At 63.0% G+C, this 45,737-nt stretch carries 44 protein-coding genes, 1 tRNA gene and 2 pseudogenes (1 of these 47 cut by a window edge); 34 read left to right on the forward strand and 13 right to left on the reverse strand.

What is annotated here, in order from left to right:
- The 3 genes in view from INT40_RS09525 to INT40_RS09535 are tightly spaced (at most 40 nt apart) and all read left to right on the forward strand, a layout consistent with a single transcriptional unit that may run on beyond the window.
- Nucleotides 1–536, forward strand: partial view of an inorganic phosphate transporter gene (locus tag INT40_RS09525; protein WP_193095993.1) — the final stretch only. 817 nt of this gene lie to the left of the window's left edge; only the last 536 of its 1,353 coding nucleotides appear in the window; the start codon falls outside the window, past its left edge; the stop codon is at nt 534–536.
- Nucleotides 533–766, forward strand: a complete 234-nt coding sequence (locus INT40_RS09530; protein WP_101573807.1) for a hypothetical protein — start codon at nt 533–535, stop codon at nt 764–766. The genes INT40_RS09525 and INT40_RS09530 overlap by 4 nt, the downstream gene beginning before the upstream one ends.
- 40 nt (nt 767–806) lie before the next feature.
- A complete protein-coding gene (locus tag INT40_RS09535) occupies nt 807–1,460 on the forward strand; it encodes a hypothetical protein (RefSeq protein WP_193095994.1) in 654 nt (217 codons plus the stop codon).
- 109 nt (nt 1,461–1,569) lie between these two features.
- On the opposite strand, the gene INT40_RS09540 is transcribed toward INT40_RS09535, so the two are convergent.
- On the reverse strand, nt 1,570–3,402 hold the full coding sequence (locus INT40_RS09540; RefSeq protein WP_101573811.1) for a phosphoenolpyruvate carboxykinase (GTP): 1,833 nt from the start codon (nt 3,400–3,402) through the stop codon (nt 1,570–1,572).
- Between the two features lie 468 nt (nt 3,403–3,870).
- Between INT40_RS09540 and INT40_RS09545 the strand changes: the two genes are divergently transcribed.
- Nucleotides 3,871–3,943, forward strand: a tRNA-Arg gene (locus tag INT40_RS09545).
- Nucleotides 3,944–4,065: 122 nt separating this feature from the next.
- Entirely contained in the window at nt 4,066–4,869 is an 804-nt protein-coding gene (locus INT40_RS09550) for an alpha/beta fold hydrolase (RefSeq protein WP_193071168.1), read from the forward strand.
- An 11-nt stretch (nt 4,870–4,880) separates the two neighbouring features.
- On the opposite strand, the gene INT40_RS09555 is transcribed toward INT40_RS09550, so the two are convergent.
- The 3 genes from INT40_RS09555 to INT40_RS09565 form a co-directional block, all read right to left on the reverse strand.
- Entirely contained in the window at nt 4,881–5,687 is an 807-nt protein-coding gene (locus INT40_RS09555) for a DNA alkylation repair protein (RefSeq protein ID WP_193095995.1), read from the reverse strand.
- Nucleotides 5,688–5,847: 160 nt separating this feature from the next.
- Nucleotides 5,848–7,269 carry an argininosuccinate synthase gene (gene argG, locus INT40_RS09560; protein ID WP_101573969.1) on the reverse strand — a complete coding sequence of 474 codons (1,422 nt, stop codon included), beginning with the start codon at nt 7,267–7,269 and terminating at the stop codon, nt 5,848–5,850.
- Nucleotides 7,270–7,458: 189 nt separating this feature from the next.
- A complete protein-coding gene (locus INT40_RS09565) occupies nt 7,459–8,958 on the reverse strand; it encodes an APC family permease (RefSeq protein ID WP_101573813.1) in 1,500 nt (499 codons plus the stop codon).
- A gap of 243 nt (nt 8,959–9,201) precedes the next feature.
- Here INT40_RS09565 and INT40_RS09570 point away from each other — a divergent pair, with 243 nt between their 5' ends.
- From INT40_RS09570 to INT40_RS09620, 11 genes are all read left to right on the forward strand, one after another.
- Entirely contained in the window at nt 9,202–10,350 is a 1,149-nt protein-coding gene (locus INT40_RS09570; protein ID WP_193096016.1) for a CPBP family intramembrane glutamic endopeptidase, read from the forward strand.
- A 54-nt stretch (nt 10,351–10,404) separates the two neighbouring features.
- The gene (locus tag INT40_RS09575) at nt 10,405–10,881 is read left to right on the forward strand and encodes a DoxX family protein (protein ID WP_101573817.1); all 477 of its coding nucleotides are present in this window, start codon (nt 10,405–10,407) and stop codon (nt 10,879–10,881) included.
- Nucleotides 10,882–10,990: 109 nt separating this feature from the next.
- Nucleotides 10,991–11,758, forward strand: coding sequence for a siderophore-interacting protein (locus INT40_RS09580; protein WP_193095996.1), 768 nt, complete (start codon nt 10,991–10,993; stop codon nt 11,756–11,758).
- Nucleotides 11,759–11,775: 17 nt separating this feature from the next.
- On the forward strand, nt 11,776–12,342 hold the full coding sequence (locus tag INT40_RS09585; protein ID WP_101573823.1) for an isochorismatase family protein: 567 nt from the start codon (nt 11,776–11,778) through the stop codon (nt 12,340–12,342).
- A gap of 86 nt (nt 12,343–12,428) precedes the next feature.
- Entirely contained in the window at nt 12,429–14,813 is a 2,385-nt protein-coding gene (locus tag INT40_RS09590; protein WP_193095997.1) for an MMPL family transporter, read from the forward strand.
- 240 nt (nt 14,814–15,053) lie between these two features.
- On the forward strand, nt 15,054–16,361 hold the full coding sequence (locus tag INT40_RS09595; RefSeq protein ID WP_226831031.1) for a sensor histidine kinase: 1,308 nt from the start codon (nt 15,054–15,056) through the stop codon (nt 16,359–16,361).
- Nucleotides 16,358–16,978 carry a response regulator gene (locus INT40_RS09600; RefSeq protein WP_101573825.1) on the forward strand — a complete coding sequence of 207 codons (621 nt, stop codon included), beginning with the start codon at nt 16,358–16,360 and terminating at the stop codon, nt 16,976–16,978. Before INT40_RS09595 ends, INT40_RS09600 begins: the two co-directional genes overlap by 4 nt.
- Nucleotides 16,979–17,089: 111 nt before the next feature.
- Entirely contained in the window at nt 17,090–17,239 is a 150-nt protein-coding gene (locus tag INT40_RS09605; protein ID WP_193095998.1) for a hypothetical protein, read from the forward strand.
- A gap of 311 nt (nt 17,240–17,550) precedes the next feature.
- Nucleotides 17,551–19,134, forward strand: coding sequence for a serine hydrolase domain-containing protein (locus INT40_RS09610; RefSeq protein ID WP_193095999.1), 1,584 nt, complete (start codon nt 17,551–17,553; stop codon nt 19,132–19,134).
- A 141-nt stretch (nt 19,135–19,275) separates the two neighbouring features.
- Nucleotides 19,276–19,620, forward strand: a complete 345-nt coding sequence (locus INT40_RS09615; RefSeq protein ID WP_101573833.1) for a carboxymuconolactone decarboxylase family protein — start codon at nt 19,276–19,278, stop codon at nt 19,618–19,620.
- 86 nt (nt 19,621–19,706) lie between these two features.
- Nucleotides 19,707–20,744, forward strand: coding sequence for a GlxA family transcriptional regulator (locus INT40_RS09620; protein WP_101573836.1), 1,038 nt, complete (start codon nt 19,707–19,709; stop codon nt 20,742–20,744).
- Between the two features lie 83 nt (nt 20,745–20,827).
- Here INT40_RS09620 and INT40_RS09625 read toward each other — a convergent pair whose 3' ends face one another.
- Entirely contained in the window at nt 20,828–21,613 is a 786-nt protein-coding gene (locus tag INT40_RS09625; RefSeq protein WP_193096000.1) for an SDR family NAD(P)-dependent oxidoreductase, read from the reverse strand.
- 110 nt (nt 21,614–21,723) lie between these two features.
- Between INT40_RS09625 and INT40_RS09630 the strand changes: the two genes are divergently transcribed.
- Both INT40_RS09630 and gap read left to right on the forward strand, forming a co-directional pair.
- Entirely contained in the window at nt 21,724–22,233 is a 510-nt protein-coding gene (locus INT40_RS09630; protein WP_193096001.1) for a MarR family winged helix-turn-helix transcriptional regulator, read from the forward strand.
- Between the two features lie 167 nt (nt 22,234–22,400).
- Nucleotides 22,401–23,396 carry a type I glyceraldehyde-3-phosphate dehydrogenase gene (gap, locus tag INT40_RS09635; protein WP_193096002.1) on the forward strand — a complete coding sequence of 332 codons (996 nt, stop codon included), beginning with the start codon at nt 22,401–22,403 and terminating at the stop codon, nt 23,394–23,396.
- Between the two features lie 160 nt (nt 23,397–23,556).
- On the opposite strand, the gene INT40_RS09640 is transcribed toward gap, so the two are convergent.
- The 3 genes from INT40_RS09640 to INT40_RS09650 form a co-directional block, all read right to left on the reverse strand.
- Nucleotides 23,557–23,871: a transcriptional regulator gene (locus INT40_RS09640; protein WP_101573977.1), complete on the reverse strand. Its 315-nt coding sequence runs from the start codon at nt 23,869–23,871 to the stop codon at nt 23,557–23,559.
- Nucleotides 23,872–23,932: 61 nt separating this feature from the next.
- Nucleotides 23,933–25,831: a bifunctional sugar phosphate isomerase/epimerase/4-hydroxyphenylpyruvate dioxygenase family protein gene (locus INT40_RS09645; protein WP_193096003.1), complete on the reverse strand. Its 1,899-nt coding sequence runs from the start codon at nt 25,829–25,831 to the stop codon at nt 23,933–23,935.
- Between the two features lie 85 nt (nt 25,832–25,916).
- Complete coding sequence (locus tag INT40_RS09650; RefSeq protein ID WP_193096004.1) at nt 25,917–27,239, reverse strand: MFS transporter; 1,323 nt, start codon at nt 27,237–27,239, stop codon at nt 25,917–25,919.
- Between the two features lie 146 nt (nt 27,240–27,385).
- Here INT40_RS09650 and INT40_RS09655 point away from each other — a divergent pair, with 146 nt between their 5' ends.
- The 3 genes from INT40_RS09655 to INT40_RS09665 are packed head-to-tail and all read left to right on the forward strand — an operon-like array spanning nt 27,386 to nt 29,425.
- Complete coding sequence (locus tag INT40_RS09655; RefSeq protein ID WP_319021972.1) at nt 27,386–28,111, forward strand: IclR family transcriptional regulator; 726 nt, start codon at nt 27,386–27,388, stop codon at nt 28,109–28,111.
- Nucleotides 28,112–28,113: 2 nt separating this feature from the next.
- Complete coding sequence (aroQ, locus tag INT40_RS09660; RefSeq protein WP_193071182.1) at nt 28,114–28,551, forward strand: type II 3-dehydroquinate dehydratase; 438 nt, start codon at nt 28,114–28,116, stop codon at nt 28,549–28,551.
- A gap of 31 nt (nt 28,552–28,582) precedes the next feature.
- A complete protein-coding gene (locus INT40_RS09665) occupies nt 28,583–29,425 on the forward strand; it encodes a shikimate dehydrogenase (RefSeq protein ID WP_193096006.1) in 843 nt (280 codons plus the stop codon).
- Between the two features lie 47 nt (nt 29,426–29,472).
- Here INT40_RS09665 and INT40_RS09670 read toward each other — a convergent pair whose 3' ends face one another.
- Together INT40_RS09670 and mgrA are read right to left on the reverse strand one after the other, a co-directional pair.
- Nucleotides 29,473–30,312 carry a DedA family protein gene (locus INT40_RS09670; protein ID WP_193096007.1) on the reverse strand — a complete coding sequence of 280 codons (840 nt, stop codon included), beginning with the start codon at nt 30,310–30,312 and terminating at the stop codon, nt 29,473–29,475.
- A 138-nt stretch (nt 30,313–30,450) separates the two neighbouring features.
- A complete protein-coding gene (gene mgrA / locus INT40_RS09675; protein WP_193096008.1) occupies nt 30,451–31,491 on the reverse strand; it encodes an L-glyceraldehyde 3-phosphate reductase in 1,041 nt (346 codons plus the stop codon).
- Between the two features lie 307 nt (nt 31,492–31,798).
- Here mgrA and INT40_RS09680 point away from each other — a divergent pair, with 307 nt between their 5' ends.
- The 6 genes from INT40_RS09680 to INT40_RS09705 all read left to right on the forward strand — a co-directional run bounded on the left by INT40_RS09680 (nt 31,799) and on the right by INT40_RS09705 (nt 38,649).
- On the forward strand, nt 31,799–32,539 hold the full coding sequence (locus INT40_RS09680) for a GntR family transcriptional regulator (protein WP_101573854.1): 741 nt from the start codon (nt 31,799–31,801) through the stop codon (nt 32,537–32,539).
- Nucleotides 32,536–33,732: an anhydro-N-acetylmuramic acid kinase gene (locus INT40_RS09685; protein ID WP_193096009.1), complete on the forward strand. Its 1,197-nt coding sequence runs from the start codon at nt 32,536–32,538 to the stop codon at nt 33,730–33,732. Before INT40_RS09680 ends, INT40_RS09685 begins: the two co-directional genes overlap by 4 nt.
- A gap of 82 nt (nt 33,733–33,814) precedes the next feature.
- The gene (locus INT40_RS09690) at nt 33,815–35,320 is read left to right on the forward strand and encodes a sodium:solute symporter (RefSeq protein WP_193071189.1); all 1,506 of its coding nucleotides are present in this window, start codon (nt 33,815–33,817) and stop codon (nt 35,318–35,320) included.
- Complete coding sequence (gene murQ / locus INT40_RS09695) at nt 35,320–36,306, forward strand: N-acetylmuramic acid 6-phosphate etherase (protein ID WP_135448077.1); 987 nt, start codon at nt 35,320–35,322, stop codon at nt 36,304–36,306. The genes INT40_RS09690 and murQ overlap by 1 nt, the downstream gene beginning before the upstream one ends.
- Nucleotides 36,303–37,283, forward strand: coding sequence for an N-acetylglucosamine kinase (locus INT40_RS09700; RefSeq protein WP_135448079.1), 981 nt, complete (start codon nt 36,303–36,305; stop codon nt 37,281–37,283). Before murQ ends, INT40_RS09700 begins: the two co-directional genes overlap by 4 nt.
- Nucleotides 37,284–37,380: 97 nt before the next feature.
- Nucleotides 37,381–38,649 (forward strand): FAD-dependent oxidoreductase, encoded by a 1,269-nt coding sequence (locus INT40_RS09705; RefSeq protein WP_135448081.1) that lies wholly within the window; start codon nt 37,381–37,383, stop codon nt 38,647–38,649.
- Between the two features lie 52 nt (nt 38,650–38,701).
- Here INT40_RS09705 and INT40_RS09710 read toward each other — a convergent pair whose 3' ends face one another.
- The gene (locus tag INT40_RS09710; RefSeq protein WP_135448083.1) at nt 38,702–39,988 is read right to left on the reverse strand and encodes a PH domain-containing protein; all 1,287 of its coding nucleotides are present in this window, start codon (nt 39,986–39,988) and stop codon (nt 38,702–38,704) included.
- A 21-nt stretch (nt 39,989–40,009) separates the two neighbouring features.
- Nucleotides 40,010–40,174 carry a hypothetical protein gene (locus INT40_RS09715; RefSeq protein ID WP_167854128.1) on the reverse strand — a complete coding sequence of 55 codons (165 nt, stop codon included), beginning with the start codon at nt 40,172–40,174 and terminating at the stop codon, nt 40,010–40,012.
- Between the two features lie 272 nt (nt 40,175–40,446).
- Here INT40_RS09715 and INT40_RS09720 point away from each other — a divergent pair, with 272 nt between their 5' ends.
- A complete protein-coding gene (locus INT40_RS09720) occupies nt 40,447–40,698 on the forward strand; it encodes a PspC domain-containing protein (RefSeq protein ID WP_101573868.1) in 252 nt (83 codons plus the stop codon).
- Between the two features lie 296 nt (nt 40,699–40,994).
- Complete coding sequence (locus tag INT40_RS21340) at nt 40,995–41,138, forward strand: transposase (RefSeq protein ID WP_226831067.1); 144 nt, start codon at nt 40,995–40,997, stop codon at nt 41,136–41,138.
- 173 nt (nt 41,139–41,311) lie between these two features.
- On the opposite strand, the gene INT40_RS09730 is transcribed toward INT40_RS21340, so the two are convergent.
- Nucleotides 41,312–42,514: an IS4 family transposase gene (locus tag INT40_RS09730; protein ID WP_135448087.1), complete on the reverse strand. Its 1,203-nt coding sequence runs from the start codon at nt 42,512–42,514 to the stop codon at nt 41,312–41,314.
- Between the two features lie 63 nt (nt 42,515–42,577).
- Here INT40_RS09730 and INT40_RS09735 point away from each other — a divergent pair.
- From INT40_RS09735 to INT40_RS09755, 5 genes and pseudogenes are all read left to right on the forward strand, one after another.
- Nucleotides 42,578–43,216: pseudogene (locus INT40_RS09735) on the forward strand (transposase); the annotation flags it as partial.
- 279 nt (nt 43,217–43,495) lie between these two features.
- Entirely contained in the window at nt 43,496–44,464 is a 969-nt protein-coding gene (locus tag INT40_RS09740; RefSeq protein WP_193096010.1) for an iron-siderophore ABC transporter substrate-binding protein, read from the forward strand.
- 149 nt (nt 44,465–44,613) lie between these two features.
- Nucleotides 44,614–44,766: an isocitrate lyase/phosphoenolpyruvate mutase family protein gene (locus INT40_RS21345; protein ID WP_226831069.1), complete on the forward strand. Its 153-nt coding sequence runs from the start codon at nt 44,614–44,616 to the stop codon at nt 44,764–44,766.
- A gap of 160 nt (nt 44,767–44,926) precedes the next feature.
- Complete coding sequence (locus tag INT40_RS20605) at nt 44,927–45,238, forward strand: transposase (RefSeq protein WP_205683631.1); 312 nt, start codon at nt 44,927–44,929, stop codon at nt 45,236–45,238.
- Between the two features lie 84 nt (nt 45,239–45,322).
- Nucleotides 45,323–45,737: pseudogene (locus INT40_RS09755) on the forward strand (hypothetical protein); the annotation flags it as partial.

A 45,737-nucleotide genomic window follows, 5' to 3' on the forward strand; every position in this document is an offset into this window, starting at 1 on the left:
CCTCTTCCCACCTCGGCTTCGCATTGTCGACGACGCAGGTGGCATCCGGCTCAGTGGTCGGCTCCGGCCTGGGCCGTAAGGGGGCGGACGTGAAGTGGTCGACGGCCGGACGCATCGCTTCGGGCTGGCTGCTGACCATCCCGGCGGCTGCGATCGTCGGCGGCATCGCAGCTGGAATCGCGCACCTCGGCACCATCGGCGTCGTCATCGACACGGTCATCGCGGTCGTCGCAGTCCTCTGGATCTTCCTCAGCTCACGCAAGGTGGCGGATCCCGAACTCTCGAACTTCGACGCCGTCGGCGATGCGGTGGGCATCCGCGGTCGCAAGCGCAAGATTCGCAAGGACCGCAATCGCAAACGTGCGGCCATGAAGCGTGCCGCTCGCATCGAGGCTCGCGAACAGCGCATCGCTGACAGGGCGGACGCGAAGTCCGGTACCGCCCCCGCCGTCGAGGCTGACTCCAGGGCTATGAGCACCTCAGCCACGGAGACAGATGCCGACAAGGCGCCCAAGGGCAAGGGAGAGACAAAATGATCGAGTGGGGCTCATTCCTCATCGTTGCGGTCGCGACCTGGGTGTCAGCGATCGTCGTCATCCTACTTTTCTCCTCTGCCGTGCGGATGCGCGCAGTGCACATCGACCTGGCGGCCCAAGGCCAAAGCAAGCCCCTGCTCAGGGTCGGCTACTGGACGGTGTTCGGTATCTGCAGCATCGTTGTGCTCATCGGCGTCTACCTCATCGTCCCGGCACTCCACGGCGCCTGAGAGCGTCCGGGCTCGTGGAGAGCCGACATACACTCGAAGTGTGATGCAGCCGCAGAACAGTACCGGGCTCTCACCAGATCTCCTGAAAGACATCGCAAAGGCGAACCCTAAGCGCTTAGGACGGTGGACGGCCGAATTCGACCGGAACGATCAGGTGGTGCTGCGAACCAGTTGCCTCAAGACTCTCGGCCTTGCCGTAGCTGCATGGGCATTCGTCGCCGCCCTGGTCTTGATGTTCACCGTTATGCCGTTATCCATGTGGAACCCGTTCTCCGATGATTTCGCTGGGTGGCTGCAGCTCATTTTCGGCCTGCTGCTTTTCCTGGGCCTGATCCTGTTTGCCTTCGGCGGCGTGCTGTGGACGTTCGTCTATCCCCTGGTTCGACCGCGAACGATCGTCTCACGGTGGGGCGTCCAGATGGTCGTGTCGAAGCCAGGAGGACAGTTCACGCTGTTCAAAACAGCATGGTCCGACGTTGTCCGCGTGGGTGGAATCTACACCCCCATGCGTTGGCCGTTCCCACCCATGCTGACCGTGACTATCACTGCTGGAGGTCACAGCGTGGAGCAGAAAACGTTGATCCGCCCGCGCAGGAGGCCGGAAGCTGTCACAGGCAATATGAGCCGATTGCTGCCTGGGCGGCCCCGCGATGTGCTGGCCTTCCTCGTTCAGATTCACGCAACGATCGGTTAGGAGCGCGCCACTGGTCTCTGACTCAGGCACACGAAAATCCCCCAACCACCTCGGCGATGGTTAGGGGATTCTCTATTGCTCAGAGACTCAATAACGGAGTCTTGGTGTCTCAGGCGAGGCCCAGACGGTTGCGCAGGTTGTCGACCTCGGCGCGAAGCTCGGCCGGAACCGAATCGCCGAGCTGCTCGTACCATTCTTCGATGAGTCCGAGCTCGGTCTCCCACTCTTCAGGCTTGATCTCGAGTGCCTTGCGCAGCTGCTCGTCGCTGAAGTCGAGTCCCTCGGTGTCCAGACCGCCCTCGACGGGGGTCAGACCCAGTGGGCTCTCAGCGGCGTCGGCGGTGCCGGCAACACGCTCGAAGACCCACTTGAGAACGCGTGAGTTCTCGGAGAATCCTGGCCACAGGAACGAGTTGTCCTCGTCGCGGCGGAACCAGTTGACGTAGAAGATCTTCGGCAGCTGAGCACCCTCGGTGTTGCCGATGTCGAGCCAGTGCTGCAGGTAGTCACCGACGTTGTATCCGATGAACGGACGCATAGCCATGGGATCGCGGCGAACGACACCGACGGCTCCGGTGGCGGCAGCGGTGGTCTCCGATGAGAGCACCGAGCCCATGAACACTCCGTGATTCCAGTCTTTGGTCTCAGTCACGAGCGGCATCGTCGTCTTGCGGCGGCCACCGAAGAGGATTGCCGAGATCGGCACGCCATTCGGGTTCGTCCACTCAGGAGCCAGGGTCGGAACGTTTGCGATCGGGGTGCAGAAGCGCGAGTTCGGGTGAGCGGCTGGGGTCTCCGACTCGGGAGTCCAGTCGTTGCCGCGCCAATCGGTGAGGTGGGCCGGCTTCTCGTCGGTCTTGCCTTCCCACCACACGTCGCCGTCGTCGGTCAGTGCGACGTTGGTGAAGATGTTTCCGCCGGCTTCGATGGCGCGCATCGCGGTCGGGTTGGTGGTGTAGCCGGTGCCCGGTGCGACTCCGAAGAGACCGAACTCAGGGTTGACGGCGTAGAGCTGTCCGTCGTCGCCGAAGCGCATCCAGGCGATGTCGTCGCCCAGGGTCTCGGCCTTCCAGCCGGGAATGGTGGGCTCGATCATGGCGAGGTTCGTCTTGCCGCAGGCCGAAGGGAATGCGGCGGCGATGTACTTGACCTCGCCTTCCGGGCTTGTCAGCTTGAGGATGAGCATGTGCTCGGCCAGCCAGCCTTCATCGCGAGCGATTGAGGAGGCGATGCGCAGCGCGTAGCACTTCTTGCCCAGCAGGGCGTTGCCGCCGTAGCCGGAACCGAAGGACCAGATGGAGCGCTCTTCGGGGAAGTGGGTGATGTACTTGGTGGAGTTGCAGGGCCAGGCCACGTCTTCCTGCCCGGCTTCGAGGGGTGCGCCGACGGAGTGCACGCACTCGACGAAGGTGCCGCCGTTAGCCACGATCGCATCGAGCGCGTTCTTGCCCGAGCGGGCCATGACAAGCATGGAGAGCACGACGTAGGGGGAGTCGGTGAGCTCGATGCCGAACATTGGCTGATCGGCTTCAGCATGTCCCATGACGAAGGGGATGACGTACATGGTGCGTCCGCGCATCGAACCGTCGAAGAGAGGCTCGAGGGTCTCGCGCATCTCGGCTGGATCCATCCAGTTGTTGAGAGCGCCGGCATCCTTCTCATCCTTGGAGCAGATGTAGGTGCGGCCTTCCACGCGGGCGACGTCCTCGGGATCGGAAGCCGCGTAGTATGAGTCCTTGGTGCCGGTCAGGCGTACGATCGTGCCGGCTTCGACGAGCTTGTCGGCGATGGTGGCCCTCTGTTCATCCGAGCCATCGACGAAGACGATATCGTCGGGAGTGGTGAGGGTGGCGACCCTGCTGACGAACGAGAGCACCGACTCGTTATCGGTCGGTGCGTTCTTCAGCTGGTCAGCGACGACGTCATGGTCGAGGACAGTCATGAGTGGTCTCCTGGTCAATCGGGATTACGGGGTTCTGCCTGGCGGCGGGTACATCTCCACCGTAGGACTCGGGTGGGCCGGAAAATCCCGGTTTTGAGTCACTGGAAGATGTGCATTGGGTCACAACGGCATCTTGAAAGTCGTGAATGCAACAAATGGGTGACGTGTCTTTTCATGGCGGTGACTGTTCGTTGCAAAGCGTGATTACCCCCGGAGACAGTGGCTGCGGAACCGTCTTGTGTGACCTCAGTGCCCGCTTCGGGTGACCATGACTCACTCCCGAAGTGACTTCAGCACCCTCGCGGAGGTGGCTCTCCTATTCCGGCGGACGCCGAACGTCCAATCGCAGGCGCAGCCCCATCTCACCGAAGTCTCAAATGTGGGGAAGCGCACTCTGGCCGAATTTGAGCTTGGACGAATTCGGTGTGTATAGTTGATCGAGTTGCAGGGCGTGAAGCCAGGCACCATGCGCCACTAGCTCAACGGATAGAGCATCTGACTACGGATCAGAAGGTTGGGGGTTCGAATCCCTCGTGGCGCACAGTAACGAAGCCCCTCGCCAGCAGATATGTTGGTGAGGGGCTTTTTCGATCTGTAAGTGCTGCGGGCGTTTTCGCATTGGGAACACCGGTCTCTGGAAGCCTCGGGCGCTAGAATTGGGCCATGGCCGCAATCACTGCCGATGACGGTGTTCGACTCGAGTACACACAAGCTGGAGATCCCTCCGGTCGTCCCGTGGTGCTGTTGGCAGGGTTCAAGGCGCCGGCGGCCAGTTGGCGTTACCAGGTCGAGGCACTGACGCAAGCAGGATACAAAGTGTTCTCAGTGGACCTGCGCGGTCACGGAAATGCCGACCACCCCACATCAGGCGTGACCATGGAGCGTCGAGGCCAGGACGTTGCGCAAGTTCTCGAAGCCTTGGGCCTGACAGAAGTTCTACTCGTGGGCGGATCTATGGGCGGCAACACGATCTGGTCGTTCCTGTCCCAATTCAGCGCCGATCGCATCGCCGGAATCGTTGTCGTTGACCAGACACCGAAGATGCTCAATACCGCTGACTGGCCCCACGGATACTACGGCTACGACGAATCCAACAAAGACACCTACTTCGCCGAGGGCATTCCTCCCACCGGGCATGGCACCCCTGTCTGGAAACGTGGCAAACGCATGCTGCGCCTGCTCAAAGCCATGAAAGGCGTGGATCACAAGCTCAGCCGCGGTGAGCTGGCTCTTCTGAACGGCCATGCGAAGGCCGACTGGCGCCCCGTCATAGAGGGAAGCGACGTGCCCGTGCTATTCGTCGCAGGAGCCGAAAGCGAGCACTGGCCAGCGGCGCATGCGACCGCAGCCGCAGGTCTGGCCCCAATCGGATCATCGACGGTCATCCCCAACGATGGGCATGCCGCCAACATCGAACAACCCGATGCCTTCAATCAGATTCTGCTCGAATTCGCTGAGTCCCTATAGCTCCTGCCGCCTCACCTCCATCGAGTCAGCAACTCCTCACGCTGCCCCGGTGACAGATACTTGACCACTTCCCGCAGCGTCACGCCCGAGGCTCGCTTCGAGCGCGGCAGCATCCAGTCAAAGACCATATCGGGCCGCTTCCGAGCAGCGTCACGCAGTACCCAGCCGATGGCCTTGCGGATGAAGAACTCCTTCTCGTCCAGCATCGCATCGGCGAAGCGGGCGAACCGATCGAAGTCTCCACGGCCCTCGCGCAACGGTCGCAGGTGGGCCAGCAGCGCGGCGCGCCGAATCCAGAAATCTTCGTCTGTCGCCCAGCGGTCGAGGGCTTGGTCAAAACCCCCATCGTGTTCGCTCAGCGGGCCGACGACATCGCCGGCCAGTGGATCGACCAGCGCCCAGGTCCGGGACTCTCGAAGCAGCCGTTCAAGGAAGCTGCTGTCCCCGACGCCGAGGTGGTCCATCGATTGGACGAGCACCATCGTGGCCGCACTGCGACACTCGTAGGCAGGTGCCCGATGTGGGTGTGATTCCGGCGGTGAGGGCTTCTTGCCTGCTTCGAGGTTGCTCGTGTCGATGGTGGCCTCGGTGTCCCACAGCAGTTCGGCGAGTTCGATGATTGCGTCATGGTCGAGATCTGCAGAGCGCAGCGCGTCACGTACGACAGCCCTGGTAGCTGGTACGCCAACCCCGTAGTGGACGAGATCGCTCTTGAGGTACTCCCGCTCCTTCTGGGCGCGTACGGCGGTGCCACCCTCGCGGAGCTGGCGGTCGATCGCCTCGGCGAAGGAATGTGCAGTGGACGCTGCTGAAGTCATGGCACGATCTTCCCACTGTCCGCTGAGCCCGGTGCAGCGGTTGGCAATTTCTGGTCGATCCGAGATCGAAGAAGCCCACGCACACAGTGACATCACTGGTGTGCGTGGGCTGCGGGTACGACTCAGCCTTCGGCCGGTGATGGCCGAGAGGACTTCGGGGTCAGTCCGTGCCGGCGTCGAAGGCAGCGGAGAGGCCGGCGAGGTCGCTGGCTGCGTCGATATCGGCACCGGAGTTCGCGATTTCGTCGGCGCCGCCGGCCTCAAGTGAACCGACGAGTTCCGAGGTCGGGCCGGAGACGATGCCCATGGCCGCGTACTGCTCGAGGCGGGCACGTGAATCGGCGATGTCGAGGTTGCGCATGGTCATCTGACCGATCCGGTCCTCGGGGCCGAAGGCGGCGTCGCCCACGCGCTCCATCGACAGCTTCTCTGGGTGGTAGGACAGGTTGGGGCCCTGGGTGTTGACGATCGTGTAGTCGTCACCGCGGCGCAGGCGCAAGGTCACTTCGCCGGTGATCGCCGAGGCGACCCAGCGCTGCATGGATTCGCGCAGCATGAGTGACTGCGGATCCAGCCAGCGTCCCTCGTACATCCGGCGACCCAGGCGGCGACCCTCTTCGTGGTAGAGCGCGATGGTGTCTTCGTTGTGGATGGCATTGAGCAGGCGCTCGTAGGTGATGTGGAACAGTGCCATGCCCGGGGCCTCGTAGATGCCGCGCGACTTGGCCTCGATGATGCGGTTCTCGATCTGGTCGGAGACGCCGAGTCCGTGACGGCCGCCGACCTCGTTGGCCTTGAAGACCAGTGCCACCGGGTCGTCGAACTTCTCACCATTGATCGAGACGGGACGGCCGGCCTCGAAGCCGACGGTGACCTCTTCGGTGGCGACCTCGACGTCATCACGCCAGGCGGCGACACCCATGATCGGGTTGACGATGTCGAGTCCGGCATCGAGGAACTCAAGGCTCTTCGCCTCGTGGGTCGCACCCCAGATGTTGGCGTCTGTGGAGTACGCCTTCTCGGCGGAGTCGCGGTAGGGGTAGCCGTGCTCGACGAGCCATTCGCTCATCTCCTGGCGTCCGCCCAGTTCCTCGACGAAGTCCGAGTCGAGCCAGGGCTTGTAGATGCGCAGCTTCGGGTTGGCCATGAGGCCGTAGCGGTAGAAGCGCTCGATGTCGTTGCCCTTGTAGGTCGAGCCGTCGCCCCAGATGTCGACGCCGTCTTCCTTCATGGCGCGCACGAGCATCGTGCCTGTGACCGCACGGCCCAGAGGAGTCGTGTTGAAGTAGGTCTTGCCGCCGGAGCGGACGTTGAAGGCACCGCACTGCAAAGCGACGAAGCCCTCTTCGACCAGCAGGCGCTTGGCGTCGACGAAACGGGCGATCTCAGCACCGTATTCCTTCGCACGCTCCGTGACGGAGTCGAGGTCGGGCTCGTCATACTGGCCGATATCCGCCGTGTAGGTGCAGGGGATGGCGCCCTTGTGACGCATCCATGCGACTGCGCAGGAGGTATCCAGTCCGCCGGAGAAGGCGATTCCAACATGCTCACCGACTGGGAGCGAAGACAATACTTTCGACATGCTGACCAGCTTAGCGGCCAGGACAACCCGTGTCGAATTGTTATGCATAGATATGTATTTTTATGTGCTTAATGCTTCGGCTCGCTGAGCAGAATCGAGCGGACCACTTAGCGTCGAGGGCAGAGGCTATAGAGTGCCCGCTCGATGCTAAGTGGTCCGCTCGACGTTTCGTGGTTGCGACCTCGGGGCTCAGCGATTCGAGTGGTGGGAGCGGATCGCCTCGGCGACGGCGATCGCATCACCTTCGGGAGCATCGGACTGTCGATCGGGACGGGCGATGAAGAGGTAGATGAATCCGGCTGCCAGCACCACGACGAGGCCGATGAGCACGATCCAGTCGGCGAAGAAGGACCCCGAGTCGCCGGGCAGGGAGAGCAGGATCATGGCGAAGATGCCGTAGGCCAAGGCCGCGGTGTTGACGAGGAAGCCCCAGCCGCGCAGTGACCATGGGCCGGCGGGCTTCCATCCCTTGACGCGCTGACGCAGTGCGCCGAGGACGACCATCTGGAAGGCCAGGTAGATGCCGAGGATCGCGAATGAGGTGACGGCGACGAGAATTCCGTCGTTGAACCAGATGAGCACGCAAATGAGTGCCGGTGCGATGCAGGCCACGATGAGGGCGTTGCGTGGGACCTTCGTCCCGTCGGTGACCTTTGACAGCCAACGGTGGCCTGGCATCATGCCGTCGCGAGCGAAGCTGAAGATCAGGCGCGAGGCGGCGGCCTGGAGGCTGAGCACGCAGGAGATGAAGGCGGTGATGGCGACGAGGAGGAAGATCTTGGCCCCAACCGTGCCGAGGCTTCCCTCAAGGATCGTGGGAATGGGATCTTCGACCTGTCCGGCCACGATCTCGTCGAGGTTCGGGGCCGCCAGCACGTAGCCGGCGAATGAGAACAGGGCCGAAACCGCGCCGACGACGATCGTCATGAGCATGGCCTTCGGGATGCCGCGAGCGGGATTGGAGACCTCTTCGGCCACGTCGCCGCAGGCCTCGAAGCCGTAAAAGAGGAAGAGTCCGGCGACCGCTGCACCCATGAAAGTTGCGACGTAGCTGCCGTCACCGGCGGTGCCCATGGAGTCGAAGAACACGCCGAAACTGTGCTTGCGCTCGAAGATAAGCAGGAACAGTCCCAGTCCGATGACACCGATGAGTTCGGCGAACAGGCCGATCCTGGCGATCCGAGCCAACCATTTGGTGCCGCTGAAGTTGATGGCCAGGGCGAGGATCAGCAGCGCCAATGCCAGCAGGAGAGTGGTGTTGCGGCCCAGTGCGAAGCCGAAGAGGCTCGCCACGAACCCGGCCCCGAACTCCGACACCGAGGTGATGGTGACGATGAGTGCGCAGATGTAGACCCAAGCTGCCATCCACGCATATTTTTTGCCCCACAATCTGCGTGACCACGGGTAGATTCCACCGGCGATGGGGAATTGGGAGACGACTTCGCCGAAGACCAATGCCACCAGCATCTGCCCGCACGCGACGATGATGATCCACCAGATCGACGGTGGACCACCGGTGGACAGGGCGACGGCCATAAGGGAATAGACGCCGACGAGGGGCGAGAGGTAGGTGAAGCCGAGGGCGAAGTTCGCCCAGGGGCTCATCGACCGTTCGAAGGAGTCGTTGTAGCCGAGGACGGAGAGGTGGTCGGCGTCCGAGAGATGTGATTTCGGGGATGGTTCGGTCATCAGGAGTGCACCTTTGCACGAGTCGACGGTGATTCAACGAGACTCATCGTATCTCAGAATGCGGATGGGTCTGGGTGTCTGGAGTCGGTGCGCTCGAGGGAAGAACAGCGCGGCTCGGCCATGCGGGCGAGAACGATTTCATCCACGAGGCGGAGGTGGCCGGTTCTGCGGCAACGTAGGTTGGATCCTAAGGACAGCGCAGGAAATGCAGGCCGGCGCAGGATTTGAGGAGAAGCCGTGAGCATGGAAACGGAACGCAACGACAAGGTGATCGTAGGCGCAGAGCCGGCAGCTGCCTCGGCGAGGGAGGAAGTCGACCCCAAGGGGCGACCCCTGGCAATCGTTCCGGCCACGGTGCCGTGGCTCGAGTTCGCAGTCTTCGTTGCCGTCGCGGTGATCCTCGCCTGGCTCGTGTGCCTGCCGCTGTGGTTGAGCGGCGAGGGCCTCGGAAACGTGATGCTGGTGCAAGTTTCGGGGATGGCCATGATGTTCACCCCGCTGATCGCTGTGGTCGTGGCGATGTTCGTCCAGCGCCGTCGCACCGGTGGCCCGCGGGCCAGCATAGTCAGGTACCTCGGTATTTGGCCGCTGCGTCCCTTCGGTCGGGTTTTGGGGATGACCGCGCTCGCATTCTTCGGGATCTTCGTGCTGGTCGCCGTGGCCTACCTGGTGGGAGCGGCCTTCGGCTGGATGCAGGTTGACCTGCTCGGCCTCTCTGGGTTCAAAGCGCAGTTGGCGCAGCTGCCGGGACTCGAAGAGATCCCTGTGGCTGTGGCTGTGATCGGCTACCTGGTGATCATGGCCCTGGGGTCGCTGTTCAACCTCACGGTCGCCTTCGGTGAGGAGGTCGGCTGGCGGGGTTGGCTGCTGACAAGCCTGCGTCCTCTCGGCACCTGGCCCGCGCTCATCATCGTCGGAGTGATCTGGGGTCTGTGGCACGCACCGCTGATCCTGCTCGGATACAACTTCGCTCGCCCCGACATCACCGGCCTGGCGTTCATGGTCGGCGGATGCGTCATGCTGGGAATCCTGTTCGGCTGGCTGCGGCTGCGCACCGGATCGATCTGGCCGGCCGTCGCCGGGCATGCTGCGCTCAACGGTTCAGCGGGAATGCTGCTGGGACTCTTCATCGATGGCTCCGCCGAGGCGCCGGACATGGCCTTGGTCTCGTTCCTGGGTGTGAGCGGCTGGATCGTGTCAGCGATAGTCATCGCCGTTCTCTTCGCCACCGGCCAGTTTCGCAAGCAGCCCGAACTGGGTTTCAAGCGGCCGAAGGCTGTAGCGCCCGCGCCCGTTGCACCTGCAGCGAGTGCGACCGAGACGCCCACGTCGGGCACGACTGGGACTCCCGCGACGAGTCCGACAGCGGCGCCCAGCCGCGAAGTGCTTTGAGGCTGAGGTCGAGCATCCGTTAGGCTCAAAACCCCACACCTCAAGGAGAACTCCATGGCACTAGGTCCATCGTTGCTGCAGACAGCAGGACGCGTACTCACCGCACCAGTCTTCATCACCGGCGGTTATTCGGCGCTGACCAGCCCCGGCGGTCGTGTCGCGGCCGCCGCCCCGACACTCGATGCGATCCGCGAATACCTGCCGGTCCTGCCCGAAGACGATGAACTCCTGGTTCGCGCCAATGGGGGACTGCAGCTCCTTGCCGGAACCACCATGGCGCTGGGCATCAAGCCGCGCCTGTCCGCGCTCGCCCTCGCTGGATCCCTGGTGCCGACCACGCTGGCCGGTCATGCCTTCTGGGACATGGACGGTGCCGACGCTGCCGCTCACAAGGTCCACTTCTCTAAGAACGTTGCGGCATTGGGCGGACTCCTCCTGGTTGCAGGCGCTCAGACGACTAAGCGGGCAGCGAAGAAGGCGGCACAGAAGGCCGCGAAGAAGGCTCAGAAGAAGGCCCTGAAGCAGGGCTGAAACCGGTCCGCGGCTGCCCTCGTGTCGTCGCTTCTCAGTCCACCCCATTTTAGTTAGCTTAGGCTAAGCTCAGGAATGAAAATATTACTGGGCGAAGGGGTGGACGAGTATGGTCAATTGGCAGCGCGGGGTCATGCGCCTGATGCGCATCACCAACCATGAGGCCGCGGTGACGCAGGTCGAGGACTTCACCGACTACTACCGGCGAATCCACTTCACGGGACCCGAGCTCCTGTCCGAGCTCAGCGAGGTCTTTCCCACTGTCTGGACTCGTCTCTGGTTCCCCCATCCGGAGAAGGGCCGCGCCCAAGTCAGTCAGCGTGGGTACACCTTCGTCGATGTGGATCTGACCGCCGGAACCTTCAGCCTCGACTTCGTCCTTCACAGCGATGAGGCAAATCCCGCGGGAAGCGGACCCGCCAGCAAGTGGGCCGCGACCGCGAGGCCGGGCACGAGGATCGAAGCCGCGCTGACCCCCGCCCGCATCGATCTGCCTGACGACACCGATCATGTGGTCCTTGCCGGCGACCTGACAGCACTGCCCGCAGTGAACTCCTGGCTCGACGCTTTCCCCGCCGAGGTGGCTGTGACCGTTGTGCTCGAAGATGACCATGATCCAGAGACCGTTGCAGGCCTTCCTCGGACCGACCATCCGAACATGCGGTGGGACTGGGTCCCCCGCAACGGCCCGATGGGGCACGCCCTGGCCGAGCACATTCGATCGCTTGGTCTCGACCAGAGTGGTCTCTATGTCTGGGCAGCAGGCGAACGCGGCCTCATCAAGCAGGTGCGCGCCGTGGTCAAACAGGATCTGGAGCTGCCGAAGGATCACTACTTCTCACAGTTCTACTGGTTTGAAGACAAACCCACCGGCTGAAGGCCTATGCTCGAGATATGGCGAAGGCACTTCTCATCGTGGACATCCAGAACGACTTCACCGAGGGCGGGGCGCTCGGCGTCGATGGCGGCGACCGTGTCGCCGAAGAGGTGACACGCTTTGTGGACACCCACGCCGATGACTACGACGCGATCATCGCCTCCCGCGACTGGCACGACGCCGGCAGCGACAACGGCGGCCACTTCAGCCAGAACCCCGATTTCGTCGACACCTGGCCCGAGCACTGCGTCGCGGACACCGAGGGCGCTGCATACGATTCACTGCTGGCCGCCGAAGCCATCACCCACCACGTGCGCAAGGGGCAGGGCACACCCGACTACTCCGCCTTCCAAGGGACGACGGATACGGGGGAGCGCCTCGGCGATCTGCTCACAGACCTCACCATCACCGAGGTGGACGTCGTCGGCATCGCCACCGACCATTGCGTGCGCGCCACGGTCCTCGACGCTCTGAAGAACGGATTGTCCGTCCGCGTTCTGCAGGACCTCATCGCCGGTGTCGGCAAGGACTCCTCCACTTTGGCGCTGGCTGAGATGGACGCCGCGGGTGCCACGATCGCCTGATACTCGCGAGACTCCATCGAAAGTTGCAGATTTAGTCTGAACTCCTAGGCGATGTTTTGAGCTCAGAAAATTGATGAGCTTAAGACATGAACACAACACTCACGAAAAGCGCGCACACACTGGTGTCGAAGCGCGGTTCGTGGTTCGTCCTCGGCGGGGTCGTCATCCTCGTCACTCTCCTCTTCGGACTCCTGTCCGGGGCAGGCGAGGATCGGGCCAACGAATCCGCCCCGGCGAACTCCGAATCCACTCAGGCCGCACAGCTCCTGCAGAAGTTCCCCGACGCCGACAAGCAGTCGGTCATGGTCGTGGCCACCCACGACGACGGTTCGGTCCTCAGCGACACCGACCAGTCAGAACTGGGGAAGCTGAGCGGCTCGCTCAGCGACTACATCGACTCGGCTCAATCCGGTGATTCGAGCACAGACTCATCTGCCGGTGACGATGCATCCAAGGCGAGCGGGCCCATCATGAGCGATGACGGCAAGGCCGCGCTGCTCATGGTCCCGATCGAGGTCGGACTGACGAACTCCGACACGGCCGAGACCGTCGACGGACTCCGCGACTTCATCGCCAATGACTCCCAGGCCGGTCAGCTCACAGACTCCGGCATGTCCCTCCTGGTCACCGGCGGCCCCGCCATCGGTGCCGACATCGCCTCGGCGTTCGGCGGCGCGGACTTCACACTCCTCATCGTGACCATCGTCATCGTCGCGCTGCTGCTCATCATCACCTACCGGTCACCGATCCTGTGGCTGTTGCCACTGATCGTCATCGGCACCGCCGATGGGCTCGCCTCCACCGTGACTGCTGCCGTGGGTGACGCACTGGATCTGCAGTTCGACGCGGGCATCATCAGCGTCCTGGTATTCGGCGCCGGAGCCAACTACGCGCTCCTGTTCATCTCCCGCTACCGGGAGGAGCTCGGCCGCGAAAGCGATCACCGTCTGGCGCTGGGCTCCGCTTGGACGCACACAGCCTCGACGATCCTCGCCTCGAACCTGACCGTGGTCCTGTCCCTGCTCAGCCTTATCTTCGCCGTAATCCCAGGAACCCGCGGACTGGGCATCACCGCCGCGGTCGGACTCATCATCGCCGCAGCCGCCGTGCTCTTCGCACTGCCCCCGGTCCTCGCGATCTGCGGCAAGGGCGTGTTCTGGCCCTTCGTTCCCAAGGTTCAGGAAGCCGCCGATGAAATCGCGGTCGTCGAAACAGCTTCCGACGAAACCACCGGAGCGAAGCCCGTTGCGAAGGCCTCCATCTGGAGGACCATCGCGACTCGCGTGGTCAAGAAACCGGGCATCCACCTCGGCGCCGGAATCATCATTCTCGGTGTCATGGCTACGGGACTCATCGGCACCTCGGTGGGACTGGACCAATCCGAGAAGTTCCGCGTGCAGTCAGAATCGGCACAGGGCCTCGATACTCTGGCCGACCACTTCCCGCCCGGCGAATCACAGCCGATCTGGGTCGTCACCGACTCGGCACATGCGAAGGAGGTCGTGGACTCCGTGTCAGACCTCGACGGGGTCGTACGCGCCAACGTCACCGACAAGACGACGACCGGGGGAACCTCGATCTCGAGGGTCATGGTCACCGGCGAATACGAACCCGACAGCCCCGCAGGCCTGGATCTGGTCACCGACATCCGATCCGATGTCCACGCGATCGACGGTGCGGACGCAAAGGTCGGCGGCGCGGCTGCCACGGAACTCGATGCCCGCGACGGAAATGCTCAGGACTTCCTGGCCATTGCACCGCTGATCCTGGCCATCAGCTTCATCATCCTGCTCGGCATCCTGCGTGCACCTCTGGTGGCGGGCACCCTGCTGGTGGTCAACGTGGCCTCCTCCGCCGCATCGATCGGTCTCGGAGCGTTCCTCAGCCGGACGATCTTCGGCCAGGCGGCACTGGATGCGCAGGTTCCGATACTCGCGTTCCTGTTCCTCGTGGCACTGGGCATCGACTACTCGATCTTCCTGTCCCACAGGGCGAAGAAGGAATCTGTCATCCACGGTTCCCGTCAGGGCATGATCGAAGCCGTCAGCCACACCGGCGGCGTGATCACCAGCGCCGGCATCGTCCTGGCCGGAGTGTTCGCGGCACTGGGCATGCTGCCGCTGATGGTCCTCGGTCAGCTGGGGCTCATCGTCGGAGTCGGCGTGCTCGTCGACACCATCATCGTGCGCACGGTCATCGTCCCAGCCATCTTCGGATTGGCCGGCAACAAGATGTGGTGGCCCAACAAGGCGATCACCCGCTCGGAGCACAAATACGCCGGTGCTGATGCCGCGGCACCCGGTGCCGGTGTTACGGCAGCCGGTGCTGGTGAGGCAGGAACTCGGGAATCATCGGCTGCCGATGACACACCCGACGAGAGTGCTCAAGCAGGCAGCACTCACGCAGAGCGCACTCACCTGCTGAGCGAATCCGAGAGCGTCGGTGCCTCGACAGGACACAGCAAGCACTGACCGTCACCGCAGTGTCGAGGACAAACGGCACTGACAGCAGTGGACGGGGCCCGGCCATCGTAAGACATCGGTGGCGGGGCCCCGTCGTGTGAATCCTCGGCTGAAAGTGCGCACTGGGCTGAAAGCGAGCCCAGCTGAAGCCGCACGCATGCCTGACAGTGTGCACTCGATCGAAAGCGCAGCCCGTTGAAAAGCGCACGCGCTCGCCGCAGATGTGATTGAGTTGGCAGGACGAACGACATGCAGGAAGGTGAAACCGTGGACACACGCGGGTGGACAGAGCGCACCATGGAGATCGGCCAGCACGCGATGGCCCTGGCCCTCACCGTGATCTCGTGCATCCGCGCCATCGACGGGGGAGCGGCACCGCTGGCGGCGATCGCAGTGAGCATCGTCTTCCTCGCCTGGTACACCCTCGGTGCCGTCCGGGCTGCCCGCAGCGGTGCGATCGTCCTGGCCAAATGGTGGCTGCTGGTCCTCGCCGGTGCGTGGCTGTGCACCCTGCTGGTCTCCGCCGAATTCATCTGGATCGCCTTCGTCCTCTGGCTCCTCGCCGGACACCTGTTTTCGATCCGCATCGCCGTGGTCTTCACCGCCCTGACCTACATCGCCACGGTCGTGGCACCCCTGGCCCATTACGGTGAGGTCGGCACCGCGAGCATCATCGGTTCCCTCATCGGCGCGATCTTCGCCCTCGGCCTCTCCCGCGGCTATATCGAACTTCTGCGCGAAGGGCGCAGGCGCGAAGAGCTGCTCCAATCCTTGGAGCTGGCTCACCAGAATCTCCTTGACCTGCAGGACGAACTTGCCCTGACCCAGCGTCATGCCGGAGAGATCCAGGAACGCACCCGGGTCTCTCGCGACATCCACGACACAATCGCACAGGAGATCTCCTCGATCCGGCTCATCGCCCACGCCGAGGTGGACAAGACCACCGACGAGCATGCCCAGCAGGTCCTGCGCCAGGTCGAAGACCTCGCCGCTCAGAGTTCGCGCGACGTGCGCCGGATCATCGCCGCCCTCGCCCCCGCCGAACTCGAGGACGGGGCGCTGACCGCAGCGATCCGCCGTCTGCTCGCGCGTCTTGAGGACGACACTTCTATCAGCGCTCGCGTCGAGGTCGATGAGACGCTGCCTTCTCTGCCCGCCGAGGTGGAGGTGGCCCTGCTGCGGACTGCACAGTCCGCGCTCGCCAATGTCAGACAGCATTCCCACGCCTCACGCGTCATGGTCAGCCTCATGGATCTCGACGGGTCGATCCGCATGGACATCGTCGACGACGGCGTCGGAATGGCCGAGCCGGGCTCGCGCAAACGCGAATCCGAGTCCGGCTTCGGCCTCGACTTCATTGGGTCGCGCATGCGCGAGCTGGGCGGAGAGCTCGTTATCGAGTCGACGCCGGGCTCGGGATTCGCAATCTCAGCCACACTGCCCAAGAATCCGATTCTGACCTCCCGGCCGGGGGTCGCGGTCGACGGTGAACCCAGGAACCACCTCGGCGCGGCCGATGACGCCAATGGACAATCCACACAAGGAGACAGCGCATGACGATTCGAGTGATCCTCGTCGACGACCATCCCGTGGTGCGGGCCGGCCTGCGGTCCGTCATCGACGCACCCGAGCACATCACCGTCGTCGGTGAGGCAGGCAGCGGCGAAGAGGCACTGGCCGTGGTCGACGAGCTCGCGCCCGATGTGGTGATGTGCGACCTGCGCCTGGGGGAGGGCATCGACGGCATCGAGGTGACGAAGCGGCTCAACGCCCTGCCGAAGAAGCCTGCGGTCCTCATCCTCACGACCTTCGACAACGATTCCGAAATCGTCGCGGCACTCAACGCCGGCGCGGCCGGGTACCTGCTCAAGGACATCAACCCCGAGGACATCTCGACCGCGATCGAGAAGGCTTCACGCGGGGAGACCTATCTGCCGCCTGAGATCTCATCGAAGGTCATCGCCGCGATGCGCAATCCCGGCCCGAAGCTGACCCGACGGGAACGCGATGTGGTAAAGCTGCTGGCCACCGGTGCCTCGAACGCGCAGATCGCGCAGGAGCTCTTCGTCACCGAGGCGACCGTGAAGAGCCATCTGGTCAACGTGTTCACAAAGCTGGGCGTGGACTCTCGTTCCCGCGCCATCCGCGTCGCCGAGGACCAGGGGCTGGTGTAGCACTCGACATCGAGTCCGCGGGGATGAGGGCACAAGAGTTATCTTGAAGTTCATCGACCTTCTCTGCCGTAATGACGGTCTGCCTGGGCTGGCCCGGCCAGAATAGTGAGAATGAGCGAGGCGATGGCAACGTTGGTCGTCATCGCGCAGGTAAAATGGAATCTGCCTGCCTGGGCGGAAGCCATCGGCGCAGAGCTGATCGGGTTCCCGTTCCTCCGACCACCACCTTATAGCCACTCGCATTCTGCTGGGGTTCGCTGAAACACGCACGGAGCGCCGCCACACTTGTGCGTGCACATGGGGCTCGACACGACGGCCGAGTCTCGAGGTGTAGGAGCATGACAAGGACCCGGCGGCATGATTGGGGCGCGGCGATTAAAGAATACGCGGGGAAGACCAGATCGTAAGTTGAATGAATGATCAGTAACCGACTGTGATGACTGTGCTGGTGAGAAGCTCTCCGTCCGCCGATCTGCGGCCCAGATTGTGCTCTCCAAATCGACCTCAACTGTGCGGGTTCTTCTCCTGCAGGTAAGCTCTCCCTTGCAGATCGAGACCGGTGGAGGCGAAATATGGCGGATATGGACAAGACCCTGCCCGGCCCCACCGACGAATCAGCCGGACAACGTATCGGCGCGCTCTCGGGAAATACCAAAGGCATCAGAATGCAGTCAGAACAGACCGACGGCCAGGCAGTCCCGACCGATCCAGCAAAAGACCCAGCAGATGTACCGGCCGAGGATGCCGAAACTCCACCGGAGATCCGTCCGTTGCCGCGTGCCGGCGACCTCACCTCGGCGAGTGAAGATGCCATCGTCGACCCGTCCGAGGCGATTCTCGAACGCATCGACCTCGACTCCTGGAAATGGCCCGAGTACTTCGCATTCTCACTCACTCGGATGGAAGAGCTCTTCCCCGTCGGCGGCATTCCGCGCGGTATCGGTTCGGTCCGTGATCTGGTGACTCAAGAGCATGATTTCCGTCCCCTGCCCATCGACCGTCACAAATGGTCCGCCGCAGACGAAGCCTGGTCGACCGTCGGCGATGTCCTGGCCAATACCTTCACCGATGCCTGGCTCGTCACTCGTGAAGGCGTGGCACTGGCGGAAGAGTACGCCTGGCCGATGAAGCCGGCGCGCCAGCACATGCTGTTCTCGATCAGCAAGTCCATCGTCTCCACCGTCGTCGGCGCACTCAGCGACGCGGGCCTGCTCTCACCGGAAGACCTGGTCGCCTCCCGAGTGCCGGTACTGTCCGAGAGCGGATACGCCGGAGCAACCATCCGCGACCTCCTCGACATGCGATCCGGGATCAAATTCTCCGAGGAATACCTCGAAGAAGGTTCCGAGATCCGGGCACTGTTCGAAGCCGTCGATTTCGCGCCTCGGACAGCCACCTCGGCGAACGGGATCAAAAACTTCCTCATGGGGCTGACCAGCGAACGCGAACACGGCGGAGCCTTCGTCTATCGCAGCTGCGAGACCGACGTTCTGGCCTGGATCTGCGAAGCCGTCGTCGGGCAGCCCTTCTCCGTCATCGCCAGCGAATATCTGTGGTCGAAGATCGGTGCGGCCCACGCAGCGCAGGTCTGCCAAGACCGCTGGGGCGGGTCCATCGCCGACGGCGCCATCAGCACCACTCTGCGCGACCTGGCAAGGTTCGGCGAGATGATCGCCCGCGGCGGCACCACCGCCGAGGGCGAACGTGTTCTGTCAGGCAATTGGATCGACGACATCTTCACCGGAGCGGCCGACTCCGCCCAGGTCTTTGCGGACTCTCCATCGGGGCAGTCCTACCCGGGCGGCATGTATCGCAGCCAGTTCTGGGTGCCTTCGGCCAGTCGCGACGTGGTCATCGGCATCGGCATTCACGGCCAGATGCTTTACATCGACCGCGCCACCCAGACCGTGGGCGTCAAGCTCTCCAGTGACCCCCAGCCGGTGAGCCTTGCCCACCAGCACGGCACCCTGGCCATGTTCGAGGCCATCGCCGAGGCGGTTCCCCCGAAGGCTGATTCTCCAGCTGTTCCGCCGGTGGCCTCAGCAGTCGAGCCGGCAGTCGACCTCAGGAGTCCAGCTCCGACCGCGACTGCTCCCACCGAGGCTGCTCGAAGCATCGCTCCCCAATCGCTGGCAGCTCAGCCCGGCATCTTCTGACCGACTTCTTCTGGCCATCATCGTCTGGCCCGCGTTCGGGCGCGTTCCTCCGGTCACATATGACGAAAGCGAATACATCCCCTTGCCACTGGAGGTAGCGTGGCAATTTGGAACGATTTCGATCCCAGGAGGTAGCGCACCATGACTGATTTCTTCGATCGCGAAGGCGACGGAAAGTACGACAAGGCCTACAAGGAGACCACTCCGGACATCCTCAAGGCCTTCGGTGATTTCAATAATGCCGTCTTCGCTGAGGACGGGCGTGAGATTCCGCTGAAGTACCGTGAGCTCATCGCCTATGCCGTCGGACTGACGACCCAGTGCGCCTACTGCATCGATGCGCACGCGAATGCAGCGGTCAAGGCCGGCGCTTCGGAAACCGAGCTGGCAGAGACCGCATGGACCGCCTCGGCGATTCGGGCCGGCGGCGCATTCGCCCACGGACGCCTCGGCTTCAAGCTCACCGGAGCCCACGACCACAGCTGAATCGAACCGGGAGTCGTGCCCGATCCTCGATTGCTCAGAGTCGCTGATGAACGGGGCCCTTCGATTGCCTAGACTGAAGAGCAATCATGACTGAAGATTCCCGAACCCCGCTGCGCAGAACACCCCGCCCGAAGCCGCACCGGATTCTCGTGCTGGCTTTAGGTGGGGTGTCTGCCATTGACCTCGGCGTTCCCGTCCAAGTCTTCGGCCGCGGCTCCAACGCGGTCAGCCCCACCTCGTCTGTTCACCCCAGCGGTATCCTTCCCGGCGGAACCTGGCCGTACTCGGTTGAAGTCTGTGGGGCGGCCCCCGGGATGGTCATCGGAGCCGATGGTCTCTCCTACAGCGTCGACGTCGGACTCGACGCATTGGAAGCAGCAGACACGATCGTCATCCCGGGCGCCGCTTCGGTCGTCGAAAATGAGCCATCAGCGGCCGTCGTCGGGGCTCTGCTCTCCGCGTTCGAGCGCGGTGCCCGGGTCGCCGCAATCTCGACTGGCACCTTTGTCCTTGCACGCACCGGTCTGCTTGCAGGGCGGCGGGCGACGACTCATTGGTCAACGGCGAAGGAACTGGCCCGACGCTATCCCTCGATCGAGGTCGACGAAAACGTCCTGTTCATCGACGAAGGAGCGCTGCTGACCTCGGCCGGAGCAGCCTCAGCGATCGATCTCTGCCTCCACCTCATCCGCCGCGACCACGGTGTGGGACTGTCCAACCAGGTCGCTCGCCGGTTGGTCGCGGCCGCCTACCGCAGTGCAGGGCAGGCCCAATATGTGCCGCGCAGCGTCCCTGACCCCCTTGGTGAGGTCTTCGCCGACACGAGAGAATGGGCTTTGCAGCATCTCGGAGAATCACTGACACTGACCGACCTTGCGGCAAACGCGGGAGTCTCCGTACGCACGTTCTCACGACGCTTCGTCGACGACACCGGATACACGCCGATGCAGTGGGTGCTCCGGGCCCGTGTCGACCTGGCCAGAGAGCTCCTCGAGAACAGCGACTTGGGGATCGAGCAGATCGCTGACCAGGTGGGACTGGGTACCGGAGCGAATCTGCGCATGCATTTCCAGCGCATCCTCTCCACCTCTCCCAACGAATACCGCCATACTTTCTCCGGCTGAATCCGGGGAAGATCTGTCCGGCAGCCACGACTGTCCAGCAGCCACGACTGTGCGCCGCTGATGGCTTACACGCCGGAGACGGCTCACACGGTGATGGGGAGAACGCCGCCGTCAGCACGTAGTGCGGCGCCGTTGGTAGCCGATGACTTGGCGCTGGCCAGGTAGGTCACCAGATTCGCTATCTCCTCGGGTTCGATGAAGCGTTGGATGAGCGAGGACTCACGCACGAGTGTGGACTTCAAAGCCTCAGGAGTAAGCGACTGTGCGGAAGCGATCTGCTCGACCGTGTCTGCTACACCGGCGGAATAGGTCGGACCGCCCAGAACGGTATTGACCGTAACGCCGGTACCCCGGGTGAGTTTCGCGAGACCGCTGCTCAGCGCAAGCGCAGCCGCCTTGGTCGCCCCGTAGTGGATCATGTCACCGGGCACATCCACGGCGGACTCGGTGCCGACGAAGATGATCCGCCCCCACCCCTTCTTGAGCATCGGATCAAGAAGACGACGCGAGAGGCGGACCCCACTCATCACATTGATCTCGAAATACCGCAGCCACTCCTCGTCCGAGATCTCCTCAAACCGCGATACGTCGAAGAGTCCCACATTGTTGACCAGCACATCCACGGGATCGAGCGCGTCGAGGAGTGCACCGACGTGCCCTGGGTCAGCGAAGTCGGCGGCTATCCCCGAGACGTCGCAGCCGGGCACCAAGCTGCGAAGACTCTCAAGCGCATCGGACACGCGGTGCCCGTCGCGGCCGTTGATCACTACGGTGGCCCCCTCTGCGGCCAGGCTCGCGGCCACCGCGAATCCGATGCCCTGAGTGGAACCGCTGACGAAGGCCCTTGTGCCTGAGATCTCTGTATCCATGGTGTACATGTCCTCTCGCGCCGCTGTGCACGGCAGAATTTACTTTCCTGAGTAAGTGAATCTTAGGTGCATCAACTTTCCTGGGCAAGTGAAGTACTAGAATGGCGCTCATGATCAATGACGAATCCGCTGATGCGTTCAACTCCGATGAGCTTGAAGTATGGTCGGCAGTGGCGACGCTTCTGGAGTGGCTTCCTGCGGCACTCGACGCGCAGATGCAGGGTGATTCGGGGATCAGTCATTTCGAGTTCGGGATCCTCTTCGCCCTCTCCGAGGCTGAGGGAAAATCGCTTCGCATGAGTGAGCTTGCCGGCTACGCCAATAGCACCCTGTCCCGCTTGTCACGAGCAGTCGCACGACTTGAGCGGAAGCTGTGGGTGCGCCGCGCTGCGGATCCGAGCGACGGCCGAATCACGATCGCGACGTTGACCGACAGCGGGCAGGGGGCTGTGTCTGCGGCGGCGCCTGGGCACGTTGCTCTTGTGCGCAGGCTCGTCTTCGATTCGCTGACTCGCACACAGGCCCACCAGCTGTGTGACAGCAGTCGACGAATCACCGCCGCCATCCGTGCCGACGGCGATTGGCGCTCTGGCGAATCGACCAGTGAAGGTCGCGATTGATCGGCGCCTGAACAGGTTACATGGCTGATGGCCGGATACTTGCGGCATCTGGCAATACGTCTGGCGAGAAGCTTTCGCAGAATGTCTTGCTGGCCACTGTTGCTGTCTGTCTGAACGCGAGACTATGGAGTTGTACCCACAAGCAGAACCTCTGACAGGGAGTGACTTTGACTCGCATCGCCATCAACGGTTTCGGTCGTATTGGACGCAGCACACTGCGCGCTCTGAAGGAACGCGGCAGTGACCTGGAGGTCGTCGCCATCAATGACCTCGGCCCTGTCGAAGGCCTGGCCAGGCTGCTCAAGTTCGACACCACGCTGGGTCGCTTCGCCTTCCCCGTCGAGGTCTCCGGTGATGAGATCATCATCGATGGAAAGCCGATCAAGATCCTTGCCGAGAAGAACCCGGAAAACCTGCCTTGGTCTGAACTCGGCGTCGACGTCGTCCTCGAATCAACGGGGCGCTTCACCAAGGCCGACAAAGCCCGAGCGCACATAACCGCCGGTGCGAAGAAGGTCCTCGTCAGCGCCCCATCGAAGGGTGCTGACGTCACTCTGGCCTACGGCGTGAACACCGAGGCCTACAAGCCTGAACACACCATCATCTCGAACGCCTCATGCACCACGAACGCTCTGGCACCCTTGGCTAAGGTCCTCGATGACCTGGCCGGTATCGAACAGGGCTTCATGACTACGGTCCACGCCTACACCGGCGACCAAATGGTCCAAGACGGACCGCACAAGGATCCTCGCCGTGCCCGGGCCGCCGCGGAGAACATCATCCCGACGTCGACCGGCGCCGCCAAGGCAATCGGCCTGGTGCTTCCTCAGCTCGAAGGCAAGCTCAGCGGCGACGCGATGCGCGTGCCCGTGCCGGTCGGGTCGATCGTCGAGATCAATGCCATCGTGTCCCGTGAGGTCACCCGCGACGAGGTGCTCGAGGCCTACCGCACGGCTGCCGACGGGGAACTCAAGGGCATTCTGGAATACGAGACCGAACCGATCGTCTCCAGCGACATCGTCGGGCAGGCCGCATCCTCGATCTTCGACTCCGCCCTGACCCGCGTTGAGGGCAAGATGATCAAGGTCGTCGCTTGGTACGACAACGAATGGGGCTTCTCCAACCGAGTCGTCGACAACCTGGAGCTCATTGCCCAAGGCTGACCCCAGCTTCGGCTGACTCCAACCAAGGCTGACCCCAGCTTCGGCTGACTCCAACCAAGGCTGACTCCAGCCCAGTTAAGCGCAACGAGAGCCGGCCTCGGCCATGCAGACTGCATGGCCGAGGCCGGCTCTCAGATTCACATCAATCAGATGACTTCGATCAGACGTCGTCTTCGGCGGGTGTTCCGCCCTCGTCTTCCCAACGCTCGATGGCGCGAACCTTGGCGCGGTTGAACTTCAGACGCACTCCGTAGCCGCCCTGGGAGTCATCGAGGACGAACCTGGCCCCGAATTCCTCGAGAGCTTCGAGGACGCGGTGCTCCTGCAGTTCGGTGAGGTCTTCGAGACCTTTTTCGAAATCCTTGAGTTCGGACTTCTTCACATTGGCTTTGGACGCAACATCCTTGGCCGATACGCGAACCAGGGCACGGGCTGCACGAGCCAACGGCCCGTCGAAGATCTGTTCATTGCTCATGGTCATACCCTGCCAGAAGAACCCGGAACCCGCCAGATTCCCTGCAGGCTGCAGACGCCGATCAGGCCGAGTGCTGCGCATTCTTCCGATGCTGTGCAGCCAGCCGGACGGGAGCGTCGGGTGCACCGAACCCAAGGTAGTCACCTCGGCGTTCGATCATCTCGAAGAAGACGGAGCCGATCGTCGAGGTGTAGAAGTGCAGGAACTCACCGTGTTCGTCGCGATCGTAGAGGACATGGTTCTCCTGCAGCTGCTGCAGGAATTCCGGGTCGAGGTCGAACCGTGAAGCGAGGTCCTCGTAATAGTTCTGCGGCACGGGAAGGAAGTCCAGCCCGCGTGAGAGCGCAGTCGCGGCGGCTTCGAAGATGTCCTCGCAGGCTACTGCTACATGCTCCGGATAGGCCTCGACCACCGAGCCGATTCCACGGCCCGCAACGGCTTCGGCATGCGGCTGGGGTGAGACGTTGAGCGGCATTCGAACCGAACCATCGGTGCTCGACATGACCTGGGACCTGACCAGGCCGGATGGGCTCGGCACGTCCTGTGAGGATTGGGCATGCAGTGCCAGCAGCGAGGTATAGAAGAGGACAGCCTCGTCGTAGTGATTCGAGGGCTGGGCCAGGTTCACATGGTCGATGTGTGAGACCTGCTCGTCGTGATCGTGTCCGAATTCCTTGATCCACGCTGGCGTCGTCTGATTGAATTGATGGAAGAAGACCTCGGAGCCGTCGGGAGCGAAGACCCCGCGCAGCACCTCGTCGTTGTGCGTCTGATCGCGCGGCACTTCCTCCGCGAGCAGCAGCGCGGCGCGCTCCATGGCTGACTGCGAGTCGGTGACCTCGAATCCGATTCCGCGCAGGAACGTGCCGTTCACCGGCGCCGAGGTGGTGCCCGCTTCCTCGGTCACCTCGCTGACGATGATGCGGGCCTTCCCCCGAAGCCACAGCTGCACGTGGGGTTTGCTGCGGTGATAGCCGATGAACTGGAACCCGAGTTGGTGCATCTGGCGAGTCAGGGCGCCGAGGTCGTTGGTGCTCAGCTCGACATAGTTGATTCCGCGCGGTTCCTCTACCTCTGGCAGAGGCTGCAGGTCCAACGCGGAGCTCGGGACCTCAGGCTGCGCCTCGCCAGCAGTTCCCGCCGCGGGCGCATCGGCAATGCTTGCTTCGAGCCAACGCAGCGAGCGCAGGCCATCGACGGCCGTCCGGTTCGTATCTCCTTGGCGGAAAGAGTCGTTGAAGACTTCGAGAGAGACCGGTCCGGCGTAACCCGTGGCAGCGATCCTGGTCAGGAAGTCGCTGAGATCCCAGGCGCCCTCACCGGGGAAGACACGGTGGTGGCGGGACCAGCTGAGGACATCCATGGTCAGTGCGGGCGCGTCGGCCAGTTGGAGGAAGAAGATCTTGTCTCCAGGAATCTCCGCGATGCGAGCCAGATCCGTATTGCGCGAGAGGATGTGGAAGCTGTCGAGGCAGGTTCCGATCCGGGGGTGGTCGGCGGCCTTCACAAGGTCCCAGGCGTAGTCGTATTCGGAGACGAACCGGCCCCAGGCCAGGGCCTCGTAGGCGATGTTCACGCGATAGCGATCGGCAAGATCACCGAGGCGGCGCAGCTGCTCGACGACCACGCCGTCATCGGCGATGGTGGCGGTGCCGACGTTCGAGCACAGCAGCATGGTGTCGATCCCGAGCCGAGCCATGAGCTGGAATTTCGATTCCGCACGCTTCAGGTTCTTCTCAAACTGCGCCTCCTCGACGCCTTCGAGATCCCGGAAAGGCTGGTACAGGTCAAGGCTGATGCCAAGCTCGCGCGCCAACTCGGCGATGGTCTCGGGGGAGTCGGGAGAAACGACGAGGTCCTGTTCGAAGATCTCGACTCCGTTGAAGCCAGCACGTGCCGCGGCCCGCAGCTTCTCCTCCAGGGTTCCTGACAGACACACTGTTGCTATCGACGTTCGCATGGACGTCCTTCCTCACTTCTCGTCATAGACAATTCTTCGTCACGGGCACGCGCCTCAATATGATCACGGCTCGCCTGCACGCGCCTCAGCGTGAACGCGCTTCGTGCACTGTGTCGATCTCTTCGAGGCTGAGCCCCTTGGTCTCTTTCGCCGTCATCGCGGCCACTGCTGTGAAGACGCAGACCCCGGCCGTGAAACCAGCGACCGAGATCCAGTTCTGACCCGAGGTGCCGGCAACGGCTGAGGCCAATACCGGGGCGAGTCCGCCGGAGACGGCGAAGCCGATCTGCGTGCCCAGGGCCAAGCCGGTGACGCGAGCGGTGGTGGGGAACATCTCCGCGTAGAACGAGGGCCAGATCGAGTTGGCCATCGAGTAGGCGCAGCCGGACATGATCGCACCGCAGACGAAGATGAGTGTCCAGTTTCCGCTCGAGACCGCAGCGAGGTAGGGGAACATCATCAGCCCGGCGCCCAGGGCTCCCGTGATGAAGACGGGTTTGCGCCCGATGCGGTCGGAGAGGACCGCGGCGAGTGGAATGGCCAGCAGAGCCACAGCATTGGCGATGACCGAGACCATCAGCATGGTCGAGCGTTCGAGGCCGACGATCGATGTGGCAAACGACAGCGACCAGACGGTGAAGACCATGTTCACGGTGTTGACCATGGCGCATGACGCGACGCGCAGAACCGCGGCTTTGTGCCAGCGGAAGACCGCTGTCAGGGGAGGGTGTTCATTGCGAGCTTCCTTGAAGGCAGGTGGCTCGTCCAGTCCGCGGCGGATCAGCCATGCGGTGAGCACCACGAGTGCCGAGAGCCAGAACGGCACGCGCCAGCCCCAGCTGAAGAGCGCCTCCTCGGGGAGGAAGGCGGTGAAGGGGATGAAGACCGCGGTGGCCAAGAGGGTGCCTGCCTGGGTGCCGTGCAGCGTCCAGCTGGTCGTCCAGGCACGTTTGGTCTCCTCCGAATGCTCCAGGGAGACGCTGATTGCGCTCGCCTGCTCACCTGCAGCGGAGAGTCCCTGGATCACACGGCATAGCACCAGAAGCGCCGGCGCGAGGTATCCGACCTGATCAAAGGTGGGCAGGCAGCCTACGATGAAGGTCGAGAATCCCATCAGGAACAAGGTGAGCATGAGGACGAACTTCCGTCCCATCCGATCGCCCAGAGGCCCCATGATGAGGGCGCCCAGCGGACGAACGACATACGCGACGCCGACGGTGCCCATCGCAAAAAGGATGGCCATGCCTGGGGCGGTGGTGTCCGGGAAGAACAGAACATTGAGCACCAGAGCTGCGGCGGTTCCGTAGACCGCGAAGTCGTAGTACTCGAGAGCCGATCCCGTCCAGCTGGACAGTGCTGCACGAAGCGGGGTCTTGCCGGGACGAGCGTCTTCGGTCGCGTTGATCATGCTTCCTCGCATTTCTCTATTGCCATAATGTGGAAGTCGTTGTTACAGTGTGGTTTACAGTGTGATCGAGATGACATAGTCTGTCAACGTTCAGTTCACTTCGATAGCCAGGGAGGCGAAGAATGCCGGCTAAAGGGTCAAACTCTGTGACCAAGGCCTTCGATATGCTCGAACTCCTGGGAGATCACGCGGAGGGCATCAGCGCCGCGAGAGCCGCAGAGCTCACTAGCCATCCCTTCAGCACCGCCTACCGACTGCTCGGCGGCCTCGTTGAGTCCGGATACGCGGACTACGAGCCCTCCACCAAGACCTACACCTTGGGATTGGAAGTCTTCCGGCTCGGACAGAAGGTTGCTCACCGTCGTGGCATCGCCGGATCGTCGAAAGACCTCCTGCAGTCACTGACGACGACCACGGGGGAGTCGAGCATCCTCTCCGTTCGCCGCGGCAACGCCGCGCTGACGGTGATCACGGTCGACGGTCCCCAGTTCCGGACCACGACGGATCCCGGGGACGATTCGCCGCTGCACACCTCGGCGTTGGGGCAGGCACTCCTCGCCCACGACCCGAACAGCGATAACACGATCGCTGAACTCGAACTGGAGCCGCGGACCCCGAATTCCATCACCGACCCCGCACAGCTGCGAGCCAAGCTCGAACAGATCCGCAGCACCGGTTGGGCGGGGCAGTCAGAGGAGAACGACATCGGCATGAACGCCCTGGCCGTGCCCGTCTTCGACCTCGACGGGAGTCTGCTGGCGGCCCTCGCCTTGGCCGCACCGGTGTTCCGTCGAAGCCTGGATGGGCTCATCGAATTCGTTCCCCAGCTGACCGAGACGGCGGCCGCAATCGCCGCCAGAATGCCCAGGTGATCATGTCGACCGTCCTGATCCTCAACGGACCCAACCTCAACCTCCTCGGCGTCCGCGAACCTGAAATCTACGGTCGCACCACCCTGGCCGACATCGAGGACATGTGCACCGCAGCCGCCGCCGAGGTGGGCCTGAATGTGCGTTGTGTGCAGAGCAACCATGAGGGTGGGCTCATCGACGCCGTGCACGAGGCACGGGAGACCACGGTGGGGGCGATCATCAATGCCGGTGCCTACACGCACACGTCGCTGGCGCTCCACGATGCGCTCAAATCCTATGATCATCCGATCATCGAGGTGCATCTGAGCAACCCGCACGCCCGCGAATCGTTCCGCCACCACTCCTATCTCTCGCCTGTGGCCGCCGCGGTCATCGCCGGCGCCGGAGCCAAGGGGTATGTGCACGCGATGGAGATCCTGGCCGACAAGCTCGATACCTGAAACACCGAACGCACCATATGAAAGCGAGACTATGACCCGATCACTGCTCCTTGGGCTCATCGGCGAAGGCATCTCCGCCTCCCGCACCCCGCGCATGCACGAGACTGAAGGTGCCGCGCATGATCTGACCACGATCTACCGCACGATCGACATCGCCGAGGAGCGACTGGCTGCCGTGCCGCTGGATGAGCTGCTGACATCGGCAGTGCGACTCGGCTTCGATGGACTCAACATCACCCACCCCTTCAAGCAGCAGGTCATCGACCTCCTCGACGAGGTGGCCCCCGGCGCCCGCCGGATCGGCTCGGTCAACACAGTCGTCATCGACGAAACGGGACGGACGACGGGTCACAACACGGACGTCACCGGTTTCGCACGCGGTTTCGAAGCCGGACTCGCGGGGGCGGAAAGGAACCGTGTCGTGCAGATCGGTGCCGGCGGAGCGGGACGAGCCGTCGCCTTTGCCCTGTCGGAACTCGGGGTCAAGGACCTCGTCATCGCCGACATCAGCGCGGAGCGGGCACAGGATCTGGCCGCCGAGATCCGGGACCATGTCCGTGCGATCTCGATGGCAGAGCTGGAGCCGGCGATCACCTCGGCGGATGGAATCGTCAACGCGACCCCGGTCGGCATGGCGGCCTTTCCGGGGACCCCCTTCGACACGGAGCTGCTGAATGCGCAGACCTGGGTCGCCGATGTCGTCTACTTCCCGCTCGAGACCCAACTGCTGCGGGAGGCGAAGGCCAAGGGCTGCCGGACTCTCGACGGATCAGGCATGGCCGTGAACCAGGCGATCGATGCCTTCGAACTCTTCAGCGGATGCAAGGCCGAGCCGACGCGGATGCGCGAGACCTTCCTGTCCTTCGGCGCCTGAGGCCAGCTACCTCGGCGCCTGAGGTCACCGACGCGCGAAGCGGCGGCTCACTGCGCGTTCTTCTGCTTCCGGTATTCGCGGACATAGGTGATGACGAAGATGCCGACGATGATCGCCAGGGTCAGCCACATGGCGTATTTGTCGACGACCTTGAGCACATCGACGGCGGTCTCACCGAGCTGATAGCCCAATGTCGTCCAGATGATGGTGAAGAGCAGGCAGCCCAGGAGGTCGGCGACGAGGAAGAGTGACAGGCGCATCCGGGTCCAGCCGGCGACGAGGTAGACGAGGGTTCCGGGAACGCCCGGGCAACGCGAGACGACAGTCATGAGGAACAGTGCCCAGTTGGGGATCCGTTTGAGGGATTCGATGCGTTTGAGCTGCCGCTCGTTCTGCGCGAAGAGCCGCAGCACTCCATCGCCCCACCGGCGGCCGGCTAGCCAGAAGGCCCAGTCGAACTTCGCCATGCCGATGAATCCGGCGACCACGACGAGCCACAGCGGAATCTCACCGACGCGGGCAAAGGCTCCGGCAGCGACAACAGCGGTCTTCGCACCGTTGATGAATTCCTGCAGGACCGGAGCATGCACCAGCATCCAAGGGCGCAGCGGCATCAGCGCCAGGTAGACGAGAGGGATGCCGATGATGATGAAGAGCAGCAGTTTGTCGAGGCCTGTGGCCTTGCCCTGCCAGGGCTTGAGCGCCGCCCAGGGGTTCTCCGTGGGGGACTCGGGTTCCGTGTCGGCCGTCTGGTCAGACGGTTCGCTGGAGGTATCGGCAGGATGCCCCTGATCGGAAGCGCCGACTTCGGAGTCGCTGACTTCGGAGCTGCCGAATTCGGCGTCCCTGCGCCGGGCCTCGTCATCGGGAAGACGATTGTCACTCATCGGAGGCTCCTGCGTGGTGCTGTGTGGTCGGCGCTCACGGTATCACAGCGACACAGGCGAACCCTGGCAGACCGCGGCTGATTCTGGCCGCCCAGCACAGCGGCTCGGCGTCGGTTTTGCACGAAAGTGGGGGTGTACTCACGCTGTTGTGCTGCGGCGAGCATCGCCCCAGATGTCGACACCGGAATCGATGGCGAACTCATCGATCGCGGTCAGCTCCTTGGTGCTCAGCGGTGCCGCCTCGAGTGCCGCAACATTGTGCTCGAGCTGCGAGACACGGCTGGACCCGATGACCAGCGAGGACACCCGATCGTCACGCAGGGCCCAGCTCAGAGCCATCTGCGCCAGTGACTGACCGCGCCCTGCCGCGATCTCGTTCAGACCGCGAATGCGCTCAAGGTTGTCCTCGGAGAGGAACCCATTCTTGAATGAGGGAGTGGCCTTGCCGGCCCGGGAGTCATCGGGGACCCCGCCCAGGTACTTGTCCGTGAGCAGCCCCTGCGCGAGCGGGGAGAATCCGATGACGCCCAGACCTTCGGCTTCCGTGGTCTCGAGGAGACGGTCGGATTCGATCCAGCGGTTGAACATCGAATAGGAGGGCTGGTGGATGAGCAGGGGAGTGCCCATCTCCTTTGCCAGCGCCGAGGCTGTGGCTGTGTCGTCCGCCGAATACGAGGAGATGCCGGCGTAGAGGGCGCGGCCCGAGCGCACCGCCGTGTCCAGAGCCGCGATGGTCTCCTCCAGCGGAGTTGAGGCATCGGGACGGTGGGAGTAGAAGATGTCGACGTAGTCGAGGCCAAGCCGCTTCAGCGAAGCGTCGAGGCTGGCGAGCAGGTACTTGCGGCTGCCGCCCGGACCACCGTATGGACCGGGATGCATCGCCCACCCGGCCTTGGTGGAGATGATGAGCTCATCGCGATATGGGTGAAGATCCTCGTGCAGCAGCCGACCGAAGTTCGTCTCGGCCGACCCCGGTGGTGGGCCGTAGTTGTTCGCGAGGTCGAAATGGGTGATGCCCAAGTCGAAGGCCCGACGCACGATGTCACGTTGGTTCTGGAAGGCGACGTCATCGCCGAAGTTGTGCCACAGGCCCAGCGAGAGCCCGGGGAGGACGAGTCCGGAACGACCGACCGGGCGATAGGTCATCGATTCGTAGCGGTTCTCGGCGGCCTGGTACACGAAGTCTCCTGCGGCGGGAACGAACTCGCAATGCTGATCTCAGCCTAAGCGAGGATGAGGAACAAGTCGCGGGCGGGCGTCAACTCGTCGCCGGTACGGCCCGCGACCTCGATCCACGCCGGGCTCGAATATGTCGTCGCTGGCGACGACATATTCCGGCGCCGCGTTGATTCAGAGATCACAGAGCCGAAATGTTCCGAGGTGACGCTGACCGCTGAACCTGTGCCGCCGCAACAGCACCGATTGCGACCAACAAAGTAGACCAGTGGTCTTGATTTTTCAGTGTGTCCTATGCCTCAATGGTCACGTGACGAAATTTCATTCGATTCGGGATCAGCTTCTCGACCGCCTGGAGTCAATGGCCGCCGGCGAGCAGTTCCCACCCGAACGCCAGCTCGCCGAGGCGCTGGGCATCTCACGGATGACCCTGCGCAGGGCCATCGACGAACTGGTCGCCAAGGGCGTCGTCCGCCGCCGCCATGGTGCCGGTGTCTTTGCGCTCGGCCCGAAGTTCGACCAGCCGCTGGCCGCAAGCTCCTTCACCGAAGACATGCTGGCCCGCGGACTGCGCCCCGGGTCTCGCGTCATCTCCTTCGACGTCGCGAATGCCGGAGCCCACATCGGACGCAGGCTGCACATTGCTGATGACGCCGAGGTGATCGCGATCGTGCGCCTGCGCTTGGCTGATGAGGAACCGCTCGCGCTCGAAGAGCTGCACATTCCCTCTGCCCTCGTTCCCGGCCTATGTGCGCAAGACCTGGAGAACAGCTCGTTCTACGAACTGCTGCGCTCACGTTTCGACATCTCTCTCAACCACAGCGTGCAGACGATCGAGCCGACCCTCCTCGATGAGGATGAAGCCAAGGTGCTCGGAGTTCCCGAACAGTCACCGGCGCTCCTTTTCGAACGCACTTCACGGGGGGCCGACGGAGTGCCCTTCGAGTTCGTCCGCTCCGTCTATCGCGGCGATCGCTACAAGATCCGCACCGAACTCACCGTGCCAGAGCAGCGCCCCAAGCCAGAGCTGCCCGAAGGGAAACTCGCATGATCATCGCCGGCCTCATGACAGGCACCTCCGCCGACGCCCTCGACGTGGTTCTCGCCGAATTCGTCCACGACAGTCCCAGCGTCGGCGGCAGTGGAGACAGTGAGCTGGGCGTGCGCATCCTCGCCAGCCAGGAAATCGACTTCGATCACCAGCTCCGAGCCGATATCCTGCGTCTCCTCGAACCTGGTGATGTCCCTCTGTCTCTAGTCTCCAGCGTCGATGCCCGCCTGGGCCGGTTCAGCGCCGAGGCGCTGCAGCAGGTCTGCACCGAGTCCGGTCTCGACTGCGACCTCGTTGTCTCCCATGGGCAGACCGTGCGCCACGACATCACAGACGGTGTCGTGACCTCGACGATGCAGATCGGCCAGCCCGCCTTCATCGCCGAGGCGACCGGCAGCCCCGTCCTCTCCGACGTTCGCGCCCGCGACGTTGCAGCTGGGGGCCAGGGCGCCCCTCTGGTCGGGATCCTCGACGGACTCCTTGCTGGAGACATCGCGGCACCGACCGCGGTGCTCAACCTCGGCGGCATTGCGAATATCACGGTCCTGGCGCCGGAGCGCGATCCTGTTGCCTTCGACACCGGGCCGGCCAACGCCCTCATCGACGTTCTCGCGCGCAGGATGACCGGAGGGGAAACCGGCTTCGACCGTGACGGCAAGCTCGCCGCACAAGGACAGGTCGACGACGGTCTGCTCACCGAGCTGTTGGCCGATGCGTACTACGAATTGCCCGCGCCGAAGTCGACGGGCAAGGAACTCTTCCACGCGGACTACCTCGACCGTTTCCTCGGGACTCGGGCCCACCTCGGCGAGCATGATGCCATCGCCACGGTCACAGAGCTGACCGCCCGCACGGTCGCCGATGCCTGCCGCGCTCACAGCGTCACCCGGGTCGTCGCCTCCGGCGGTGGCACACGGAACCCGACGCTGATGCATCGTCTGCAGGCCGAACTTGGCGACGGTGTCATTCTGACGAGCACCGATGAGGCCTTCGAGCTGCCCGAGGGCAGCAAGGAAGCACTCCTCATGGCGCTGCTCGGATGGCTGACCTGGAACGGGCTGACCGGGACAGAGCCGGGTCTCACCGGTGCCGCGCATCCGAGTATCGCGGGGCGGCTGAGCCCGGGCAAGAACCCCCTGCAGCTGCCAGAGCCCCTGCACCGAAGACCCACCCGTCTGACAATCCTGCCCTGACCACAATCCTGCCCTAGCGAGAACTTGCACCGACGCAGACTTCTCGACGCAACGCACACCCCTCGTTTGAAGGAGAAGCACCATGCAGATCATCGACCTTTTGGTGATCATCGTCTACCTCGTCGCCACGGCCTGGTTGGGACTGAAGCTCAGCGGAAAGCAGAAGGACCTCAAGGACTATTTCCTGGGCAGTCGAAACCTGCCGTGGTGGGCGGTGTGCCTGTCCGTGGTTGCCACCGAGACCAGCGCGCTGACGGTGATCGGAATCCCGGTCATGAGCTACCTCGGTGACATCAGCTACCTGCAGCTGGGGCTGGGCTACATCCTCGGCCGAGTCGTCGTCGCCTTCTTCATGCTCCCCAGATACTACGACGGTGAGATGCTCACCGCGTACGCCTACCTGGGCAAACGCTTCGGCACCTCGACTCAGACGACCGCGGGCGTGACCTTCTTGTTCACTCGCCTGCTGGCCGACGGAATCCGGGTCCTCGCCGCTGCCATTCCCGTCAAAGTCATCCTCGACGGGCTGGGCATCCACACGAACTACTTCGTCATCATCGTCGTGCTCTCCTTGGTGACGATCGCCTACACCTTCATCGGCGGCATCAAGGCTGTGGTCTGGGTCGATGTGGCGCAGATGTGCCTCTACGTCGTCGGCGGCGTACTGACGATCATCGTCATCAGCGCGGCCTTGGGCGGTGGCTGGTTGGGCGAGGCCGCAGCGGCCGGCAAGCTCAATATGTTCATCTTCGAGGGCAACCCGATCTCAGCAGACGCCTCGTTCATTCCCTCGCTGCTCGGCGGCGCGGTCTTCGCCATGGCCTCTCACGGCTCGGACCAGCTCATCGTTCAGCGCCTCCTGTCTTGCCGGTCCAAGGTCGAGGCGCAGAAGGCGCTCATCGTCTCCGGCGTCGTCGTATTCGTCCAGTTCGCGATCTTCCTTGCGGTCGGACTGGCACTGTGGGCCTACTACGACCACGCCCTGCCTGCCGATCTCGGTCTGACTCGTGATGACGAGATCTTCCCGCTCTTCATCATCGAAGGTCTGCCACCGGGCGTCTCCGGACTGTTGCTGGCCGGCATCCTCGCCGCGGCCATGTCCACCCTGTCCTCGTCGCTGTCCGCGCTGTCCTCCTCGACGGTCAACGACGTCTACGCCCGGTTGAAGAAGACGCCCATGACCGACGCCGAGGGCTTCAAGGTCGGACGCTGGGCGACCATCGGCTGGGGCATCGCCTTCATCCTCCCGGCCACGATCTTCCAATCCGATGAGGGCAACATCGTCATCCTCGCCTTGGGCGTCGCGGGCATCACCTACGGCGGTCTGCTCGGCGCGTTCGTCTTCGGCATCGTCAACAAACGTGCGACCGCGGTGGATGCGAACATCACCTTCGCCCTGGCAGTGGCCGTCAACGCCTTCTTCTTCATCATGGAGAAGTACGTCACCGGCGAGGTCTGGGTCGCCTGGCAGTGGTACCCGGCACTCGGCATCATCGTCATGGTCGGCATCGGCGGGCTCCTGTCCCTGCGCCATCCGAAGGCCGCGAACCGGTCCACCGTCGCCGAGGCGGAAGGCAGCAACCGTTGATGACTCCGTCCCAGCAGCCCTCGCCCCACCCGTCGTCTCCGCGACCGCTGCCTCCGACCGAGCAGCGCAACCCCCTCAGTGAGGGACTCGACGAGCTCGACACCCTCGGGGTTCTCAAGGTGATGAACAGTGAAGACCATGCCGTTCTCGGCGCGGTCGCAAACGCCCTGCCTCAGCTGGCCGAACTCGTCGACATCGCGGCCGAGCGGATGCGCCGAGGTGGGACCGTCCACTACTTCGGAGCCGGCACTTCCGGTCGTTTGGGGGTCCTCGATGCCAGCGAACTGTTGCCGACCTTCAACCTGGAACCAGGGCGCGTGGTCGGGCACATCGCCGGCGGCCAGGCGGCACTGGTCAACGCGGTGGAGAACGCCGAGGACTCCGTCGCTGAAGGTTCCAAGGTCGGGGCAACTCTCGGCTCCGATGACGTGGCGATCGGAATCGCTGCGAGCGGTTCGACGCCCTACGTCCGCGGCGCGCTGGAGGCCGCCGGTCACGCGGGTGCGCACACCGTGCTCATTTCGAACAACCCGCAGGCCCCTGTCGCCGAGGCGGCGGCCGCCCATATCGTGCTCGACACCGGGCCCGAGGTCGTGACGGGATCAACCCGCCTCAAGGCCGGCACAGCGCAGAAGATGACCCTCAACGGTTTCTCGACGGCACTGATGATCGCACTGGGCCGCACCTGGCGCAACCTGATGGTCTCCGTCGTCGCAACCAACGACAAACTGCGCGAGAGGACCGTGCGTATCCTCCGCGAGGCAGCAGACCTGCCAGATGCTGATGCGCGTAAGTTGCTAGAGCAATGCAGCGGGGACCTCAAAACGGCTCTGGTGGTCTCCTTCACCTCTGCGCCCCCGAGCGATGCGGCACGGCACTTGGAGGAGACCGACGGATCGGTCAAGGCTGCGATCGCCGCAATCACTACGGCCGGAGCCGAGGCTGAAGCCGAGGCGGGAACTGGGCTAGGGCGCGAGGACCGATGAGCGGATTCATCCTCGGAATCGACATCGGAGGCACGGGCAGCAGGGTCGCGCTCGCCTCGTTCGAGGCAACCGCTGAACCTGCGCCGCCATGCACCCTCACCGGCCCCGGAGTCTCGATCGGTGCGGAGGGAAGCAACGCCCCGCAGCAGATCCGACGCCTCGTGTCGGCTGCGAGGGAAGCGTGGCCAGAGAGCTTCGAATCGATTCGCGGAGTCGGCATCGGCGCCACCGGGATCGCCTCGCTGAGCACGGACGTCGGTGAATTCGCACGGTCTGTGTCGACCGAAACGAAAGCGGAGACGGCGGTGGCGATCGACGCGGTGGCCGCCCATCTCGGCGCCCTATCGGGACGTGGGGGAGCGGTGACAGTCCTGGGGACGGGCGCGATCGCCATCGCCCACCCCGGCCCCGATGCTCACGGGGTTCTGCCGCCGATGTGGACACGGACCGATGGGTGGGGTCACCTGTTCGGTGACCGGGGAGGCGGAGCCTGGATCGGCAGGCACGCACTCGAGGCCGCGCTGAAATGCCACGATGATGTCGATCTTTCCGGTACTGCGCTGCTCGAAGAGGCACGGGAGAGATTCGGTCAGCCAACCACCTGGCCGGCGACGTTCTACACGCGCAGCGACCGTGCCGGGCAGCTTGCCGCGTTCGCCGTCGATGTGGCTGGCCTTGCCCGCGAGGGCGACCCTGTATCGACGGCATTGCTGGCCGAAGCCGGACGAGAGGCAGCACGCAGTGCAATCGCTGCCGGAAGCCAGGGCGCCGACGCTCACCCCCTGATCGCACTCACTGGTAGTCTGCGCCAGGCAGGCGAGACTCTCGTCGAGGCGTTCCGTGCCGAGGTGCTGCGCCTGAATGCGGAGGCCGTTGTCGTCGACCCTGCAGGCGATCCGCTTGACGGGGCGTTGACCTTGGCCAGACTCGTGGCAGAGGAGCGGGTTCGACCGCAGCCCGGAGTTCTGTGGACCTGAGGCAGTTCTGTCTGCCGCCGGGTTCCATCTGTCCATATCATTCGGTTCCCTCGTGGACTAGCATCGATTCTGTGCCATCAACGCTGAGGAGGGTGTCATGACAGACCCCGCGCACAATCAGACTGCCCGCAACCAGACGCCTGTCGAATATGACTGCATCATCTCCGGAGGTGGGCCGGCCGGGATCGTCGCCGGTCTGCTCCTGGCCCGCGGCGGTGTGAAGGTTGTGGTGTTGGAGAAGCACACAGACTTCTTCCGCGACTTCCGCGGTGACACCATCCATCCGTCAACGCTGAGACTGCTCGATGAACTCGGGCTCTACCACGAATTCGCTCGGATCACGCACCGCAAGGTGACCAATATCAGTCTCATCGGCGACGACGGTCAGGACTACATCCTCGGCGACCTGTCCAGGCTGAACACGGCGCATCCGTTCATGACGATCGCACCTCAATGGGACTTCCTCAACCTGCTGGCCAAGGCGGGGGAGCACGAACCCGGATTCGATCTGCGAATGGGGGTCGAGATGACCTCATTGATCTGGGATGGCGACAGGGTCATCGGCGTTCGCGTGCAGACTTCCGACGGCGAGACCGAGCTGCGTGCGCCACTGGTCGTGGCTGCCGACGGGCGCTGGTCGAAGGCTCGGGACGAGGCGCAGCTGTCGATGCGGGAACTGCGGTCGACGATCGACGTCTGGTGGTTTCGGATCGACACCACGGCGCAGCTGGACGACACCATCGCACCCCGAGCCAAGGGCGGCAATGTGTTCGTCGCAATTCCACGTGACGGTCACGTGCAGATGGCCCGACTCATCCCGAAGGGTGAGGACGCTCGATTCCGTGAGCAGGGGATCGGGTCTCTTCGTGCAGCAGTCGCAGAGACATTTCCGGCTTTGGCGGACGACCTCGAAGCACTCGAACTCGATGATGTGAAGCTCCTCGACGTCCGGCGCAACGAAGCCAAACGTTGGTTCGTCGACGGGCTGCTGTGCATCGGTGATTCTGCGCATGCGATGAGTCCGCTGGGCGGAGTCGGCGTCAATCTGGCGGTCCAAGACGGCGTGGCCACAGCCCACCTGCTGGCGAAGTCTCTGCGCTCGGGGTACGTGCCCAGCCGCGAGCTCAGGCGTGTGCAGCGGAGACGGATGCTGACGACGAAAGCCGTTGAACTGCTGCAAGGCGGCATCCACGCGATGATCGAACCTGTCGTCCACAACGGCGGAGCCATTCGTCCGCCGAAACCGGTCGTGTGGCTGTTGACGACATTTCCAGCGCTGACCGTGATTCCGGCGCGCATCCTCGGGATGGGTGTCACTGCCGAGCACGTTCCGGACTTCGCCCGCGGGCAGCCGGAACGGATCTGACCTTCAGCCCAGTCTGACCTTCAGCCCAGTCTGACCCTCAGAACGACTGAGTTCAGCCCCGGATCCGACGCTGCCTGGACAGCAGATTGGCGAGCTGACGGCATTCGGCCTCGGACATCGAACTCAGGCCGAACCCGGCATCCGCGAGGATCTGACTGGCACGATCGGTCATGGCGCGTCCCTTCGCGGTGATCTTTGCCAGCACCTCGCCGTCGTATTCGGGTTCCAGTATTCTCTCGATCAGGTCATTGTCCTCCAGCCACCGCACCGTGGAGAAGGATGAGCTGGCCTCGACCTGCAGGTGATCGGTGAGTTCGACGAGGGGGAGCGCGCCTTGCTGGTCGAAGAACAGGAGGAGCAGCACTTCATAGCGTGCATACGTCAGGCCGAGAGGACGGAGTCTTTCGTCGAGGTTGGTGATGAGCAATCGGTGGGCACGCATCAGCTCGGTGGCGGTCTGCATCCGGTCGCGTTCGGGCCACCGCTGCTCCCAGGAACGTGCCGCCATCGACACAGGATCATTGAGTGCAGGTGACGCGCTGCCGATCCTGATCTCCTCCGAGTCCGTGAAGCCGTGACCGGTGTTGAGCTCCATCGTGGTCCACTCTTCGGTATCCACATCCGGACCCACCCCGGTGCGCACCGCTGGATGCGCGCCAGTTCTCACACCCGCACTGAACCGGCGTTCGCTCTCAACCACAGCCGGCTCCATGCCAGGCTCGATGCCAGACTCCAAGTCGGGTTCGAAATCCGGTTCGAAGTCCGCATCCGTCTCCAGATTCGCCTCCGGCTGGTTGGCGTCATTCTCGGCATTCTTGTCGTTGAACGACTTGATGGCCGAACGCAGTCCGGAGCGCTGAATCACCGTCTGGATGGTGAGGTCTCTTTCATCCGGCCGCCCGACATACCGGATATCGCGCAGGCCTTGGTCCTGTGCCGCAGATTCGAAGACGAAGTGACCGTACCTGAAGATCCGGCCCATCAGTGGCTTGTGCACCGAGATATCGAGGATACGCGCCATCGGCATCGTCGCCTTGTGCTGAGTGAAGATCCCGTGGATCCGAAACACTCGCATGTTCGTGATGACGAACCGGTCCATATGCACGCAGAGCGCACGGTAGACACCGAACAGGGCAATGGCGGCGCCGATGCCCAGTGGAATCGAGGCGTAATCGACAGGCACCGTGAAGCTGAGGGCCGCGACGGCCAAGCCCAGCAGGATGACGAGCGAGGGAGTGACGAAGGCAAGGAAGTGGCGACGAACCTCGTCGACGACTACTTCGCCCTCATCGGAGATGAGATGATTTTCGACCCTCGGATCGGTCAGTGCCCCGAACATGTCCGGCTGCTTCCTGCTCGCTTACGAGGACAGGGACGTGAAGAACGTGACCAGTGAGCCGACACCGCCGCCCACCGCTTCGAAGGCGTTTCGGACTGCATCGGCGGAATCTTCCGGCCGAGTGAACAGATAGAAAGCCACGAATATGACGACGAGCGTGAGGACGGTCTTCTTCAACCACTTCACAAGGGACTCCTCTATGCCGCGTCGCCCAGATGGCAGATGCGGACAATTGGTTGCACAACGACATAATCGTAACCGCCCTTGCCGTCCGTCATTGCATTGACGCGCCCAAAACCCGTGATCGTAATCTCACATAATGAGAATCGGATCTGGATGGCCGCCGAGGTGGCCCTGCCCTTCCAGCTCATCCCGCGGTTGCTGTTCCGGTTTCCCTCAACCCGGTTCAACGGTCAGCACCACTGTGCAGATCACAGGATCTGCGTATTGTTAAGAGCATGAAAAAACTATTTGATGCCATCCGCAACACAGGTTTTCGTCGTGGCCCCGACAGGGTCCTAGGCGGTATAGCGGGAAGTCTGGCCGTGTCGACCGGACTCAACGTGTGGCTGGTTCGACTGCTGGTCCTCGCCTCATTCCTGCTTCCGGTCCTGGGCCTCGGCGCCTATCTCGTCGCCTGGGTGCTCACCCCGTGGCAGGACGGAAGCATTCCCGTCGAACAGGCATTGGGCGGCCGCCTCGAACAGTGACGTCCCGTCTGCCAGGCAGAGATGAACGGCAAAGAACCCCTCCGATCACGGTGCTGACACCGTGATCGGAGGGGTTCTTTGGACTGGGTGGGTAGTTCACGAAACTTGCTGATTAGGTGATATGTAGAGGTGGCGGCGATTTCTTGTACATAGTAGCGGCCGGTTTTGTGCATCGCATTCTCCGGCCCATTATGGGCCAGTATTAGCGTGTCCACCACTCAGGGTTCAGCCCCAGCTTTTACAAGTGGTGTCAGTCCCGGTCGGCACGGGCGGCCAGGCGGGAAGCTGATGATGCTCTGATGGCCCGGATTCGGTACCACTTCGAATTCTGGGACCACACGTACGGGTACCGACGGATCACGGCCGAACTCGCCGATGACCCGCACGTGGACGAACCGGTCAACCGTAAGCCCAATACCATTAAGTTAGTGGAACGATAGTCGGGCGTGCCAGTGGTGGCTCTTTGGGCCGTCGGTGGTGTCGTTTCTTGACTGGCCACTTCGACATTTTGCGTTTGATCACCCTCGGATTCCGGCGCAGTCGGCGGGCCGGATTGAGGTGGCTGGCCAGCCAGCCCAGTCCACGCTGCCAGACCACCGTCGCGCTCTTGTCCTCAGGGGGAAAAACTGCCCTGGGTCAATGACCGACGGCAGAGGCGAAGCGCTTTGACAAACGAGATCCGGCCGGGATCATGCCCGGAGTGCGAGGCGGTATCGGCCATCAGCGCCCTAATCGCGTAGTGGCAACACAGGTGCCCCCAGATTTCCTGTCTGACCAGCTCCGGAGACTTCGACCGCAACACGATGCGCGGACCGCGCTGATGTGTTTTGAGCTCATCGAAGACGGACTCAATCTTCCACCGATGATGATAAGCGGCAGCGAGATCCTCAGCGACAGCTTCATCCGTGTCGGTCAGCGTCGTCAGCAACCGGTATGACTGGCTCGTGTCCCCGCTTGTGGTGATCTCGTAGTCGATGACACGCACCCGCAGTGGAGCGATCTTGCGCCATCCGGGACCCGACGTCGGTGAGACCTCAGCCAGCCAGGTGCCATCGGCCAGAGTCTGAATGTGGCGGGGCTTGACGTTGGACCTCACCCGCCAGAGCAGGTCCGCCCCCGTGTCGGCGGCGCGTTGCCAGAGCCTGAAGCTGTAGAAGCCGCGATCAGCGGTGAGCACGACTCCCGGACGCAACCGGTCGATCAGTTGCCGGGCCAGGGTGGTCTCTCCCGTCCCGGTGTCACCGATGGTCGCGTCAACAACGGCATGCGTGCCCGTCTCGGCCACCGCGACAACCCTGGCCTGGGGGTAGGCTGCTTGTTCACCGCGGCCGACTCCAGGACGACCGAACTCAGCCTCGTTGACCGGCGTGTCGGCGACATCGAGAGTGGTGCCATCGATGGCGAGGAGTCTGCGCCCGGCCAGCCACGAGTCGGCCCATTCCTCACGTGCCAAAGGCCGCGTGACGGTCCGGAATAAAGCTTCGACCGCACCCGCGCCCAGGCGGGCTCGAGCCTGGAAAATCGCGGAGGCCGATGGACACGGATACTCATCTTCCCATCCTGACGCCCAGGAGAGTCCATCAACGAGATCGGCGAAGACGTCTTCATACGAACCATCGGCGTTTAGAGCCATCGCGATCGTGAAGTACGCGACGACCCGGGCGGGCAGCACACGAGACCGTTGCTGCCTGCGGCCGGCATCGGCGATCACCTCATCAACGAGGTCAGGCGGGAATACCCGTGTGAGCAAGCCCACCGACACCAAGTCGGAGAGGCGACGGTCGGTGGTTGGCTTTCTCCATCCGCTGCGAGGCATGCCCCCAGTCTACTCGAAAGAACACTAACTTAACGGTATTGGGGTTAAAGTAGATCACACACACCGACTCCGAAGGCTCTACGTCGGGCCGGTACACGCCGGGTTGAGACATTGCTGGCCAAACACGCACCCAGAGTGTGGAAACGCTGGGCGACAGCGATCTTCACCGCCTTGGACGAACAGACGGTGGTGGTAGCGGGCACCGATGCAGCAGGGATCGTCCTACCGCAACTGGCCACAGCTTTGGCTCAGACGAGGTCGTCGCGGGACGAGGTCTTTGCACGGATCGAGGAGCTGGTGGAATCACATCCTCTTTTCGGGCTCCTGACGTCGATGCCGGCAGTCGGCGTCAGGACCACCGCAAGAATCCTGACCGAGGTCGTGGGCAAGGACTTCGCTACCGCCGGGCACTTGGCCTCTTACGCCGGTTTGGCACCGGTGACGTGGCGATCGGGGACCTCGATTCGTGGCGATCACTCCTCACGCCGCGGCAACAAGGTCCTCAAACGGGCGCTGTTCCTCTCGGCATTCGCAGCGTTGAAGGACCCGTTGTCGAGGACGTATTACGACCGGAAACGCGCCCAGGGCAAGAAGCATAACCAGGCACTGATCGCGTTGGCTCGTCGACGTTGCAACGTGTTGTTCGCGATGCTGCGCGATGGCACGTATTTCCACGTACCGATGGAGGCCACCGCCGCGTAGACAGGTTCACAAGCACCCACGTCCAGTCCGAGACTCCGGTCCCGGACCAATCAGTCCTGCCCAGCATCAGCCGGCAAGACTATTCGAAGAAGTCCCGGTCACCCCTTGACGAAAACCATAGGGGCACCTGGCAGGTGATAATAATGTTAGGCTAAGCTATCTAATTGCAGGCGCCCCCTGCGCGGCCTCGTCTACCTTCAGGAGTCTCTCGTGCAATTGTCGATGCACCAGTCAAAATGCCCTAAGCACCGCGTCCCAGTTCACCAAATATCAAACGATTTGACTCGCCGCAGCCTCATCGCCGCGGGGATCGGCACTCTGGCACTGGGCGCCTCAGCTTGTGCACCAGCCGATGACCGTAACTCCGGTGGTTCGCGGGCTCGGACCATCGAACATGCCTTCGGAACGACAAAGGTCCCCAATGATCCTCAACGGGTGGTGGCGCTCGGATACACCGATGTCGAAGTTCTGCTGTCCATGGGCGTAGTCCCCATCGGCTTCACCGACTTCTTCGGCACAGGTCTGAACGAGTGGGCTCGGCCGCTGGTAGGGGAAAAGTCCCCGGAGAGCTGGGAACTCACTGGTGGGGTGCCACTCGAAAAGATCATCGAATTGGAACCGGACCTCGTCATTGCCAGCGATGCCTTGGATAGGCCCAACTATGACAGGTTGAATGCGGCAGTACCTACGGTGGGACCGTTTAAGAAGAACGCCGCTTTCGGCACCCCCTGGAGAGATCACACTCGCCGCACAGCCAAAGCCGTTGATCGCGTTGCTCGCGGAGAGATAGTCATCACCGACCTCGAGGAACGATACGCGGAGGTCAAAGCGAAGCACTTCGAATTTCTCGACAAGACAGTGACATACTCCTGGCCTATTGAGCCTGACTATTACGTATACGGTGCAAGCGACCCACGGGTGCAAGTGTTCTTAGAACTCGGCTTCGCCTTGACCGAGTCGGTACAGAGACTCGACCGCAAAGAGTCAAAGGCGTCGGAAGCTGGAATCGCGTTGAGTGCGGAACGACTCGATCTCCTCGACGCCGATCTCATCGTGGCGCAGAATTATGGAACAGAACGCCAGAAGGCTGAACGACGTAGCTTGCTCGACACTATCCCCGCGGTTAAGGCGGGCAATCTGCTCTGGTTACCCGAACGAGTGTCGGACGGCTTGGCGTTCGGGACCTCGTTGAGTACCTCAGCAATCCTGGATGACTTGGTCAAGGCGATCAGCAAGACTCTGAAGTAGCGCTCGGCACTGCACTCATCACGCAGCGACTGTCGGGTCCGAAATCCGCTAGACGTGTTCAATCGGCACTGGTTGACTTGAAGCATGAAGAACTTCACTTCAGAGAAGGCAGCCTATTTTCACGCTCTCCACTATCGCGAACTCCCCTTTTGCTCAGCAATGCGTGGGACGCCGCATCAAAGCGAATGATTGAAACAGCCGGTAAACCAGCTATCTCAAGCACCAGCGCTGGCATCTCGGGGGCTGCTGGAATACCCGACGGAGACAACATCGTCTGGTCACGGGCCGTTACGGCCACCTAAACCATTATCGGAGCAAGTGCACTCCCAGTCACCGCAGACCGGAAGTTTTCAAGTCAAGCGGTACCAAGGTGAGTGAAGCGACGGTTAAGCTGGGACTGATGCAGGGTTTGGTGACATCTAATCTGGCTTGTTTGCAGGCAAGTCTGGAAGGATTGACACCATGCCACAGCCCTACCCGAAAGAACTCCGCGACGACGTCATCCGCGTCGTCCAGACCAGGGATTCCAAGACGACGATCGCCCAGATCGCCAAGGACTTCGGCGTCCACGAAGGCACCATCAACAAATGGTTGCGCCAGGCCGATATCGATGCCGGCAACAAACCCGGCAACACCAGCGACGAGTCCGCCGAACTACGAGAGATGCGTCGGCGCAATCGTCTGCTTGAGCAGGAGAACGAGGTCCTGCGCCGTGCTGCCGCGTATTTGTCGCAGGTGAATCCTGCTGATCAATTGTGCTCTACCCGCTCGTGAGAGAGCTCGCCGTCGACGGGATCCCGTCGCGGTGTCAGAGGGGGTACCTCCCGCTTGAGAGCGAAGCGCGCGGGGGAGCGGGTCTTGAAGCTTTCCCGCCAGCCCTACTACCGGTGGCTGGCCGCACCTGTTCCCGAAGCCGACGTCATCGAGGCGTATCGGGCCAACGCCTTGTTCGATGCCCATCGTGATGACCCGGAGTTCGGGTACCGGTACCTCGCGGATGAAGCAGAGGCGAGTGGCCAACCCATGGCGGCACGCACTGCGTGGCGGTTGTGTTCGGCCAATGACTGGTTCTCCGCCTTCGGTAAGGGCCGGGCGAAGAACGGGAAGAAACCCGGCCCACCCGTTCACGACGATCTGTGCGCGGTTGTCGATGCCGGCGGGAAGACCAGGTACGAGTTTCGAGCTGATGGCCCGAATCAGCTGTGGTTGACCGACGTTGTGCGCCACGAGGCGCTGTTGAACCGAGTGGAGGTGAGAGACCACCACCGCCTGG

This window comes from Brevibacterium sp. FME17 (assembly GCF_014897515.1).
Taxonomy (GTDB): Bacteria; Actinomycetota; Actinomycetes; order Actinomycetales; family Brevibacteriaceae; genus Brevibacterium.

Bases quoted from the DNA above. Each gene is read 5' to 3' on its own strand.
- INT40_RS09530 (WP_101573807.1), top strand. From the start codon at position 533: ATGATCGAGTGGGGCTCATTCCTCATCGTTGCGGTCGCGACCTGGGTG.
- INT40_RS09540 (WP_101573811.1), bottom strand. From the start codon at position 3,402: ATGACTGTCCTCGACCATGACGTCGTCGCTGACCAGCTGAAGAACGCA.
- INT40_RS09550 (WP_193071168.1), top strand. From the start codon at position 4,066: ATGGCCGCAATCACTGCCGATGACGGTGTTCGACTCGAGTACACACAA.
- INT40_RS09555 (WP_193095995.1), bottom strand. From the start codon at position 5,687: ATGACTTCAGCAGCGTCCACTGCACATTCCTTCGCCGAGGCGATCGAC.
- argG (WP_101573969.1), bottom strand. From the start codon at position 7,269: ATGTCGAAAGTATTGTCTTCGCTCCCAGTCGGTGAGCATGTTGGAATC.
- INT40_RS09565 (WP_101573813.1), bottom strand. From the start codon at position 8,958: ATGACCGAACCATCCCCGAAATCACATCTCTCGGACGCCGACCACCTC.
- INT40_RS09570 (WP_193096016.1), top strand. From the start codon at position 9,202: ATGGAAACGGAACGCAACGACAAGGTGATCGTAGGCGCAGAGCCGGCA.
- INT40_RS09575 (WP_101573817.1), top strand. From the start codon at position 10,405: ATGGCACTAGGTCCATCGTTGCTGCAGACAGCAGGACGCGTACTCACC.
- INT40_RS09580 (WP_193095996.1), top strand. From the start codon at position 10,991: ATGGTCAATTGGCAGCGCGGGGTCATGCGCCTGATGCGCATCACCAAC.
- INT40_RS09585 (WP_101573823.1), top strand. From the start codon at position 11,776: ATGGCGAAGGCACTTCTCATCGTGGACATCCAGAACGACTTCACCGAG.
- INT40_RS09590 (WP_193095997.1), top strand. From the start codon at position 12,429: ATGAACACAACACTCACGAAAAGCGCGCACACACTGGTGTCGAAGCGC.
- INT40_RS09595 (WP_226831031.1), top strand. From the start codon at position 15,054: ATGCAGGAAGGTGAAACCGTGGACACACGCGGGTGGACAGAGCGCACC.
- INT40_RS09600 (WP_101573825.1), top strand. From the start codon at position 16,358: ATGACGATTCGAGTGATCCTCGTCGACGACCATCCCGTGGTGCGGGCC.
- INT40_RS09605 (WP_193095998.1), top strand. From the start codon at position 17,090: ATGAGCGAGGCGATGGCAACGTTGGTCGTCATCGCGCAGGTAAAATGG.
- INT40_RS09610 (WP_193095999.1), top strand. From the start codon at position 17,551: ATGGCGGATATGGACAAGACCCTGCCCGGCCCCACCGACGAATCAGCC.
- INT40_RS09615 (WP_101573833.1), top strand. From the start codon at position 19,276: ATGACTGATTTCTTCGATCGCGAAGGCGACGGAAAGTACGACAAGGCC.
- INT40_RS09620 (WP_101573836.1), top strand. From the start codon at position 19,707: ATGACTGAAGATTCCCGAACCCCGCTGCGCAGAACACCCCGCCCGAAG.
- INT40_RS09625 (WP_193096000.1), bottom strand. From the start codon at position 21,613: ATGGATACAGAGATCTCAGGCACAAGGGCCTTCGTCAGCGGTTCCACT.
- INT40_RS09630 (WP_193096001.1), top strand. From the start codon at position 21,724: ATGATCAATGACGAATCCGCTGATGCGTTCAACTCCGATGAGCTTGAA.
- INT40_RS09640 (WP_101573977.1), bottom strand. From the start codon at position 23,871: ATGAGCAATGAACAGATCTTCGACGGGCCGTTGGCTCGTGCAGCCCGT.
- INT40_RS09645 (WP_193096003.1), bottom strand. From the start codon at position 25,831: ATGCGAACGTCGATAGCAACAGTGTGTCTGTCAGGAACCCTGGAGGAG.
- INT40_RS09650 (WP_193096004.1), bottom strand. From the start codon at position 27,239: ATGATCAACGCGACCGAAGACGCTCGTCCCGGCAAGACCCCGCTTCGT.
- aroQ (WP_193071182.1), top strand. From the start codon at position 28,114: ATGTCGACCGTCCTGATCCTCAACGGACCCAACCTCAACCTCCTCGGC.
- INT40_RS09665 (WP_193096006.1), top strand. From the start codon at position 28,583: ATGACCCGATCACTGCTCCTTGGGCTCATCGGCGAAGGCATCTCCGCC.
- INT40_RS09670 (WP_193096007.1), bottom strand. From the start codon at position 30,312: ATGAGTGACAATCGTCTTCCCGATGACGAGGCCCGGCGCAGGGACGCC.
- INT40_RS09685 (WP_193096009.1), top strand. From the start codon at position 32,536: ATGATCATCGCCGGCCTCATGACAGGCACCTCCGCCGACGCCCTCGAC.
- INT40_RS09690 (WP_193071189.1), top strand. From the start codon at position 33,815: ATGCAGATCATCGACCTTTTGGTGATCATCGTCTACCTCGTCGCCACG.
- murQ (WP_135448077.1), top strand. From the start codon at position 35,320: ATGACTCCGTCCCAGCAGCCCTCGCCCCACCCGTCGTCTCCGCGACCG.
- INT40_RS09700 (WP_135448079.1), top strand. From the start codon at position 36,303: ATGAGCGGATTCATCCTCGGAATCGACATCGGAGGCACGGGCAGCAGG.
- INT40_RS09705 (WP_135448081.1), top strand. From the start codon at position 37,381: ATGACAGACCCCGCGCACAATCAGACTGCCCGCAACCAGACGCCTGTC.
- INT40_RS09710 (WP_135448083.1), bottom strand. From the start codon at position 39,988: ATGTTCGGGGCACTGACCGATCCGAGGGTCGAAAATCATCTCATCTCC.
- INT40_RS09720 (WP_101573868.1), top strand. From the start codon at position 40,447: ATGAAAAAACTATTTGATGCCATCCGCAACACAGGTTTTCGTCGTGGC.
- INT40_RS09730 (WP_135448087.1), bottom strand. From the start codon at position 42,514: ATGCCTCGCAGCGGATGGAGAAAGCCAACCACCGACCGTCGCCTCTCC.
- INT40_RS20605 (WP_205683631.1), top strand. From the start codon at position 44,927: ATGCCACAGCCCTACCCGAAAGAACTCCGCGACGACGTCATCCGCGTC.